Source organism: Caballeronia sp. 11_S32 (assembly GCF_056930355.1).
The window spans coordinates 1-57,671 of record NZ_JBXOWH010000006.1 but is presented as its reverse complement, the minus strand read 5'-3'; the positions used below and the strand labels follow the sequence as shown (position 1 = coordinate 57,671).

Genomic DNA, 57,671 nt, shown 5'->3' with positions numbered 1-57,671 from the left:
CTGTTGGCCCTCAAAATAGATTTGCTTCATCCCTACGGTAGAAGCGGGACGCGGCGGTCCCACCGAGCGATCATGATCAGCGAAGCGGAGCAATGCCCTCGGCCACGCCAGCCGGCATACAGATGTGCTTGATTTCGGTGAAGTCGGCGAGCGCATCGTAACCATGCAGGCGCCCGAGCCCGCTTTGCCGGTATCCGCCGGTTTCCGCCTCCGCAAATAGCTTGTTGTGATCATTGATCCAGACCGTGCCGTTACGCAGCGCCCGTGCCATGCGAAAGGCGCGCGGACCGTCGTGAGTCCAGACGCTGGCTGACAGGCCGAATACGCTGTCGTTGGCCTTCGCGAGGGCCTCCTCGTCGCTTTCGAAGACTTCGAGCGTGACGAACGGCCCGAAGATTTCGTCCTGACAGAAGAACGCCTTCGGATCGCCGTGCTCCACGAGCGTCGGCGAAAGAAACGCATGGCCCGAGCGGCCGCCGCGCAGCAATACGCGATCCCCCATGTCGCATGCCCGTTCGATGGTGCGGTCCACCGCATCGCGCGTCGGGGCATCGATGAGCGCGCCGATATCCGTCGCCGGATCGATACCCGGTCCCACCTTCAGCGCCGCGAGTGCGCCCGCGAGATGCTCGCGCATCTCCTGCGCACGCGACGCATGCACCAGCACGCGCCGCGCGGCCGTGCATTGCTGGCCGGAGATGATCGTCGCGGCGCGCGCAAGGCGCGGCGCGACGGCGGCAATGTCGGCATCGTTGAAAACGAGGCAGCATGACTTGCCGCCCAGTTCCAGCGACAACTTTTTCATACTGTCCGCCGCTGCGGCCATGATCTTCTTGCCCGTCGCGGTCGATCCGGTGAAGCTCACCACGTCCACGCCGTGCGAATCCGCGAGTCGCTGGCTTGCAGCGTGGCCTTGCTCGTTGACGAGGTTCACAGCGCCCTTGGGCAGCGCGGTCTCCTCGAAGCAGCGCAGCATCGCGGCAGTGAGGAGAGATGTCTGCGCGGCGGGCTTCACGACCGCCGTGCAGCCCGCCGCCAGCGCAGGCCCAAGCGAGCGCGCGAGCAGCACCGCCGGCGCGTTCCACGGAACGACGGTTGCCGCCACACCTGCGGCTTCGCGCAGCATCGTCGACAGGGTGCCCGGTTCGGGTTCGAGCACATGCCCGGCGATATGCCGCGCGAGCCCTGCGTAATAGCGCACTTCGGAAATGGCGCCCGCGATCTCGCCGCGCGACTGCGCAATCGCCTTGCCGTTTTCGCGCGTGAGCAGCGTGGCGAGCGATTCGCGCTGCCGTTCGAGCGCGGCGGCCCATGCGAGCAGCACGTCCTGACGCAGACGCGCGTCCTGCGCCCAAGTCGTGCGATCGAACACATGGCGCGCAGCGGCGATAGCGGCGTCCGCTTCCTGCACGCCGCCGTCGGCATACTGGCCGATTGCTTCGCCCGTCGCGGGATCGATGCTGTCGAGCGTCGGCGTGCCGGTCCATTCGCCGCCAATCCAGTGCAAAGCGTTCATGCTGAGAGTTCCTTCAGTGAGGGGCTCGGTTCGGATGACCAAGTACTCGACGCTCGATGCAGTTCGTCGCCGATGATCGCGATGAGCGCCTCCGCTGCCGCGCTCAACGGCCGGCGCGGATGGCTGACACAGACGATATGGCGCACGATGCGCGGCGCGAGAATCGGGCACGCGCGCAACGTTCCGTGGCGCGCGGCGCGCTCCACGACGATGCGCGGAAGAATCGTCGCAAAGCGCGTCTGCTCGACAAGCTTGAGAATGGTGGAAAGCACGTCGATCTCGAAGCGTGGTGCGAGCAGCACGTCTTCGTGCTGCGCGGCGCTATCGAGCACGCCGCGCAGTCCATGGCGCTTGGTCGGCAACACGAGTTCGAGCTCGGGCAACTGTGCCAATTCGATCGCGTGTGGCAAGTCCGGGCCATGCGTGGCACTCGTCGCCAGCACCATCTCCTCGTCGAGCAGCGCACGCGAATCGAGGGATAGGCGTGCGCGTGGCTTGTTGATGATCGCAGCGTCCAGCTGACCGCCCGCCACCCAGTCGATGAACGTCGCGCTATAGCCATCGGCAACGGTCACTTCGACATCCGGATAGCGCGCGTGGAAACGCGAGAGCGAGTCCGCGAGCACGCTCTCCGTCACCGACGCGATCAGCCCAATGTTCACGTGCCCCGTCACGACCTCATCGCGCTGCACGAGCTGTTGGCGCGCGTGCGCGAGGTCCCGCATGATCGGCAGAAAGAGGCGGTACATGAGCCGCCCCGCCGCGGTCGGCGCCATGCCATGCGCGCCGCGCTCGAAGAGTTGCTGATGCAGTTCATCTTCCAGCTTTGCAATTTGCATGCTCAGCGCCGGCTGCACGATGTTCAGCCGCTTGGCCGCACGCGTGACCGAGCCGTCTTCGAAGAGCGCGATGAAGTACTGGATTTGCTTGAGGTCCATTCGATCCCTTTTGGCATCAGCGGCGCTAATACCGTCTTCCTGCGTTATCACGCTGTGCCAGTCACGCGTCTGGCGCGCCCGGTTGAACAGCCGCCGCCCGCGTAGCGTGCGCAAGGAAGTTATTGGACGCAACTGTAAGGACGCTGTCATCGGGGCTAACACGGATATAAGCGTCGATGATTCGGCGAATCAGAAAACAGTATTAGAACTTATGGAGCAACGTCGTTAGGCTTCCTCCATGCGCTCGCTGCGGCATTTTTATCCGACAGGCAGGCAACAGATGGAGACACCAATGAACAAACGCGATGCCGCACTGAACGGCATTTCCTCATCGCAATGGGCTCGCCAGGGCTCGGGCGCGGGTACGCTCTCGCTGCGCGACTGGCTCGCGCATCTCGCGCAGACCGGACGCGTCGCGACAATCGACAAACCCGTGGCGCTCGAACACGAACTGGCGGCAATCGCGAAGCGGCTCGACGGCTCCAAAGCTGCGTTCTTCACGCGTCCAGGCGGACACTCGATCCCGGTTGTAAGCGGCTTCATGGCGAAGCGCTCGTGGATCGCCGAAGCAATGGGTGTCGAAGAAGCCGGGCTGCTCGCGCGATTTTCCGCCGCGGCCGCTGCGCCGCTCGCCTCGAAGGTCGTCGCGCGTGAAGACGCGCCATGCCAGCAGGTACTGCATACGAACGATATCGACCTGCACGCGCTCTTGCCCATTCCCACGCACAGCGAGCACGACAACGGCCCGTACATCACGGCGGGTCTCGTGATCGCGCGCAATCCGCGCACGGGCGTGCAGAACGTCTCCATCAACCGAATTCAGGTGCATGGCCGCGACCGCATGGCGATTCTGCTGCTGCCGCGCCACTTGTATGCGTTCCAGCGCGCAGCCGAGGAAGCGGGCGATGCGCTCGACGTGGCCGTCGCAATCGGCGTCGATCCGCTGACGATGCTCGCGTCGCAAGCCATCACGCCGATCGATCACGACGAACTCGAAATCGCGGGCGCGCTTCACGGTGCGCCGCTGCCGGTCGTGCAATGCGTCACGAGCGGCGTGCATGTGCCGGCATTCGCCGAGATCGTCATCGAAGGCCGCATTTTGCCGAACGTGCGCGAGCCGGAAGGACCGTTCGGCGAATTCCCGAAGTACTACAGCGCGAAGGAAGCGCGCGAGGTCATCGAAGTCACGGCGGTCACGCATCGGCGCGACCCGATTTTTCACACCATCGTGCCGGCCGAGATGGAGCATCTGCTGCTCGGTGCGATTCCGCGCGAAGCGACGCTGCTCGCGCATTTGCAGCGCAGTCATCCTTCGGTTACGGACGTGCATCTTTCGGTTGGCGGCGTGTGCCGCTATCACCTGTGGGTGCAGTTCGACAAGAAGCGCGAAGGCGAAGCGAAGAACGTGATTCTCTGCGCGTTCGGTGCGCACTACGACATCAAGCAGGTCGTCGTGGTCGATCCAGACGTAGACGTGCACGATCCCGCCGAAATCGAATGGGCGATCGCCACGCGCTTCCAGGCCGATCGCGACCTCGTGGTCGTGGCCGGCGCGCAAGGTTCGCCGCTCGATCCCTCGACGACGGTCGGTCTTCCGGAAGACGCGCCCGCGCATCTGCAAGGCGTGAGCGCGAAGATGGGCCTCGACGCCACACGCCCGGTCGTCTATCCGGCGCACGTCTTCACGCGCGTGCGCATTCCGGGCCAGGACACGGTCGATCTCGACGCGCTCATCGCCAGCGACGACAGCGCATTGAACGCCTACCTCACGCGCGATCATGGCTGAACGAAAGAAGCGCATCGTCGTCGGCATCTCGGGCGCAAGCGGCGCGGTGATCGGCGTGCGCCTGCTCGCCGCGCTGCGCCGGCTCGGCACGCACGAGACGCATCTGATCGTGTCGGCGTCGGGTGCGGTCACTGCGGCGCAGGAACTCGGCCTCACGCGCGGCGACCTCGACACGCTCGCCGATATCGTGCACAACGTGCGCGACATCGGCGCGGCCGTGGCGAGTGGTTCGTTTCTGAGCGACGGCATGGTGATTGCGCCCTGTTCGATGAAGACGCTCGCCGGCGTCGCGAACGGCTTCGCGGACAACCTGCTGACCCGCGCCGCCGACGTGATGCTCAAGGAGCGCCGCCGCCTCGTGCTTGTTGCGCGCGAGACGCCGCTCAATCTCGCGCATCTGCGCAACATGACGCTCGCGACCGAAATGGGCGCCATCGTGATGCCGCCGGTCCCGGCGTTCTACGCGCATCCGAAAACCATCGACGACGTCGTCGATCACACGGTCGGACGCATTCTGGATCTGTTCGGCATCGCGCACGGCGAGATCGCGCACCGCTGGAGCGGTCTCGCCGATGAATTCGGCAGCCGGCACGAGCAAGGAGTGACGCCATGAACCAGCGCGAGACAGGATTCGCCGATATCGACGCACGCGTCGCCGGCAACGCCGCCGCCGCGCCTGAGCGCCACGTCGGCCGTCCGATGCCGCGTTTCGAAGATCCCGCGATCCTGACGGGCCGTGGCCGTTACGGCGACGATCTCGCCGTGAAGCCCGGCACGCTGCAGGCCGCGATCCTGCGCTCGCCGCATGCACATGCGGATATCGTTTCCATCGACATCGAAGCCGCGTCGAAGCTGCACGGCGTGCGCGCGATTCTCACGCGCGACGACTTGCGCCCGTGGTCGCGGCCGTTCGTCGTCGGCGTGAAGTCGCCGATGGAGCAGTGGGCGCTCGCGATGGACCGCGTGCGCTATGTCGGCGAGCCGGTGGCGGTCGTGATGGCGGAATCGCGCGCCATCGCCGAAGACGCGCTCGATCTCATCAAGGTCGACTACGCGCTGCGCGATCCGGTCACATCCATCGAGCAGGCGGTGAAGGACGAAGCGCCGGTGCTGCACGAGCGTGCGGGCACGAACGTGATCAGCGACCGGCATTTCAGCTATGGCGATCCGCAAGCGGCGTTCGGGCGCGCGCCGCATCGCGTGAAGCTCGTCGCGCACTATCCGCGTAACACGTGTGCGCCGATCGAATGCGGCGTGGTGATCGCCGAATATCTGTCGGGCGACGAAGGCTACGACGTGACCTCGAATTTCATGGGGCCGTTCTCGCTGCACGCCGTCATGGCGATGGCGCTCAACGTCCCGGCGAACCGTCTGCGCCACAAGGCGCCGCGCGATTCGGGCGGCAGCTTCGGCGTGAAGCAGGCGGTGTTTCCGTATGTCGTGCTGATGTGCCTCGCATCGCGCAAGGCCGGCGCGCCGGTGAAATGGGTCGAAGACCGTCTCGAGCACCTGAGCGCGGCGACCTCCGCGACCGCGCGCCTTTCCACCATCGAGGCCGCAGTGGAAAGCGACGGCCGCATCGTCGCGCTTTCATACGATCAACTGGAGGATGTCGGCGGCTATGTGCGCGCGCCCGAACCCGCGACCTTCTACCGGATGCATGGCTGCCTGACCGGGGCGTATGCGATTCCGAATCTCGCCGTGCGCAACCGCGTGGTGCTGACCAACAAGACGCCGACGGGCCTCGTGCGCGGCTTCGGCGGACCGCAGGTGTATTTCGCGCTGGAGCGGCTGATACAGCGTATCGCCAACGAACTGAAGCTCGATGTGCTCGACGTGTACCGCCGCAACTTCGTTCCCGCCGATGCGTTTCCGTATCGCGCGGCGGCCGGCGCGCTGCTCGATTCGGGCAACTATCACGAGGCGCTGCGTCTTTCGAACGCGCAGGGCGGCTACGAAGAGCTCATCGCCCGGCGCGACGCCGCGCGAAAAGAAGGGCGCCTTTACGGCATCGGCTTTGCGGCGATCGTCGAGCCGTCCGTGTCGAACATGGGCTATATCACGACCGTGATGCCGCCCGACGCGCGCAAGAAGGCCGGTCCGAAGAACGGCGCGATCGCGAGTGCGACCGTGAGCGTGGATCTGCTGGGCGGCGTGATCGTCACGATTGCCTCGACGCCCGCGGGCCAGGGCCACATGACGGTGTGCGCGCAAGTCGTGGCCGACGTGCTCGGGCTCGACCCGAAGGACATCGTCGTGAACGTGGAATTCGACACGCACAAGGACGCGTGGTCCGTCGCGGCGGGCAACTATTCGAGCCGCTTCGCGGGCGCGGTGGCGGGCACGGTACATCTGGCCGCGACACGCGTGCGAGACAAGCTCGCGCGCATTCTCGCGAAGCAGTTCGGCTGCGCAGCCGGCGACGTGCGCTTCGAGCATGCACGCATTTTCCCGAAAGATGCCGAAGATCGCGCGCTGCCGTTCGCTCGCGCCGCGAGCAATGCGCCGCACTGGGCGCCCGCGCTCCTGCCCGAAGGCGAGGAACCGGGTTTGCGCGAGACCGTCTTCTGGTCGCCGCCGCACATGGACGCGCCGGATGAGCAAGACCGCATCAACACGTCGGCGGCATACGGCTTCGCATTCGACATGTGCGCCGTCGAAGTGGACCGTGCGACGGGGCGCGTGCGCATCGACCGTTACGTGACCGCGCACGACGCCGGCAAGATTCTGAATCCCGCGCTCGCCGACGGCCAGATTCGCGGCGCGTTCGCGCAAGGGCTGGGCGCGGCGCTGATGGAAGAGTTCCGCTATGGCGCGGACGGCAGCTTCCAGTCCGGCACGCTCGCCGACTACCTGATGCCGACCACCTGCGAAGTGCCCGATCCGGTGATCGTGCATCTGGAAACGCCGTCGCCGTTCACGCCGCTCGGCGCGAAAGGGCTCGGCGAAGGCAACAACATGAGCACGCCGCCGTGCATCGCGAATGCGGTGGCGGACGCGCTCGGCGTCGACGACATCCGCCTGCCGCTCACGCCGCAGAAAATCATGGCGCTGATCGGCATCGACGATCCGGAACCCTCGCGCCCCGAATACCGCGAAGCGGCCGCCAAGAAGCCCGCGACGCAGGGCGGCGGCAAGGCGCTGACGGCGCAAGGTGCGGTCGATTTGCCAGCGACGCCCGAAGCCGTGTTCGCCGTGCTGCTCGACCCGAAGGCGCTCGCCAAGGTCATTCCGGGCTGTCATGCGCTCGACGAGACCGCGCCGAACCAGTATCGCGCGGACGTGACGGTGGGCGTCGGCATGATCAAGGCGCGCTTCGAGGCGCGCATCGGCTTGTCGGAGATCGACGCGCCGCGGCGGCTGCGTCTCGCGGGCGCGGGCATGTCGCCGGTCGGCAGCGCGCGGGGCAGTGGTCTCGTCGAACTGACGCCGCAGGGCAGCGGCACGCGCCTCACGTACGACTACGAAGCGCAGGTCTCGGGCAAGGTCGCGGCGGTTGGCGGACGCATGCTCGAAGGCGCGGCGAAAGTGGTGCTCAGGCAATTGTTCGAATCGCTCGGCCGGCAGGCGGCGGGCAAGCCGGTCGTGCAGCGCAGGTCGTGGATCGCGCGGCTCTTCGGCCGTTTCGGGAGGCATGCATGAAACCGGCGTCGTTCGATTATCTGCGCGCGATGACGACGCAGGACGCGCTCGCCGCGCTCGCGCAAAACGGCGAGGACGCCCGCGTGCTGGCAGGCGGGCAGTCGCTGATGGCGGTCCTCAACATGCGTCTCGCGCAGCCGCGCGTGCTCGTCGATATCTCGCGCACCGCCGAGCTGGACGCCGTGCGCGTCGACGAAAAGGCGGGGCATCTCGTCGTGAGCGCGGCGGCGACGCAAGGCAGCGTCGAGTGGCGCCGCTCGTTGTTCGACGAAGTGCCCTTGCTCGCGATGGCCTTCCCGAACATCTCGCATTTTCAGATCCGCAATCGCGGGACGGTATGCGGTTCCATCGCGCATGCCGATCCGAGCGCGGAACTGCCGCTCGTGCTGACCGCGCTCGGCGGCGACGTCATGCTGCGCTCTGCGAAGAAGCGCCGCACGCTCGCCGCGCAGGACTTCTTTCAGGGAATGCTGATGACGGCGCGTGAGCCGGACGAACTGGTGGAAGCCGTGCGCTTTCCGCTGAAAAAGGCGGGCGAGCTTCACGCATTCGCCGAATTTTCGGCGCGGCACGGCGATTTTGCGGTGGTCGCGTGTGCGGCGGTCGTGACCGACGACGCGATCCGCATCGCAGTGGGCGGCGTGGCGGACCGCCCGGTTGCCGAGACCTGGCCCCGTCTGACGGGCGACGATTTGCGCGGCGCATTGAACGACCTGAGCTGGAAACTGAACGCGCAGGACGACGCGCACATCAGCGCGAAGTATCGCCGGAATCTGGTCCGGCAATTGGGATGGCGCGTGATCGAGGAGGCGAAGTGAGGAACACGGCGGACAACATCATGCGGCACGGCGAGCAGCAGCGCATCACGCTGACGCTCAACGGCCGCGAACGCAGCGGTTATTGCGAGCCGCGCGAACTGCTGTCGGATTTCATCCGGCACGAACTCGGCGCGACGGGCACGCACGTGGGCTGCGAGCACGGCGTGTGCGGCGCATGCACGGTCCACGTGGATGGCGTCGCGGCGCGCTCCTGCCTGATGCTCGCGGTGCAGGCGGACGGACGGCGCATCGATACCGTCGAAGGCCTCGCGCCGGAGCAGACGCTCGGCGACCTGCAGCAGGCTTTTCAGCGTCACCATGCGCTGCAGTGCGGCTTTTGCACGGCGGGCATTCTGATGTCGTGCGCGGACTATCTGCAACGCGTCCCGAATCCGAGCGAGGAACAGGTGCGCGAGATGCTCTCGGGTCATATCTGCCGCTGTACGGGCTATACGCCGATCGTCGCGGCCGTGCTCGATGTAGCCGCGCGCCGTCAGGCGAAGGCAGGCGCGAAGGAGGCCGAACATGCTTGATCTCGGCCGCACTTTCCTGCAGAGCGTCGAGCGCAGCCCGAACGCGCTCGCGCTCGTCGACGGCGACCTGCAACTGACGTACGCGGCGTGGCATCGCGTGATCCTGAATGTCGCCGATGGCCTGCGCGCGCTCGGCCTGCGACGCGGCGACCGGCTGCTCGTCGTCTTGCAGAATCGCTGGGAAATGGCGACGCTGCATTGGGCGGGGCAATTCGCGGGCATCGTGATCGTGCCGCTCAACTGGCGCGCGAAACCGGAGGAAGTCGAATACTGCGTGACCGACGCGGGCGTGAAGGCGATCGTCTACGAACCCGTTTCCGCCGATGCCGTGGTGCAGAGCGCCTCCGCGCAGAACGTGCCGCGCATCGGCCTCGACCAGGCACCCGGCGGCACGATGACCTTCGACGCGCTGAGCACGGAACGCGCGGAAGAAGGCAGCGGCGAGACGACCCACGCCACCGCCGACGACATCTCGCTCATCCTCTACACGTCCGGCACCACCGGCAAGCCGAAGGGCGTGCCGCGCCGTCACCGGCACGAACGCGCGGGCGCGCTCGCCCACGTCGCGCAGAACCTGTACCGGCGCGGCGAACGCACGGTCGGCGTGATGCCGCTCTATCACACGATGGGCGTGCGCTCGCTGCTTTCGATGGCGCTCGTGGATGGCGTCTTCGTGTGCGTGCGCCGCTGGAACGCGAAGCACACGCTCGAATCCATCGCAGGACATAGGCTGACGTGCCTGTATCTCGTGCCGACGCTCTATCATGACCTGCTCGCCGACAGCGGTTTTGCGAGCACGGATACGTCCTCGGTCAGAAAGCTCGGCTTTGCGGGCGCCCCGATGAACGACGGCCTGCTCAAGCGCCTTTCGGCCGCGTTCGAGCCGGAGCTCTTCGTCAATCACTACGGCTCGTCCGAGCTACACGTTCAGCATCGATCAGGACGCCACGAAGAAGCCGGGCAGCGCGGGCCGCGCGGGCATCAACACGCGGCTGCGCGTGGTGAAGCTCGACGCCGTCTCGCCGGACGAAACCGCCGCCGCCGGCGAGGAAGGCCAGATCATTGCGGACCTGCTTGGCGACGAAGCGTTCGAAGGCTACTGGAACCGCCCCGACGCGAACGCGAAGTCCTTGCGCGACGGCTGGTACTTCACCGGCGACACCGGCTACTTCGACGCCGACGGCGATCTCTACGTGACGGGCCGCGTGGACGACATGATCATCAGCGGCGGCGAGAACATTTCGCCGGTCGATATCGAGTCGGTGCTCTCGCTGCATCCGGCCGTCGATGAAGTCGCGGTCGCGGGCGTGAAAGACGAGCGGTGGGGCCAGCGAGTGACCGCGTTCATCAAGCGGCGGGAATACGTCGATGCCGAAGGCCTCGACGCCTGGTGCCGCCAGTCCGACCTCGTCAACTTCAAGCGCCCGCGCGACTACGTGTTCGTCGATGACATTCCGAAGTCGCCGGTCGGCAAAATCCTGCGCCGCAAGCTCTCGGCGGGCGAATATGCGCCCGACAGCCAGACCGCGGCGCCGCAACGCACAGAAACCCCGGAAACCACGAAGGAGTAACCAGACATGACCGACCTCAACCACCGCGGCCAAACGCTGCTGCAAGACCTCGACGGCTTTTCGGTCGAGATCGACGCCGAACGCCAGCGCGCCGACATCATCCTGCACCGCCCGCCCTTTAACGTCATTTCGATGCACGCCCGCGACCAGTTGCGCGCCGCCTTCGAAGCACTCGACGACGACGAGCGCGTGCGCGTGATCGTCGTGCGCGCGAACGGCGAGCACTTTTCGAGCGGTGGCGACATCAGGGGCTTTCTGGAGGCGTCGCCGGAACACGTGTCGAAGCTCGCGTGGAATATCGCGGCGCCCGCGCGCTGCTCGAAGCCGGTGATCGCGGCCAATCGCGGCTTCTGCTTCGGCGTGGGCTTCGAGCTGTCGCTCGCGTGTGATTTCCGCATCGTCACGGACACGACGTTTTACGCGCTGCCCGAACAGAAGCTCGGCCAGATTCCCGGCTCGGGCGGTTCGGCGCGCTTGCAGGCGATGGTCGGCATCGGCAGGACCAAGGACATCGTGATGCGCTCACGCCGCATTCCCGGCAAGCAGGCGTACGAGTGGGGCATCGCGGTGGACTGCGTGCCGGACGCCGGTCTGGAAGCCGCGACGGACGCGCTCGTCGACGAACTGCGCGCGTTCTCGCCGCTCGCCCAGCGCACCGCGAAGAAGCTCTTGAACGACACGGAAGACGCGCCGCTTTCCATCGCCATCGAACTGGAAGGACATTGCTACAGCCGCCTGCGCTCGTCGGACGACTTCCGCGAAGGCGTCGAAGCGTTCCACGGCAAGCGCAAGCCGCTGTTCCGCGGGTTCTGACAACGCAAAAAGGAAGACGACATGAAACGCTTCGATTACGTGATCGTGGGCGGCGGTTCGGCGGGATGCGTACTGGCGCATCGGCTGTCGGCGTTGCCGTCGCTGCGTGTCGCGCTGGTCGAGGCGGGCGCGGACACGCCGCCGGGTGCGGTGCCCGAGGCCATTCTCGACAGCTATCCGATTCCGGTCTTTTGCGGCGACACGTACATCTGGCCCGACCTGAAGGCGAAGGCCACGAAAAATGCCGCGCCGCGCGTGTATGAGCAGGGACGCGTGATGGGCGGCGGGTCGAGCATCAACGTGCAGTCGGCCAATCGCGGATTGCCGCGCGATTACGACGACTGGGCCGCGACGGGCGCCGACGGTTGGGCGTGGCGCGACGTGCTGCCGTACTTTCGCAAGCTGGAACGCGACCTCGACTTTCCCGGCGGCGAGCTGCACGGTGGCGATGGCCCCGTGCCGATCCGCCGCATCATGCCGAAGGACTGGCCGGCGTTCTGCCATGCGTTCGTGAAGGGCTTGCGCGCGCAGGGCGTGGCCGAGTTGCAGGACCAGAACGGCGAGTTCGGCAACGGTTTCTTTCCCGGCGCGTTCTCGAATGAGGACGACAAGCGCGTGTCCACCGCGATCGCCTATCTCGACGAAGCCACGCGCAAGCGCCCCAATCTCACGGTGTATTCGAAGCTGCGCGTCGAGCAGATTCTCATGGAAGGCGCGGCGGCGCGCGGCGTGATCGCGGTGGCTGAAAACGGCGAACGCGTGCGCTTCGATGCGAGCGAAGTGATCCTGAGCGCGGGCGCGCTGCAATCGCCCGCGCTGCTCCTGCGCGCCGGTATCGGCGATGCGCGCGAACTGGCGGCGCTCAGCATCGCGTGCGCGGTGGACTTGCCGGGCGTCGGACGCAATTTGCAGGATCATCCGTCGCTCACGTTTTGTCATTTTCTTGAGCCGCGCTTTCGCATGCCGCTCACGCGCCGCCGCGCGAGCATGATGGCCGCGCGCCTGAGTTCGGGCGTCGCGGGCTGCGACGAGTCGGACCTGTATCTGTCGAGCGCGACGCGCGCCGCATGGCATGAAATCGGCAACCGGCTCGGGCTGTTCTTTCTGTGGTGCAACCGGCCATATTCGCGCGGCCGCGTGCAGCTCGTTTCCGCCGATGCAGCCGCCGCGCCGCGTGTCGATCTCAATCTGCTAGACGACGAGCGCGATCTTCAGCGGCTCGCAGGGGGCGTGCGAATGCTGGCGCGCGTCGTCGAAGCGTCAGGGCTCGGCCGCGATGGACGCGACTTTTTTCCGGCGGCGTTTTCGCCGCGCGTCAAGGCATTGAGCCGGGTCGGCAAAGGCAACGCGCTCCTGACGTCCGCACTCGGCGTGCTGCTCGACACACCCGCGCCTATGCGCCGCTTTCTGATCGAACGCTTCTTCACGCGCGGCCTGAAGATGGACGCGCTCCTTGCCGACGACCGCGCGCTCGCCGACTTCATCCGCGCGAACGTGTTCGGCGTGTGGCACGCGAGCGGCACCTGCCGCATGGGCGGCGCGAACGACCGCGACGCCGTCACGGACACGGAAGGGCGCGTGCGTGGCACGCAAGGCCTGCGCGTGGTCGATGCCTCGCTGATGCCGAAGCTGCCATCGGCCAATACGAACATACCGACCATCATGATCGCCGAGAAGATCGCCGACGTGATGATCGCTGCGCGACGCGCGGGCGTCGACCGGAGCGTGTCCGGTTCCCCGCCGCTCGCCGCCGCCCACTGACGATTTTTTCAACCTCGACAAGAGCACGCAGAGAACGAAACGTGCCTGCGACACGGGGCGATCGAAAGACCGCCCGGTGACAAACTAGGAGATACACATGTCCGTAGCTGCACAAGACGGGGCCGCCGCGCTTCCGGTGAATCAGCGGCAGATCATGGGCGCGGTGCTGGCCTCTTGCATGGGCTGGGCGCTCGACCTGTTCGACCTGTTCGTGTTGTTGTACGTAGCCCCGGTAGTCGGGCGTCTGTTCTTTCCGTCCGAGCACGCGATGCTTTCGCTTGCGGCAGTGTACGCGTCGTTCGCCGTGACGCTGCTCATGCGCCCGCTCGGCTCGGCGCTCTTCGGCTCCTACGCGGACCGCCACGGCCGCAAGGGCGCGATGATCTTCGCGGTGGTCGGCGTCGGCATTTCCACGGCGGCGTTCGGCGTTCTGCCGACGGTCGCGCAGGCGGGCCTCGTCGCGCCGATCCTCTTTCTGGTGCTGCGCCTCGTGCAGGGCGTGTTCGTCGGCGGCGTGGTGGCGTCGACGCATACGATCGGCACCGAATCCGTCGCGCCGAAGTATCGCGGCGCCGTGTCGGGGCTGATCGGCGGCGGTGGCGCGGGTCTCGGCGCGTTGCTCGCATCGCTCACGTATCTCGCGATGTCGTCGATCTTTCCCGGCGATCTCTTCGATGCCTGGGGCTGGCGCTGCATGTTCTTCACCGGCATCGTGAGTTCGGTGCTCGGTCTCTTCGTGTTCAACAGCCTCGAAGAATCGCCGCTCTGGAAGAAGCTCGCCGCGGAGAAAGCCGCCAAAGCCGCCGCGCAGATCAGGACCGCGCCGGTCGAAGTCGTGCGCTCGCCCATCCGGACGCTCTTTTCGCGTGACTATCGCGGCGTGCTGTTCGTGAATCTGCTGCTCACCGTTGGCGGCGGCAGCGGCTACTACCTGACGTCGGGCTATCTGCCGACCTTCCTCAAGGTCGTGAGCCATGCGCCCAACGGCGCGGCCGCCGCGATCCTGATGATCTGCAGCGTCGCGGTGGTGATCGCATCGGTGGCGGCGGGGCATCTGAGCACGTTCATCGGGCGCAAGAGCGCGTTCGTGTGGATCGGCATCATCCGGTTGATCGCGCTGCCCGGGCTTTTCCTGTTGCTGCCCACCGCGCAGAGCGTCACGATGATCGGCGTGTACGCGGTTCTGCTCTCCGCGCTCGGCAGCGCGGGCTACGCGCCGATCCTGATCTTCCTCAACGAACGCTTTCCGACCGCTATTCGCGCGACCGGCACTGGTCTTTCATGGAACATCGGCTTTGCCATCGGCGGGATGATGCCGACCTTCGTCTCGCTGATCGCCAAGGACGCCAGCCAGTTGCCGTCGACGCTCGCCATCTTCGTCGGCGCAATCAGCGTGATCTTCCTCGTAGGCGCGTTCGTCGTGCCCGAGACGCTCGGCAAGCTCGAGAACAGCGCGGCGCGCAATCCGTTCTGAAGCGCGCAGTCACCAAACCACCGGGCGCGCGAAGAACGCGCCCCGCATCTTCCGGCAGAGAAAACAGGAGACGTTCATCATGAAATATGACGAGGACGTTCGCGCGCGATCCTACAAGTTCCGCGACGAATATGTTGAGGCGACGCCGTGGTGGTATCGCGGAGAGATGCACCTGGGCTTCACGCTCGTGTTCACGACGGCGGTGATCCTTTATTGCGCCGCGCAGCTTCACGCGCCGACGTTCGCGGAATGGCTCGCGGTCGTGCCGCTCTTCCTGTTCGGCAACTGGGCGGAATGGGCCGCGCACCGATACGTGCTGCATCGGCCGACCAAATACTTCAGCATGATCTACAAGCGTCACTGTGCCGTGCATCATCGCTTTTTCACGCATGTGACGCTCGAGTACAAGGGACACAAGCACTGGCGCGCGCTGCTGTTTCCGCCGTTTGCGCCGGTCGCTTTCGTGCTGGCCGCCACGCCGCTCGCCTTGTTGATCGGCTTCGTATTCTCGCGCAATGCAGGGCATATCGCGCTTTTGACCATGGCCGCGTACTACCTGATGTACGAAGGGCTGCACACGCTCTCGCATGTCACGGACAGTCCGTTTCTCGACCGTGTGCCGTTCATCAACACAGTGCGTCGCCTGCATGTGACGCATCACGATCCCGAGCAGATGGCGACGCAGAATTTCAATCTCACGTTTCCGATCTGCGATACGCTCTTCGGCACGCGCAGCGATGCGCCGCGCACGGTGCGCGAGCCGACGACCCCGCGCGGCGGCTGATCGGCATTCGCTTCGTTATGGAGACGCGGCCGGCGCGCCCGTGGTCACGCGCCGGATTTCTTCGGTGATGATCGCGATGAGCGCCTGCGCCGCCGGCCCGATGGGCCGCTTCGGATGCGTGACCTGGATGATGTGACGCACGATAGGAGGCGAGCCGATCGTGCGGGCGCGAAGCAGCCCTTCGTCCACCTTCGACTGCACGACGACCCGCGGCAGGATCGTCGCAATGTGGCTATGCTCTACGAACTGCACGATCGTGCTGAGAAGATCGATCTCGAACTTTGGCTTGGTGACGACATCAGCCGCCATCAGCGCGGCGTCGAGCGCACCGCGCAGGCCGTTGCGCCGCGTCGGCAGCACCAGTTCGATCTCGGCGAGCGCGACAAGGTCGATCGTCTCCGGCAAATCCGGCCCGTGCGCCGCGCTCGTTACGAGAACCATTTCTTCCACCAGCAAGGGCTCCACGTCAAGCGTGAGCCTTCCGCGCGGCTTGTTAATGATGGCCGCATCGAGCCGGCCGGACTCCACAGCGTCGATGAGTTGCGCGCTGAAGCCGTCCGCGACCGATACTTCCACCTGCGGAAAGAGTACGTCGAACCGCACGAGCGATTCCGGCAGCACGCTTTGCGCTTCCGACGACACCATGCCGAGCGACACGCGGCCCGTCACAACGACATCGCGCCGGCTCAGGTGTTCGCGCGCATGCTCGATGTCGCGCATGATCGGCGTGTAGAGCCGGTACATGAGGCGCGCGGCTTCGGTCGGCGCCATGCCGTGCGGCCCGCGTTCGAAAAGCGTCTGCCGCAGTTCCGTTTCCAGCTTCGCGATCTGCATGCTGAGCGCCGGTTGTGCGATATTGAGCCGCCTGGCCGCTCGCGTGACGGTGCCTTCCTCGAACAACGCGATGAAATACTGGATGTGTCTCAGTTCCATGTGACAGCCGTGCGGCGAAACGGACATGGTACCGCCAGCCGGCCATCCACGGTTCTACGCGCCTTCAGGCAATCACTCGGGCAATCAGCCCGGCAGCCGCTGACTTCCCGCATGGGATCGTCATTGGAAGCTGATCAGGCAAACGAGTGCATGGCTGTCGACCTCGTCACAGTAGGCTGCGCGAGAGCCCGGGGCGCGTCCTCTCGGACTCCAGCACAAGGTCATTGATGATGTTAAACGAAAAGCTCATCGCCGGCCTCCGCACCAGCTGCTAATTGCAACGATGCTCTCGGCCTTTCAGCCGCGACGGCGCGGAGCAGCACCTCGTCGAATTCGCTCTCAGCGACGCGCGTAATGCTGTTCGATGCCTTGCGCGAGCTGTGTAACGAGCCGCTGCATCGCCACCTGAGTCCGCCATGCGACATGTGGAGTCACGATCAGATCGGTGCGCGCGCTGGTCAACAGCGGATGATCGGCCGCCGGCGGTTCCTGCTCGAGGACGTCGAGCGCGGCATTGGCTATCAGCTTGCGGTCGAGCGCCTCGATCAGCGCCCCCTCGTCGACGATACCGCCGCGTGCGGCGTTCACAAGTGACGCGCTGCGCTTCATTCGCTCGAATTCGGCGAGACCGAAAAGATGCCGTGTTTCGTCGGTAAGCGGGCAATGCAGGCTGATCACATCTGCTTCGCGCAGCACCTTGTCGAACGCAGCGTAGCCCTCGCGCACCACCGTCGCGTGCCTGCGCTCGGCGAAGATCACACGCATGCCGAACGCGCTTGCCAATTCGGCGAGTCGCTTCCCACCGTGACCGGCGCCGACGATGCCGAGCGTCGAACCGTGCAGATCCTCGATCGGATGCAGTTCAGCGTAGAAAGTGGGCGACCCGCTCCAGCCCCCGTCATAGACGTCGCGCCAGTAAGGAACCAGGTTGCGGCGCAGCGCGAGCATCAGTGCGAACGCGTGCTCCGGCACGGATATCGTCGAATATCCCGGACACGCGACCACTTCAATGCCTCGTTGGCGGCATGTTTTCATATCCAGATGATTGACGCCTGCGGCCGGCACGCCAATCAGTTCCAGTTGCGGCAACTGCTCGAGCACATCGCCCGACAGTGGAACCTTGTTGGTCACGACGATCTGCGCATCGCGGCAACGCTCCACCACATCTGCCTGCGCCGTAGATGGATATTCGACCCAGCGATGAGAAAACGAAAAATCGGGCAGACCGGCCGACAGCGTCGCGCGGTCCAGAAACACGATGGTTCTCAACAGGCTACTCCAGGCTCATTAACGTTCGGACGGGCTCGTGGACACGGTGTCGAGCATGCGCTTCTTGCCCGTCTGCACGTGATTCTCGAAAGCCTGTGCAGCCGCGTCGGCGTGACCCGCACGCAGCGCCTCGAAAAGCTCGCGGTGTTCTTTCGAAGAACGCTGCATTTGCGAGAACGAATACACGCCCTTGTGAATATAGAGTGTTAGTTCGTCTTCGACCGCCTGGTTGATCGTGATCAGCCGCGGATTCTTTGTCGCGGCCATCAATTGACGGTGGAACTCGGTGTTCAGCGTCTGATACTGACGGCTATCGCGCTCGGCCACGGCCGCGTCCATCTGGTCAAGGAGGAGCCCGAGCAGATGCTCCTCGTCGGTAGTCAGGCGTAGCGCGGCGAGACGCCCCGCCGTGCGCGCGAGTCCGGCGCGGATTTCGTAGAGGTCCATTGCCTCTTCCAGCGACAGCCGCCGCACTTCCGCGCCCCGATTCGGCACGATGCGCACGAGCCCCGCCTGTTCGAGCGAGCGCAGCGCCTCGCGAGCCGAATTGCGGCCGACGCCTATCTGGTTTGCGAGGGCCTGCTCGTTCACGCGTTCACCCGGGCGCAAGTCCCCCCGCTGAATCATGGCGCGCACCTGATCGCGAATGTCGTCGAGCTTGGACGCAATCACCTCGGGCGCGCGCGCGTTTGCCTTGCCGTGTGTTTCACTGTTGGACGCATTCTTCATGTCCATTGCCCTTTCTGTGTCATTCGATACCTCTATTTTGCTTGCAGGAACCCCGTCGATACCCACGGAACCAGCACTATTACGATGAGAGCCACAGCCAAGGCGCCGAGATAGGGCCAAACGCGGCGCATCGCGGTTGACGGATCGACCTTGCCGACCGCGCACGCCGCGTAGAAGCCAAGGCCAAGCGGTGGCGCGAACAAGCCCAGTCCCATCGCGAATACCACGACCATTGCATAGTGCACGTCGGAGATACCCATCGCACGCGCGATCGGGAACAGGAGCGGCCCGAACAGTACGATCGCCGGAATTCCTTCCAGAAAGCTGCCAAGCACCACGAACGTAATGGCGGAGATCGCCAGGAAGCCCAGCGCGCCTCCCGGCGCTGCCATCATCAGCGTTGCGAGCTGCGCGGAGAAACCCGACTGCGTAAGCGCCCATCCCATCGCCGTTGCGCAACCGATGATGATCAGAATCGCGCCGGACAGCGAGGCCGACTCCACCAGAATAGGATAGAGCCGGCTCCAGTCGAAGCGGCGGTACAGTAACAGACCGGTCACGCAGGTGTAAGCGATACCGATCGTTGCCACTTCCGTCGCGGTCGCGATTCCTTCCACCACGGCGGCGCGGATTACGAAGGGCAGCGCGAGCGCAGGTAGCGAGATCAGCAATGCGCGGCCGACCTCGGCCCGGGAAGCCCGTTGCACGCCTTGCAGGCTTTCCCCGCGACTCTTGAACCAGACCACTGCCGCGAGTGCTACCGCGCCGACTACGGCCGGCATGAAGCCCCCCGTGAACAGCGCCGCAATCGAGACGCCGGTTACCGAACCAATCGTGATCAGCACGAGACTGGGCGGGATGGTTTCCGACATGGCCGCCGAGGAACTGAGCATGGCGACGAGGTCGCCTTCATTCGCGCCGCGCTTTTTCATCTCAGGAAACAGGCCCGGCGCAAGCGCGGCCATATCCGCCACCTTCGAACCGGAGATGCCGGACACCAGGTACATGGCGCCGATCAGGACGTAGGCGAGGCCGCCGCGTTTATGCCCGATCAGCGAGGCGAGGAAGCGGATCATCGCTTCGGCGAGACCCATCGCTTCCATCAGCGCGCCGAGCAGAATGAAGAGCGGGACGGCGAGCAGGATCAGGCTGGACATCCCCTGATTCATGGTGCTCACGACAATCGACAACGGCGCGCCGGTGACGGTTGCCAAATAAGCAAACGTACACACGCCGAAGGCGACCATGATCGGCACGCCGAGACAGATGATCGTAATCACCCCGACGGCGAAGAAAAGGATCAGGCTGACCGCGGTCAGTGGCGCGAGTGCTTGCCGTGCAAGATAGAGCGCGACAGCGACGCCACCCACGAGCGCAAGAGCCTTCGCACAATCGCGCAGCGACGAGCGTTCGAGCAAACGGGTAATGGCGAGCAAGAGCATCAGCCCGGCGGCCACAGGAATCGCGGCCGCGGAAACCGTGTTCGGCAGATCCAGCGCCGGCGTACTGATGATCCACTCATCCATCGCCCACTCGGTCGCCGGCCGTACCAGCAGCAGGACGAACGTCATCACGATGAAATTTCCAAGCGTTTCCGCAAACGCGCGGGTTTGCGGCGACATTCTGGCGACGAACATCGTCAGGCGCATATGTTCGCCGCGCCGCAACGCCACTACCGCGCCGAGCATCGACAACCAGATGAACAAGATCGACGCGAGTTCGTCACCCCAGATCAACGGATCCCTCAGCACATAGCGGCAGCATACGTTAGTGAGCAACAGCACGACCTCGGCTAGCAGCAGCAACGCGGCGGGAACTTCGGTGATCCACTTGATGGCCGTTTCCAGTGCGCTGCCGACACGCACGACCATGGATGTCGCATGTCGGTCTTTCGGCGCGCCGATGTCGTGGGCGAACCCCTGCTCGGAATGAACTCGGGAAGTCATGACTTGCTCTCCGGAAACGCTTCGATGGTCCGCGCTCATGCGAACTTCTGGGTGTACTTTTCGAGCAACGCCCAGGCTTCATCGCCGTATTTCTTGCGCCACTGATCGTAAAAGCCGGCCTTTTGGAGCGAAGCGCGGAACGGCTGGATATCGGGCTTGTTGAACGCCATGCCGTGCGATTGCAACTTGTCGATCAGCGATGTACTCAGTGCGGCGACGTCCGCGCGTTCAGCCACCGCGGCCGCATTCAGGTGTTTGGCCACGATGGCCTGCAAGTCCGGTGGCAGCTTGTCCCAGGACCGGGCGTTGCCGAGAAACCAGAAGCCGTCCCAGATATGGCCGGTCAACGAGCAGAACTTCTGGACTTCATAGAAGCGCCCGGTTTCGATCAGCGCGAGGGGGTTTTCTTCCGCATCAACGACCTTGGTTTGCAGCGCCGAATACGCCTCGCTGAAGTTGATGCTGGTGGGCGAGGCGTCGAACGCCTTGAACATCGAGGTCCAAAGGGGGCTGACCGGCACACGGATCTTCAGACCTTTCAGATCGGCCGGGCTTTGCACTGGCTTGACAGAACTCGTGAGATGCCGAAAGCCGTTGTCCCACGGCTTTTCCATCGCGACGAGCCCGACTTTCGAGATCGCCTTGCGGATGTGGCTCCCGAGCTCGCCGTCCATCGCTGCCCACACCTGGTTGTAATCCTTGAACGCGAAGCCGATGCCGTTGATCGCCGAGACCGGCACCAGCGTCGAGAGCACAACGCCGCCCTGGGTCAGGAAGTCGATCGCGCCCGATCGAACTTGCGACAGCATGTCGGTATCCGTGCCCATCTGACCGTTCGGGAAGATCTGCAACTCGACACGGCCGCCGGATTCCTTCTTGATGGCGTCCGCAGCCTCTTTCGCGCGAACGTTGAGCGGATGGGACAGCGCGAGATTGTTCGCGTACTTCAGCTTGAACTGCGCGGTCTGCGCTCGAGCGAGCGACGGCAGGACGCCGGTCCCCGTCACTGCCGCCGTGGCGACTCCGAGAGTCTGAAGAAAGGTACGACGGGAATACAAACTCATTTGTCTCGCTCCATGGAAAGGAATGCTAGTGACGCATTCGGCGGCGCCAGTGGCGTTCTTGTTGAATCTTCCGCTTCTCAAAGTGCATGCGGGCGAATGCATTTCGCTGACACACACTCTAAAAGTGTTGACACTTTGATGTCAAGGTGTTGTTATAAGAAAAAGAGTGCATGCAATAAGGCTCCCGGGAAAGCACCTACAAAACCGGGGACATCCGCGTTACCTATCAGGAGGAGGCACATGGAACTGGAAGCGCATTACCGCGAGCACGGCTTGCTGCTCGGAGGCCGCTGGGAAGCCGCCACGGCTGACGACGGCCAGCTTTCGATCAATCCGGCGACGGAAGAGCGGCTGGGCTACATGCCACTGGCCAGTCAGTCGCAGGTGACCGAGGCCGTCGACGCCGCGACCGAGGCCTCGGCCGCAATGCGCAAGCTCACACCATGGGAGCGCTCAGCGCTGCTGCGCCGGGCTGCGACGCTCATTCGCGAACGCACGCCGCAGCTTGCGCGAATCGTGGCGCTGGAAACAGGCAAGCCGATCGCACAGGCCAGCGGGGAAGCCAATGCGTCCGCTGAGTCGATCGACTGGTTCGCCGATGAAGCGCGCCGTGTGTTCGGCATGTCTTACGAAAGTCGCGTCAAGGGCGGACGGTATCTGGTGCACTACGAGCCGCTCGGGGTGGTCGCCGCCTTCACGCCGTGGAATTTCCCGCTGCTGCTGCTGGCCCGCAAGATGGGTCCGGCGCTGGCCGCCGGCAACGCGATCGTGATCAGGCCGTCAAACGAAGCGGCGGGCGCGACGATGGGACTGGTGCGCTGTTTCGTCGATGCCGGGTTCCCCGAAGGCGCAGTCAATCTGGTGATCGGCAAAGCCGACACCATTACGCCGACGATCATGGCCGACCCGCGCGTGGCAAAGATCAGCTTCACCGGCTCGGTGCCTATCGGCCGTCAGATCGTCGAAATGTCTGCGCAGACCCTCAAGAAGGTCACGATGGAGCTCGGCGGCCATGCGCCCGTGATCGTGCATCGCGACGCTGACATCGGCGCTTTTGCGCACCTCGCGTCGCTGGGCAAGTTCCGCAATGCGGGCCAGGTTTGCGCATCCCCGACTCGTTTCTACATCCATGAATCGATCTTCGACAAGACCGTGAAGGCGCTGGTCGAGCGCTCCAAAGCGCTCCGCGTCGGCGACCCGTTGCAGCAGGACACCGATCTGGGTCCACTGACCACGTCGAAGCGCCGCGACGCGATCGAACGTCTCGTCGATGAAGCCGTCGGTGAAGGCGCCAGCGTGCTGTGCGGTGGGCGGCGCCCCGCGCAATTCGGTCGCGGCTGGTTCTACGAGCCGACGCTCGTCGCCAATCCCGCATCGCACGTCGGCCTAATGAACGACGAACCGTTCGGCCCCGTCGGGACGCTCACCCCGTTCACGACGATGGACGAAGTCATCACCGAGGCGAACCGACTGCCGTTCGCACTCGCGGCGTATGTCTTCACGCGCTCGATGCGCAACACGCTGGAAACCACGGAGCGTCTGCAGGCCGGCGTGATCGGCGTGAATACGTTCGTGGCGTCGACGGCCGAGACGCCATTCGGCGGCAGTAAGGACAGTGGATTCGGACGGGAAGGCGGACCGAACGCGATCCGCGACTACATGGACACCAAATTCATCAACCTCGAGCTGGCGAACGACGAGCCGCTCGACGCCACCGCCTGAATGGGATCGATCATGCGAAGCATCAAGAATCACGCGAAAGCGCAACTCGCCGCGGGTGAACTGGCACTCGGCATGGGGCTGCGCCAGGCCCGCACTGTCGACATTGCGCAGATCGCGCAGACGGCGGGTTTCGACTGGCTGTTCATCGATATGGAACACAATTCGATGGACATCGACACGGCCGCGCAGATTTGCGCCGCCGCTCTGGTGGGCGGTGTGACGCCGATCATCCGCGTGCCGGGACACGAGCCGTTCCACGCCACTCGACTGCTCGATACCGGCGCGATGGGCATCGTGGTGCCGCACGTGAGTACGCCCGAGCAGGCCGCGCGGATCGCCGACATGTGCCGCTTCCCGCCAGCCGGCGGACGGTCGATCCCGGGCATGTTGCCGCAGGTCGGCTTTCAGGCTCTTCCGATCGCCGATGTGGTCCGCGCGATCAATGACGAGGTGCTGGTCGTGGCGATGATCGAAACCCACGAAGGGCTCGAGAACGCCGACGCAATAGCCGCGGTGCCGGGCATTGACGTGCTGCTCGTCGGCGCGACCGATCTTGCGGCGGATCTCGGCATCACTGGACAACTGGGCCATATGCGTGTGGCAGCCGCCATCGACGCCGTGTGCGCCGCATGCCACCGGCACGGCAAGGTGCCGGGCGTGGGCGGCGTGTACGACGAGGCACTGATGACCGCCTACGTGCAAAAAGGCGCGCGTTTCATTCTCAGCGGCTCGGACCTCGCGTTTTTGATGACGGGAGCGAAGTCGCGTTCGCAGATGTTGCGTGCCATTCCGCTCGGCGAAGCGGAACAAGAGACGGCGCAACGCACGGCATCCTGATCGGTCAAGGAGGAGACAGAGTGAATCCCGAATACGCAAGCAATCTGATCAACCGGCGCGACCTGAAGCCCTATCTGAATGCCGATCACTTCGAGTTTCGAGATTCGGTGAATCGCGTGCTGACGCGCCATGCATCGCCGGAATATGTGCGCCAGTGCGACGAAGAGAAGCGCTTCCCGCAGGAACTCGTGAAGGTGGCCGCCGAACAGGGCTGGTTCGGCATCACGCTGCCCGAAGCATACGGCGGCGTCGGTGGCTATCTCGACATGGCCGCTTATCTGGAGGTCGTGGCGTATCACACCATCGCGCTCGCCCGCTTCTGGAATGCCAACGTGAACATGGTGGGCGGCGCGCTGGCGCGCTTCGCTACCGACGACATCAAGGCCCTGGTGTTGCCGAAACTGGCCGAAGGGCGTGCCTTTCTTGCCTTTGCACTGAGCGAAAACGGCTCTGGCTCGGATGCCGCCTCGCTGACGACGCGCGGCGTGGCCGACGGTGACGACTTCATTCTCGACGGCACCAAGATGTGGATTTCCGGTGCACTGCAGGCCGACTACATTCTGACCGCGGTGCGCACCAATCCGGAAGCGAAGAAGCACGACGGGATCAGCCTCTTCCTCGTACCGAAGGATTCCAGAGGTTTAACCATCAATCCGATCGATTTGCTCGGCGGCCACGCTATCCGGACCTGCGAAGTGGTGTACGACGGCGTGCGTGTCCCGAAAGACATGATCGTGGGCGGCCTGCACGTGGGTTGGAAGAAGCTCACCACGGTGCTGTCGAAGGAGCGCATCGCGTTGTCGGCGATGTGCGTGGGCGGCGCGCAGGCGGCGATCGATCTTGCGCGCTGGTATGCGAACGACCGCAAACAGTTCGGGCAGTCGATCATCGATTTCCAGGCCGTGTCGCATCTGCTCGCCGATATGCAGACGCGCGTGGATGCCGCCCGGCTGATGGCGTTTCGGGCGGCGAAGCTGCTCGACGAAGGCGAAAACTGCGACGTCGAGTCGTCGCAGGCGAAGTATTTCGCGTCGGACACCTACGTGCAGGTCGCGACCGACGGCATCCAGATCATGGGCGCCAATGGCTATTCCGCCGAATACGCGATGCAGCGTCATTACCGCGAAGCCAAGATGTTCCAGATCTTCGGCGGCACCAATCAAATTCAGCGCAACATCGTGGCACGCGCGCTCAAATCGTAAGCGGAGACAGACGTGACGGCAGTTCGGACGTTGGAGAAATTCGGCTTTGGCGTTGACCACGCGCAAGCCGACGTGGCGGTGGTCGGCGGTGGCGGCGCGGCGTCGCGCGCTGCCGTGTCCGCGGCGCAGGCGGGTGCGAAGGTTCTCATGCTGGCCAAGGCGCCGGTCGGACAGGGTGGCAGCACGGTGCACGGCGCGAGCGAAATCATGAGCATGGGGGCATCCGGCTACGGCAGTCCCGACGATAGCGCAACCGTGCACTACGAAGACACGATGCGTCCGGCAGCCGGCTTCATCGACCGCGACCTGGTGCGCGTTCTCGCGGAGGACGCACCGAAGCGCATTGCTGACCTGATCGAACTCGGCGTGCCGTTCGACCGCTTCGACGATGGCTATAAGCTCATCCGCAGCGACTTCGGCAGCTATGCGCGCGCGCTTGGCGTCAACGGCAAAACCGGCAAGGCCTTCGTGAGCGCGCTCGCGGACGAAGCCAGAAAGCTCGGTGTCGAGACCCGTCAGCCGGCGGCGTTGATCGATCTCCTGCGCGATTCGACAGGACGCGTGAGCGGCGTGGTTGCGATGGACCTCGAATCGCGGCGGCTGCTGGTGGTCTCGGCGGGGGCTGTCGTGCTTGGCACGGGCGGCGCGCACGGCCTGTTCTCGCAGCAGGTGTCGACGGCGGAGATGACCGGCGACGGCCAGGCGATCTGCTTCCGCCACGGCGCGGAACTCGTGAACATGGAGTTCCATCAGTTCGGGCCGGCGATGGTGCACCCTTACGTGCAACTCTTCAGCAAGTCGTGCTTCATCCTGCATCCGAAGATGCTCAATCGCGACGGTCACGAATTTCTCCCGGACTATCTGCCGACGGGCGTGACGCCCGATGCTGCGATGGACGAGAAAGTGTTCCCGTTCACGATCTCGAACGAGTCGCGCTATATCGATATCGCGATCGCGACGGAAATCGCGCAGGGCAGAGGCACGGAGCGCGGCGCGGTGCATTTCTCTTTCGCCGACATCGCCGAGGAACGGTTAGCGGCCACCATTCCGAACACCATGCGCTGGATGCGCGCCAAGGGACTCGATCCGAAGCGTGATCTGCTCGAGGTCGGGATTGCTTTTCAATGCCTGAATGGCGGTGTCCGGATGACCGACACCGACGCGATGTCGACCATCGAGGGGCTCTTCGTGATCGGCGAACTCGCGGGCGGCGTGCGCGGTCCGGATCGTCCCGGCGGCAACTCGCTTGCGGAAGGTCAGGTTTTCGGCCATCGCGCGGGCGTGGGTGCGGCCGCATTCGCACGCGGCAGCGCGGCGCCCGGCACGTCCGATGTGGCGCCGCTTGCACGGCGCCTCGAAACGGCGCTCAAACCGAATGCGTCGTTCGACGCTCGACGTATCGCCTCGGATCTGCGTGCGGCGATGCAGGCGCATTGCCTCGTCGAGAAGACGGAAAGCGGCCTGAACATCGCGTTGGCCGCCGCTCGCGAGGCGCGCGCCGCGTTTGCCGCAGGCGGCGCGGCCACGCCGTCGCAAGTGATCGATGCGTTGACGATCGACAACATGGCGACGACTGCCGACGTCATCGTGCAGGCGTGTATCGAGCGGCGCGAATCCCGCAGCAGTCACTATCGCACCGACTGTCCTGCGCGCGACGACGCGCATTTCGGTCACGCATTGACCATCACACGCGGTGAGGCCGACCCGTTCCGTCTCGCCTTCGACGTGCTCGATTACCCCGGTGCGGCAGTCACGGACGCATCGCATTCGCAGGCGGCAAATCATGGATAAGAAGCAAGTCGGCCCGTTGTCGGGCTATCGCATTCTGGATCTCACCGTCATGACCGCGGGTCCGGTCGGTACGGTGCTGCTTGCCGACCTCGGCGCGGACGTGATCAAGGTCGAGGAACCGAAGGCCGGTGACCTCTCGCGCAATCTCGGCAATCAATTCGTCGAAGGGGAGAGCGTCCAGTTCCTGTCGCAGAACCGTAACAAGCGCAGCATCCGCCTGGACCTCAAGTCGCCGAAAGGACGCGATGCATTTCTGCGCATGGCCGAGCAGGCGGATGTCATCGTCGAAAACTTCCGGCCGGGCACGGTGGATCGGCTCGGCATCGGCTACGAGGACGTGAAAGCGCGCAATCCGATGATCGTCTATGCAAGCGTGTCGGCATTCGGACAAACCGGTCCTTATGCCGCATGGCCCGCGAATGATCCGATCGTGCAGGCCGTGGCGGGTCTCATGGACATGACGGGCGAAGCCGGCGGCAATCCGGTGCGGCTCGGGGCGCCGTTGCCCGACTTCGGCGCGGCTGCGCTGCTCGCGTTCGGGATTTCGGCGGCGTTATTGCATCGCGAACGGCACGGCGAAGGGCAGCGCATCGATACGTCGCTGCTGTCGGCTGCGCTTTTCAGCACCATCCCGCGCGACGGCGAGACGCTGAGAAGCGGCAAAGCGCCGGAGCGCCTCGGCAGCGGCCATCCGACGATGGTGCCGTATCGCAACTATCAGGGCTCCGATGGCCGCTATTTCTTCGCGGCCTGCTTCACCGAAAAATTCTGGCAGAACCTTTGCCGGGCGTTGGGCCGCGAAGACTTGCTGAGCGATGAGCGCTTCATCGGCAACACCGCGCGGACGGCGAATCGGCACGCGCTCGACGTGATCCTCGAACAGCAGTTTCTGCTGCATACCGCAGAGTACTGGGTGGCGCATCTGAGTGCCGCGGACGTGCCATGCGCGATCGTGCAGGACTATCACACCGCGCTGACGAAGGACCCGCAGATCGCGCATAACCATGCGGTCGTCGAGATCGAACACCCGGTTGCGGGCAGGGTGACGAACATCGCGAGTCCGGTGAGTTTTCACGGCAGCCCGGTGGCATACCGCCGTCCGCCGCCGACGCTCGGGCAACACACGGCCGAGGTACTTGCTGAATTCGGGTTCGCGGACGACGAGATCGCCGCACTCGAAGGTCTTGAACCGGCCGCTGCCGGAGCGCACTCATGAAATCGTGCACAGCGGACTACGTGATCGTCGGCGCGGGGACGGCGGGTTGCGTACTTGCGAATCGCCTGACCGAAGATCCGAACATCAAGGTGATCCTCGTCGAAGCGGGCGAGCGCGATCGTCACCCGTTCATACACGTACCGGCCGGCTTCGTACGCTTGCTCGATCATCCAACCGTGACATGGCGCTATCGCACTCAGGCCGACGCCGAGACCAGCGGCCGTGCAATCCTGTTTCCGCGCGGACGCGGACTCGGCGGGTCCAGTGCGATCAACGGCCTGCTTTATGTGCGCCCGTTCGCGGAGGATATCGATAGCTGGGAACAGTCGGGCGCCAAGGGCTGGACCTTCGGCAACTGTCTGCCGTTCTACCGCCGCTCCGAAACGTGGACCGAGGGCACCAGTCCGCAACGCGGCGCGCATGGTCCGATTCAGGTCAGCCGGGTAAAAAATCCGCCGGAGATTTGCGGTGCGGTCGTGCAAGCCGCCAAAAAGGCCGGTCTCGAGTTTGTAGATGATCCAAACAGCGACACCCGCGGTCCGTCGATCTGGTACTACCAGCAAACGCGCGACGGACGTCGCCGGTCCAGCGCAGCGCGCGGTTATTTGCGACCCGCAATGGCGCGGCCGAATCTCACGGTGGTGACCGGCGCCCAGGTGTCCGGCCTCGAAATGAACGGCACGCACGTGAGCGGCATCAATGCGACGACGACCGCGGGCGTTTCAGTGCAGTTTCGCGCGACCCGCGAGGTCATTCTGAGCGCGGGCGTAATCGGCACGCCCAGGGTACTTGAAATGAGCGGCATCGGCGATAAGGACGTGCTGGAGAATGCGGGCGTTCGAACACGCGTCGCGTTGCCGGGCGTCGGCAACAATTTGCAAGATCACTATGTAGTCCGGCTGGGCTATCGAATACGGGGTGCAGGCACCGCGAACGAGCGCTCGCACGGACTTGCGCTCGCGCGCGAGATGATGCGCTACGTCGTGTCGGGCACCGGCGTACTCACATATAGCGCGGCGATCGTAGGCGGCTATGCCCAGACACCGCTCGCGACCCGGCCCGACGTGCAGTTCGTGATCGCGCCAGGCAGCTTCGTCGAGGGACGGATTGGCGTGCTGGAGTCGGAGCCAGGTGTCTCCTGCGGCGTCTGGCAGATGCGTCCGGAAAGCCGCGGGCACGTGCACATCACCAGCAGCGACATCTTGGCTGAGCCGACGATCGCACCGTCCTACCTCAGCAGCGAACTGGACCGCAACACGATGGTGGAAGGACTCAAGATCGGCCGCCGGATATTCGCGCAGCCCGAGGTCGCCCGCTATATCGTCGACGAAACCGTACCGGGCCGTCAGGCGGACACCGATGAGGCGTTACTCCAATACGTGCGTGACAATGGCTCGACTGTGTATCACGCGGTTGGAACCTGCCGGATGGGAGAGGACGAAATGAGCGTCGTTGATTCTCAGATGCGGGTGCGGGGAACCACCGGCCTGCGCATCGTCGACGGGTCGGTGATGCCGTCGATAACCTCGACCAACACCAATGCGACGGTGCTGATGCTGGCCGAGCGGGCAGCTGAGATGATCCGCTCGCCAATGACGGCGCGAGCGGCCCCCACATGTTCCAAGGAGACGGTATGAAAGTGCTGGTCGGTGTGAAGCGTGTGGTCGACTACAACGTGAAGGTCCGGGTCAAGTCGGACAGCACGAGCGTCGACATCGCGAACGTAAAGATGTCGATGAATCCGTTCGACGAAATCGCGGTTGAGGAAGCGGTGCGGTTGAAGGAAGCTGGCGTGGCTAGCGAGGTGGTGGCGGTTTCTTGCGGTGTCACTCAGGCGCAGGAGACACTGCGTACGGCGCTGGCGATCGGCGCGGATCGTGCTGTGTTGATCGAGTCATCGGAAGACCTGCAGCCTCTGGCCGTTGCCAAACTGCTGAAGGCGCTGGTCGACAAGGAACAGCCTTCGTTGGTATTGCTGGGCAAGCAGGCCATCGACGACGACTCGAACCAGACCGGGCAGATGCTTGCCGCTTTGGCCAACCTTCCGCAAGCGACGTTCGCTTCGAAGGTCGTTGTGGCTGACGGGAAGGCGACCGTGACCCGCGAGGTGGACGGCGGAGCTGAAACGCTGTCGCTGACGCTTCCCGCCGTAGTCACAGCCGATCTACGCCTCAGCGAGCCGCGCTACGTGACGTTGCCGAACATCATGAAGTCGAAGAAAAAACCGCTGGAAACGATCAGGCCCGAAGACCTCGGCGTGGATGTCACTCCGCGTTTCAAGACGCTGAAAGTCGCCGAGCCGCCCAAGCGCTCCGCCGGCGTGACAGTGCCGGACGTGAAGACGCTGGTCGAGAAGCTGAAGAACGAAGCGAAGGTGCTTTAAAGAGAACGCGGAGACAGGGCAAATGACGAATCTTGTTAGCCTGGTAATAGCAGAACACGACAACGCGTCGATCAAGGCAGCGACGCTGACTACCATTGCCGCCGCGACGAAGCTCGGCGGTGACATTCACGTGCTTGTTGCGGGTCACAACGCGCAAGGCGCGGCCGACGCGGCAGCGAACATCGCGGGCGTCAGCAAAGTATTTCTGGCCGATGCGGCGCACCTCGAAGTCGGTCTCGCGGAAAACATCGAAGCGACCGTGCTAAATATCGCAAAGGATTATTCGCACATCCTGGCTCCGGCTACCGCCTACGGCAAGAACATCGTGCCGCGTATTGCCGCGAAGCTCGATGTCGCTCAGATCAGCGACATCACCGCAGTCGATTCACCGGATACGTTCGAGCGTCCGATCTACGCGGGCAACGCAATTGCAACGGTGCAATCTCAGGACTCGATCAAAGTCATCACGGTACGCACGACCGGCTTCGATGCAGTCGCAGCCGAAGGCGGCAGTGCAGCGGTCGCGAAGATCGAAGCAGCGCCAGATGCCGGCACCTCGCAGTTTGTAAGCCGTGAAGTGACGAAGCTGGACCGTCCGGAACTGACGTCGGCAAATATCATTGTCTCGGGTGGCCGTGGTCTGGGCAACCGCGAAAATTACGCGAGAGTGCTCGAACCGCTGGCCGACAAGCTGAACGCCGCCTCTGGCGCCTCGCGTGCCGCAGTCGACGCGGGCTTCGTGCCCAACGACTATCAGATCGGGCAAACCGGCAAGATCGTCGCGCCCCAACTGTACGTCGCCGTCGGTATCTCGGGTGCGATCAGCACCTCGCCGGCATGAAGGACTCAGAAGTGATCGTCGCGATCAACAAGGACCCGGAAGCGCCCATTTTCAGCGTCGCAGATTACAGCCTCGTCGATGACCTGTTTACCGTAATGCCCGAACTCGTCGGAAGCATATGAGGCCCTTGATGACTGGCTGCTCGCGTTCACTGGCGGAGGAACCATTGGCTCTTTCACAAGAGATCCGGCGAAGCGCAGCGAATGCGGCGAACGCCGAAGATGCGGACATCTGGCGATGGTTTGCTAACCTTGTCGAGGAACGCCGAATTCGCTGGTGTCTTGCCAATGGCAGCTGGTTGGTGAGCGTCGATCATCGTCACGTCGCCACGGACGAAAACTTCGACGAGGCAATCCGTGGTGCCAAACTCCGTACTCAGAGAAGAGATGACGAGACGGTTCGAGGTAATCTTCCACGACGACGCGTCGCGTGAACTCGCAACGCTTTGCTGCCGTGCCCTGTCGCCGATTGAAACCATGTACCGCCGACTTTGCCGCAACCGATCGCGCGTTTTTTCGCATTTCAAACATCGGGATACGCTTGGTGTTCATACCGGCTTCGTCAACGCGGTTGCCTGACTGTCGGCTTTGGCCGGTGTCTTTGAGTGACGGCACGGATTGTCCGTTCTCGCTCTGATACCTGCCCTTGGATCCTCGACGGCCCCGCCGGCAGCAATGGGTCGATAGCGACGATCACGGAACGGCGAAACAGCCGACATCGATCGCGTGGACGCAACTAATCGTTGACGCCGCTATTTGCCTTTAAATTTGAGAACGGCCGAACGCCTCAAGCAGTCTCACTGACGTTCGACTTTACATGTGCGAAGGCGTGGGCTTCAGGTCTTGGAGAAGTCTGCTGTAGTTAGCTCAAGCTGGACCGTTGGATGTGCTAGCAGCTTGCGATGTGCAGCTGCTTCGATTTCGATACGGGAGAATCCGTCGCTGAAAGCTTTCAACGTTCGCGCGTCGTCGGCATTCGGCGCGAGCCAGAAGTACGCTTCGAGGGCTACAGATCGTCTCAACGCAGCAGACGAGCGGGTCGCGTATTTGACATAAATCTATTTATCGTATTTTCGTTAAGCAGCTAACTAGGTACGGAGGCTGGGACTGCTCAGTTCGTCACTCGGTGTGCGCCGTGCTCAAACTGTGCGTATAATGTGCATGAACCATCGCGGGAGCCCACGAGATGAACGCTGACACCTTAACCGATGTTTTGGAGTCCGCCCGAGAAGCGGGCACCTCCCGGCTTTCGGCGACCAATCTCGCCAACGTGCTAGGCCTGCAGCAGCAGGATTTGGCCACGATCGCTGGCGTGCACCGAAACACGCTCCGCACGCATCCCGAGTCTCCAAGACTGCAGGCCGCCTTGCGTGACCTCATGCGCGTGGTCTCGGCGGCAGTCGCAGTTCAGCCGGACCTCGAACGAGCGCTGTTCCTCATCAAGAACCACCCGATTCCGGCCTTTCGGCATAAGACGATTCTCCAGTTGGTCCAGGAGGGCCGGACCGAGGATGCGGTCGACTACCTGGAGTCTATCAGTGCAGGTTTCATTGGATGATCCTCACTGATCTGCCGAAAGGAACCACGCTGTATCGCGCTCACACACCGCGCTGGGCCGACCGCCCCATGAGCGGCGCGGGCGCCGCGCTGAAGGGTGGGCGTTTCAATCGCGAGGGGATCGAGGCGCTATACCTGTCTCTAGAGGAGCTGACGGCCCTGCGCGAATACCAGCAGACCTCCCCTTTCCTTCCACCCTGCACCATTTGCTCTTACGCTGCCGAACTCCGGGACTTGGTGGACCTGCGGAAACTCAACCAAGGGAATTGGGATGAGCTTTGGCATGACTGGCGCGAGGACTGGCGGTATTGGAAATTCGAGCAACACGTCGAACCGCCGACTTGGGTGTTGAGCGACTTGGTCCGAGATCTCGGTTACACCGGGATTGTTTTTCCAAGTCAGGTGCATGCTGGCGGCACCAACGTGATGGTTTTCAGCGACCGGCTTGGCGACCGCAATGCGATCGAGGTGAACGACCCTAGCGAGCAACTTCCGAAGGATCAGTCAAGCTGGCAGCGTTAGACTCTGAAGTTCATGCTTCTCCAGTCTCCCGATCCCGGCTTGCGAGTCCGCAGAACGCTCTAATCTCATTTGCGGCGGAGCCGTTCATCAGGCTAGCCGAGTGCCTTTCCCCGATCAAGCAAATTACTTATCGCCAAGCGGCTCCGAAAGCTCGTAACGGTTGTTGGATGCCCCGTATTGCACTCTTGTGCAAAACGGGCTAGGGATGGAGGCGCCACTAGAAGGCGGTTGCGCCGAGGACACCTTATTTAGATGTCCTAGCGGTTTTTCGATCATGTTACTTATGTCAAGTAATGCCACTCGAGCGGGCAGACTCGTCTGACGCGACGACGACTCATCCTTCGGTTTCGTCTTACAGACAAGCCGTACATTTCGAGAATGATCCTGCCTCGCGTTTCGGCGTACAGCAAATCATACAGCGATCAACCTGGCCTCGTATTCGATTGGAATGGAGAAATCGATAGAGGTGTGCAGGCGTTGTCGATTGTAGTAGGCCTCGATCCCGTCGACGATATCAGACGAACCCTGAGCGCGCGATTCATCCGCCGATCCGGCATGCTCGTAGAGCGCGCTCGCGTCCGGCGACCACGCCAATAAGTTGCATCGGCGGCGGCCTCGCCAAGATCGTCGCCCGCTTTAGAGCGGCGCTAGCCACGTGCTCTGCAAGCGCATGCGAGAGACATGTGACCATCGCCGCGCAAGGTCGATTGCTCCTGATCAAGGAAAAGCCTTTACCTGCAGCCACAACATTCAAACATGGATTCAAAAATAAAATGATGTCCGTCACTTGGTTCATCCGCGTCACACCCAAATGGCGCACCACACCTGTCATGCATATTTCCTTGTTTAACCTTATATCCCGAGTTTCAGTTAGCCGGAGCGGCAAGGCCGTCATCGCCGCATTCCATGACTGGGCAAACACAAGCGGCGGCACATGGCTGTATGTGTTCAAGACGCTTCTTGCCGCGCTGCTGGCGCTCGGCGTGGCGATGAAGCTCGAGCTTCCCATGCCAAGAACGGCGATGACGACCGTCTTCGTGCTCATGCAACCGCAAAGCGGCATGGTCCTCGCGAAAAGCCTCTATCGGATTTGCGGAACAATTGTGGGCCTGCTGGTCATGCTGGTACTGATCAGTCTGTTTGGGCAAGCCCCCGAACTCTTCCTCGGCGCAACTGCCCTCTGGATTGCCGTGTGCACGGCCGGCGCGGCGCGAAACCGCAACTTCCGCACGTACGGATTCGTCCTTGCCGGTTACACGGCAGCGCTCATCGGCATCCCGTCATGGCAACACCCAAACGCAGCATTTATTTCCGCAATGACGCGTGTAGCGGAAGTCGCGATCGGTATCCTGGCTTCGGGCGCAGTTAGCGCGCTCGTCTTTCCCCGCCACGTTAGCGAGCAGCTCGACCGCGCGAACTCCGAGCGGTTCATGCAGTTTGCTAGCGATATCGTGTCGATTTTGACCGGCAAGAGCGACAAAGCATTCGTCGAAGCATTGAATGTCCGCATCGTCGACGAGACTGTCCACTTTGAAGCTACGCGCAGCGCGGCCGTCTTCGAAAGTCCGAACACGCGGCTACGAAACGGCCGCCTGAGCCGGCTGAACGTTGAGCTCATGGCAACCTCGACCCGTCTGCACGCGTTGATTCAACTGATGACGCGTCTACGCGCAGCACAATTGGCTAGACCCCTCATCGAGATCGAAGCATTCCTGAACGCGCTTGCCGCGCTCATCAACGCACCGCGACAGGAAGGGCGAATGGGCGACGAATCGCAAGGGTTCGCCGGAGCGCTCGCGCGCGAGCTCGAGAGCTTCCGGACAGCTTTTCCGGACCACGCGCGCGCGGCACGGGTTCGACTTGGCCACGGGCCCGGCCTGTTGGAGTTCGACACAGCGGCGGAATTGCTTGAACGGTTCTTGGAGAGCTACGTTGCCTATGTCGACACGTATCTCTCTCTGTCAGCGTCCAAGCATGAGCGGGAACAATGGACGGAACCCTACGAACCCAGAACCAACCCGCTGATCGCTGTCATCGCTGGGGTCCGTGCGATGTTGCTGACGCTCGCACTCAGTTGGTTCTGGGTCGCGACCGCATGGCCCTCAGGCGCTTTGCTCGTCCTCAACGGCGGGGCGATCTGCGCATTGGTCGCATCCTCTGCGCGCCCTTCCCGGACTGCGTTCCACATGGCAATCGGCACGGCATGCGCTTGCGCACTTGGGTTTCTCATCATGTTTTTCGTTTATCCGCTGATCGACGGGTTCCCACTCCTATGCGTTGTGCTCGCCACACCGCTTGCATTGGGATGCTGGTTGACGACGCGTCCATCTTTGGCAGGCTATGGAACCGGATACTGCATTTACTTCTGTTTTCTGACCGGCCCCGACAACATCGTGGCATACGATCCGGCATCATTCATGAACGACTCGATTGCGCTCGTGCTGTCGATGCTGGTTGCATCCGCTGCATTCGAATTATTCGTGCCACCGACGACAAGCTGGTTACGAAACCATCTGCTTGCCGACCTGCGCAGGCAGGTTGTCTTTGCGTGCACTAGTCGATGTTCTGCTCTGCGCACCCGTTTCGAGAGCCGAACGCGCGATCTTATGTACCATTTTCGAGCGATATCGCGTCACAGTCCGTCGTCGAACAGCCAACCGATCGAATGGTTCCTGGCGGTTCTCGAGATCGGGTCCGCCGTGATCGATCTACGGGGCGCTATGAAGATGGGGATCACGCAGGCTGCTCCGGACCACGTGCCGGCGTGGCTGAGCCATGCCGACGAAACGTGCCGCGCGATTCGGAACCTGTTTCACCGACCCGAGCCTGCCACCTGTGCCGCGGCGACGTATGCGGTCGAAGCGGCGATCGGCGCAACGCAGCGGGAGATACAGGCAGCCTGCGCCAGTCCATCCCGGGCGTCCCATCTTCAGATGGCACTCAGCGCTCTGCATTTCATGCACAGCACGCTCGCCGCACCGGGCTTCCCCGTCCCCGCGCTGAGCAGGGAAATCCGCCCCGATGAGGGACAAGGGATTCGTTGAGATCCAAGCTGTCGATACTGTTCAACGTAAGAACGGGATCCGGAATCGCTAACCCATCGATGGAAGTCCAGCCCCTTTCGGGACGCATCATCCCATTCGACGGACTCCCACTACGACAGCAACCGATAGCGCAACGGCCGCTCGATTTCCCGTACAGCATCGCGCCATGACTACCGGCGGCCAGCTCTGTGGTCACATCGCTTGAGCAAAAGCCCGTTCGAAATCGGCACCCGTGCCTTCGCGAATGTGGATCTCAGCGATACCGAGAGCCTTCGTTGCAACGCCAACTAATGCCACGTCCGGACGACTCGCGATGAAATATGCATTCATTCACCGGCGTTCGCCGCCTTCATTTTCAGCACGATCTTGCCGATGTGCGTGCCCGAATCCATCAGAACGTGCGCGCCGCGCGCGTCCTCCAAATCGAAGCTCCGATACAGCACCGGCTTGACCTTGCCACTCCTGATCTGCGGCCACACATGCTGCTCGAGTTCACCTATGATCTGCGCCTTCTCTTCATGTGTGCGGGAACGCAGCGTCGAACCGATATGCGTAAGCCGCTTCGTTAGCATAGGAAACAGATCAACTTCCTTCGCTGGCCCCTTGATAACGCCTACCTGTACGATACGTCCATTGATGGCAGCCGCCGCATAATTGCGCGCAACATAATCTCCCGCGATGATATCGACGATGACGTCGGCACCCTTACCGTCCGTAAAGCGCATTGTCGCTTCGACAAAATCATCAACGCGATAGTCGATGGCAAGGTCCGAGCCCAGTGCGAGGCTTGCAGTGCGTTGCGCATCAGAGCCGATCGTCGTGATGATCTTCCCTGCGCCGAGCGCCTTTGCGAACATCGTGGCCGTCGTGCCGATACCTGATGCACCTCCGTGAATCAGAACTGTCTCACCCGCGGTGAACTTGCCGCGCTGAACGAGGTTGAGCCATACAGTCATAAAGGTTTCTGGCATTGCGGCGGCTTCGACGACGGTCAGTCCAGTGGGAATGAACAAAGTATTTGACTCGTGCGCGACTGCGTATTCGGCGTAACCGCCCCCCGGAATCAGCGCGCAAACTCGGTCGCCAAGCGCGTACCGCGAAACCCCCGGGCCCAGGCCGACAATCTCGCCCGCAATCTCCAACCCGGGGATGTCAGATGCACCGGGAGGAGGATCGTAGAGCCCCTTGCGCTGAAACACATCTGGACCGTTCACGCCCGCTGCATGAATGCGAATCAGCACCTCGCCTTCGGCAGGTACGGGGACGGGTCGCGTCGTGGGTGTCAGTACTTCTGGGCCGCCGGGTTGCACAATTTCAATGGCCGTCATCTTCGACGGCAAGTCTTTGACATTCAACATTCAAGTGATCCTCATAACAACGAGATGAGCAAGTGAGTCGGAAACCCGCATTGCTCGACGGGCTCCGACCTGAAGCCAAGTATAGTGAGCACGCCTGCCACCGTCGCACAGCGATTTTCGGATACAGTGATGCAAATTTGCATCACATTGGAACGGCTATGAACTGGGACGACGCACGTATTTTTTTGGCCGTTCAGCGCGAAAGGACGCTGCGTGCAGCCGCGCGCACTCTAAACCTCGACCAGGCAACGGTCGGCAGGCGCCTGACTGCGCTGGAGCATACACTTGGCTCAACCCTCTTTTTGCGCACATCAAAGGGCTATTCACTTACGCCGGTCGGGGAAATCGCGCTGAGATCCGCTGAGACGATGGAACAATCAGCACACGAACTCGTACGTCAAACACAGGGAGTCGACAGAAGGCTTGCAGGTGACGTGAAGGTAACCACAACCGATGCGCTTGCACTCGAGTTTGTCGTCCCGTCCATCGGGCGCCTTCATGCGAAGCATCCCGGTGTTACGGTACAACTGGACACATCGACATCAGTACTCAATCTGACGAAGCGGGAAGCCGACATTGCGGTGAGAACCGTCAAGCCGCATAATCCCGACCTCGTTGCTCGACGCTTGGCCAGTTGGGAATTCGGCCTGTTCGCGTCGGAAACCTATCTAAAGCGCCACGGCGAGCCCGTGGCCGGACAGGCTTTCGCTGGGCACGATCTGGTGGTCTATCAACCTTACATGACACGGAAGCGGGTGCCGACGCTTGCTGGCGAGCCGATATTCGCCGGCCGCGTCGTATCGGGCGTGAACTCAAATCTGACGCTGCGCGCGGCGCTGAAGGCTGGCATCGGCCTCGGAGAGATACCGGTGCACATGGGCATTTGCGATGGCCTGATACGGATCTGGCCGGACCGGTCGGGGCGCACGCCATATGAAGTGTGGCTTGTCACCCATCGGGACCTACGGCATACCGCGCGCATAAGGGCAACGATCGACGAAATCGTGTTCGCCTTTGACGAACACCGCTAATGATCTCGCAACGCGCCTCGCATCTTCCGGTGTTGCGCTTACTTTCAGTTAAATGTTCCCGCCGCGACCGCCTGATTCCATGCGACGGCAATCTTGTCCGTCTGAAGAAGCCAGGCGTGGATTCCGGCGCGAATCGGATGCTTCGCACCGTCTCGGTGTACGCCTGCAGTATGGGCAGTATCGCTGTGTGCCTTCGTGGATCGTCCGATCGGATAGTCGTTACCGGCGATAACGAGTGTCAGTTGATGCACCTGCGGCAGCCACGGCAGGCCCGCTCCCGAGTTACTCGATCACCATCGTCAGCGCTCGCGCGATTAGCGCGGGTTTGGCTTCATTTTCAATCTCGAACGTGTTCTCAGTGGCAATCAGCGTTCTGCCGACACCTTTGCCGTCGACCGACAACAGCGAGATGCGATTTCGGACCCGCGCCCCTGACCGCACAGGCGTCAGGAAGCGAACCTTGTCAAGTCCATAGTTAAGCGCGCTCTTGGCACCGACAGACTTGATGAAGACTTCGAACGATGTCGGCGCAATCAGCGATAACAACAGATATCCGTGCGCGATGGTCGTGCCCAACGGGCTCTCGCGCATCGCGCGGTCTTGATCGATGTGAATCCACTGATCGTCGCCAGTACAGGGCGGATTCAACCGGTCGTCGCAACACTCGATTATTGAACAGACCTCAGGTATTCGTCCAGGGCTTCGGCTGGTGTCTTCCAACCAAGCGTTTTCCGGGGTCTGGAATTCAGTGTATTGGCGACGGCCTGGATCTCTCGAGCGCTCCACCGGGACAGGTCTGTGCCCTTTGGAAAGTATTGCCGCAGAAGGCCGTTCGTGTTCTCGTTCGTGCCGCGCTGCCATGGACTGTGCGGGTCGGCGAAGAATACCTTTACCCCGGACTCGACCGTAAAGCGGGCGTGATCGGATAGTTCTTTGCCACGGTAGCCGTAGCGATGGCCGTGCGCATGCGCAAGGTACTTGCCGCACGTTCGAATCCGGTGCACCGGCCGGAACCTCGTGCAGGTGCGGCTTCCAGAAGTGCCTGCGCGCTTTGTCGAGCAGGTTGATCGACGCCTTCTTGGGGGTGATTTTGATTTTCGTGCAAAATTCCGGTTAGCCTTGTCTCGATGCGACAAGGGTTTGCCGCCCGGCCCTTATTAAAATTCCTTCAAAATCAAGGACGTGCTGTCTACCCTCTGGAAACGGCAGTCGCAGTCGCCTGCGAACGGTGCGGGGCGACTCGAAAAGGTCGTGCGGGTTCGCATAGACACGAGGAAGCTGCGAAACCGGGAACCTCCAATGCGCGAACTGGATCGATCGTCTGAAAGCCCGTTGGACCAATTTCGCTTCAAGCTTGTCGACTTGTCGGGAGGTCCGTAAGGTCACTTCTCAGACTAGGAAGTATCCGCTTTGCATAACGTGCGACCGGAAAGTTAAAGGTCCCGCGCAAGTTGATGCCATCAAGATGAGTCGGGGCGATCCGTCTCAACTGTTCAGTCTCCAGCGGCTGCCCTCTAGCCGCCTCCATGTTCTCGAGGGCGCTTTGCATGTGCGTGGTGTTCCAAGCCATCAGGATGTTCGACAGCAGTGTCAACGCCGACGATACTGCTTCGAGCGATTCCTGGCGTCGCGCCAACTCGATAGGAATTCTGCCGATATGAATCGCGCGCTGAACGTTGTGCACGGCTTCTCCCCGGTTTAACACATGTTGCAGCTCTGATCTGAAGGCCGTGTTGGTGAAGTAGTCGATCAAAAAGATGCTTCTGAAAAGTCGCCCGATTTGAACACCACCGTCGTACACGGCTTGACCTCTGGCTGCTGAGCCGAAGCGGGTGAGGGCGTCGACTGCTGTGCACTTTCCGGAACGGATGGATGCGACGATCCTGACGAACTCATCCCAGACGTCTACGATACGATCGAGTTTGACATCGCGGTCCGTGATCGCGGAGAGTTGTGCGGGCACCTCATAGTTGCGCGGTACGTGAATGCGACGGTCACGGAGATGTGAAAGGCGAGGGCATAGATCGAACCCCAACGCCCGTGCGACCCCCATCGCAAAATCCGTGTACCCGTGCGTATCGACTGCGATTAGAGCGATGTCCTTGGTGGCACTCTGTCGAACGACACCTTCGATCGCGGCACCCGCTTGACGCTCATTCAAGACGATAGGTTGGTCATAAAAGACGCCCCAACGATCGAGCACGTGCGTGTAGATGCCAATGGATGCTGTGCGCCGTCGCGGGTCGGCCCGGGCCTGCCAGACTGCCCTTGTCGTCTCCAGCGACATCATGTCCGATGACGCGAGGTCTGCACGCCCCCAGTGAGCCGCAATAGGATGCTCCTGCATGAACTCGAGTACAGCATCGGCGGCCCGCCGTAGCATTCTTTCGTCCTCAAGTCGCTTCATCATCTGGCGAATGGCGGCAGGAGAGACTTCCGGGACCATTCTCGAAATCTCCGCTGCCGATAGGGATGTTCCGTGCGCCAGTACGGCCGAGTAGGTCATCAGCAACTCAGTGCGTGATCGTGGTTCCCGTCCCAGTAGGGTCCAGCTGAAGCGTGTCGCGCTGTCGACCTCGAGGATTATTTCGGGTAGTTGACCCGGTGGATGAGCTTCGAAGATCGCCCGTCGCAGTCGATCTGCCTCGAGATCTGCTGGCTGCGCCGTCAGCGGATCGAGATGTATCGCCGTATCGGCGCGGACCTCACCGTGCGTAACGGCTTCGTCCAGCAATTTGAGACGTTGATCGAGGTGCGCCAAGACCGGGGCAAGAAACTCGTTCGCGTCTTGAGGCAGTCCAAGGTGGCCATATAGATGATTGCGCTTCAGCTTCCAGTCTTCGGTCGGGATCAGCATGTCGGTCTGACTGCGGAACGAGAAGCTATGCCGGACAAAGATCGTGCCATTTCGCAACGCGACGCGTAACGCAAAGAGCGTCGCCCACCCGAACGCCACCATTGCCTTAAGACGGTCATATCCGTCAATCGCCTCGCGCCAGGCACGACCAAGTCGGATGCTCACGCCGTCGGGCAGGAGATAAGCGTGACGCCGGTAGAGGCCTCGCAGCAGGGCGATCGCATCTAGCACCGGATGGGTGCCTTCGGCCTCGAATGGCAATTGGACTACGCGCATCAGCAGATTGCGGGCGTGGGGGCGTTTTCGGAGCAAGCACTGGCGGATCTGGCTACGCCGGTTGGGCGCCTGCGGATGTAGAACCTGATCTGCCAGCACGCAAAGCTCCTTGCCAAGATCTTCGCGCGACAATGACTCATCGTTCGCGAGTGCTTTGACGGCGAGTGCAAACTGGTAAAGCTGATCGGCCGCGGCGACGCGCGCGGCGTCGACTTCACGCGATGCGTCGTGAACTACCTTCAGCACCCAACGGCGAAGCATCGTGAGCACCTGGTCGGTCGCCGTACAAAGGGCATAACGCATGAAGCACGTTGCTGCCAGCCTTCGCCCTTGCGGTTCGATCCTTTTGCTAATCGAGGATGGCCGGCTGGCGCAGCGACGCGCATAGTGGCGGACGATGGCGTCGTTGCATTCAGCCGGCCAACTTTCGGCAACGCCATGCATCGTGAGAAGATTGATTTTGTCGAGGACTTCGCTCATCTGGTGAGTCGAGTTGCGAAGCGGGACCGCCCAAAGCCAACGCTGCAAGCTTGTATGTTCTTTATGCGGCTGCCCAAGAAGTCGCGCCCAGCTCGCCAACCTGTCCGCCCCGAACGCTCGTTCAAGCATCTCGCGTAAAGAGTCCTCGATGTCGTGCACTGCCTGGACGACGAACTGTCTCAACGTCCGATCGGGTGGTATCACGATCCGATGTTCGTAAAACCACCGCTTCAAGTCGTTCATCAATTGGCCGCGCTCAGGTCGGCCTGTGAGCTGTTCCTTGAGCCAACGAATGACATATCGACGCTGATGCTCGGCGAGGACTCGAAAATTTATGACTGTCCGAGCGAAGCTCTGATGGTCGGACAATGTTTTGAAGTTGCCGTCATAGAGTGATCGGAGCGTACCGACCTCGGGCGGCAGCACACCGAGTTGTTGGCCAAGATGTCGCCAGAGAACGGTTGGTATGTGCTTGTACGAGTCGAGCGGTCGCCCAGTCATACGTAGAAAGCCGACGTGCAGGGCGATGGCTAGCCGATACAGATGAGTGCGCCGCGAATCGATGCGAGCCAGTTCGCTTCTGGAAAACGTGAAAAACGTGTTCAGTTCGAATTCGCTCAGCTCGCGCGGAACGTGTCGAACGCCGAGGTATGCCAGTCGCCAGTGCTCCATCGGAAGCTCCGCACTTTATGCTGAGAGCAGCCAAGGGTAGCGACGCAATATCAGCCGCGCCACAGTAGAAACCGGGATAGTGGTACTGCGGAACCAGCGACTAAGGAAGGTGCCAGAACGCGGTGTCGGGAGCTGCTGAAATCGGCGCTCGGCCGCGGATGGCAGTCGTATTGTCTGACCTTGCCGGGTGGGCGATCAACGGCGCGCGCCGCGGGAACTCCACAGTGAATCAACCTCAGTCCCCGCCTACGAAACTGTGCGCGAGGGTTCTGCTACACTGATTACGGTACCTGTCCTATCCCTCCGACCGTTTTTTCCGATGTCAACGCGTCACGCGAACCGGAAATCCATCCGCTCGTCCGCTCGGAAAGCCCGCGGCCTGCTCAGCAAAGCGATGCATCCTGCCGATGCCGGCGGATGCGGCGCGCGAACTCTCGTTGGCTCAACATCTGACGTGGGTGGCCTGCAAGGGAAAAGCCGGGAGCGCTTATCTGATCAATGAGCTCGTGCGGCTCGTGTACTTGACGTACTACGTTCAGGACGCGGGCTACGGTGACACGGATGTCGTCGTGTATGCGCGCGCCGAAGCGGCGCTCGAGCGCTGCTTGCAGCGGGCCGAACGCGAACAGGTCTGGCGGCTCGAACCCGACGATGCGCCACTGTTCGAGGCCATCCTGCGCCAGGCAGACAGCCAGCTTGAACGTGCGCCGCGCTACGCGCACGTGGACGCGCGCGAACGCCTGGAGCGGTTCGCGACTAGCGGCCGGCAGTCGCCGCTAGCAAGCGTGGCGCGCCTGCAGTAACAAGCGCGTTCTAAGAAGCAGATCATCACGCATAGGACTGGCATCTTAGCGAAGATGCTTTCGATGATTGTGCGGCACCAGCCCGACATACGATGATTGACGCTGCGTTCGTCGCGCTCGGTTTCCCGTTACTCGCTGATGGCATGAATTTAGGATTACTAACGAAAATGCGTTAAATTGCGTTATGTAAAATCACGTCGACAGTTGGGCCGGAATCGAACCTCGCGGTCGATCATCCTTCATTTCAACTCGGTCAGAGTGTCGATCGGCGCGGTGCGCGAGCACCTCCATGAGCGGCCAGGATGGCGCCAACGCGAAAGCGTGAACGGAATTGACAGCGCAACCGCTACCGTCGAGCAGATCGTCTTTCTAACGGCCGCTGTAGTGGTCCGCGAAGTTGCGCGTTCAGCGAACTAACCGTCGCCGCCCTCCCGATCGAAACGGAGGCCACGAGCGACTAGGTATTGAGGTCGATCGTAGGCCAATGGTTCGGCGACCGGGGCCGTGCCTTTCCCACATCCGGCAGCGGTCTCTGGTGCGTCTAAGCTATCCGTTGTCCGTCGCATTAGCTCAGCGCTTCCATTTGAATCAAAATGCTGCTTGACCTGTCGGCCTTCATGCGATTACGACCAGCATCGCTCGCTTACAACCTTAAACTCAAGTACGCCCGGCTCAACAACGGTCGACCATGTATCCAGAGTCGGGTTGCCAGCCATGATGCGGGGCGGTCGCGCACGGCCAACCGCGCGATAGTCCGCTCGGCATCCTTGTTATCCCGTTTCGATTGCGTATTAGTACCCCGATGACATGAATAAAGTAAATTGAAGCCCTCATTCAGCGCGATCTCCCGATAATCGCCATCGTAAAAGCCTTCTGGCCAGCAAAGATGACGTGACTCAGTTCCCAGCCGCGCCAAGAGTTCATTTCGTCCCGCTCGCAAATCTTCTGTCAGACAAGCCCGCTTCGCCGTGCGCGAAGTCGTTAGATGATCCCAACGCCTGTGCGTGTGCGTATGGCTATGAAATTCGAAGGTTCCTGCACGTCTCATCGCTTCGATTTCGGACCAGCGCATGATGGCGTCATCGGCCTTTCCATTCTGGATGGCGATCTGCGAGTCCTCGTGAGAGAGTACGCGGGGCGAACCGGCCGATCCGTCGACTGAAGTCGGACGAACGGGTCCATCGCCGGGCCAACTCGTGACCAGGAAGCAAAGTGCCTTGAATCCCCAACGCTGCAGGATCGGATGCGCGAAAACCCAGTTGTCCAGATAGCCATCGTCAAACGTGATGACCACCGACCTGGCAGGAACCCGCTCGCCGCAAAGGAATGCCGCCAGCCCGTCGCCATCGAGCGTCTGGTAGCCCGCACGACGAAGGTAGGCGATCTGTTGGGTGAAGTGCTCGACGGTGACAGTCAGCATTCCCGGTGAATTGCTGACGTGGTGATACATCAGCACAGGTACCGCTCGCGCATGGTGCGGCTTCATGCTTGATAACCTCTCTGCTGGAGCGAGCGTCGATAGAAGCACATTGTGTCGTACACCATGTTCGTCACGCTAAATCCTTTCGACAAAATGAATCGACCTGCATGACTCAGTTCGTGTCGAAGCGATGCGTTGTCGATGAGCCGTACGAGCGCTTCTGCCAAAGCGACGGGATCGCGCGGAGGAACCAGCAGACCGTTCACTTCGTCGCTGATCAGCTCGGGCACCCCTCCCACGTCCGTTCCGATGACCGGAAGGCCCAGCGACATCGCCTCGATGAAGGCTTGGCCGAGCGCCTCCTGATGCGTCGGAAGCACGAAGAAATCGCATCCGGCCATGATGTTTGGAACGTCGCTGCGGAATCCCAACAGGTGAATCCGATGCTCGAGGCCGCGGTTCAAGACCATGCGCTTTATTTCTGCGAACATCGGGCCGTCTCCGGCCAGCACGACATGGAATTTCTCACGCGACTCCAGTAGCGGGACGACGGCCGCAATGAGGTCTTCGTGACCCTTCCCTTCCCGCATGATGGCGACCATGCAAGCGACGATATCATCGTCCCGGAGCCCCAGCTCCGTGCGCAGTGTCGACTTCCCGCCCACAGCGAGTTTCTCAATACCGTCATAGATGGTTTCGACCCGGTCCGCGCCGACTCCGGCGCCGATCAAATACTTCCGAACGTGGTGACTCACCGCGATCACGCGGTGAGGGAGCCAGTTGTAGGTCGCAAGCGAAGTGATGGGCAACGCAAGGTGACGCGTCCGTACAACCAGCGGCGTACCGGCCAGGCGGGCGGCAAAGCCTGCGACCAGGCTGTCGTGGCCACTGTGCGTGTTGAGCACGTCGCAAGCTCGACGCCGCAACATGCATGCAATATCGATTGCGGAGGCGACATCGCCACCCGTCCTCATCTCCGAATGATGCACGGCGAATCCGGCGGCAGCACCGTGCATTCCGATCGACGCGTCACGCGGGCAAATCAGTTCAACACGGTGGCCGGTGTCGCGCATGCCGATCATTTCCCTGAGAGTGCGCATTTCCTGCCCTCCCCACCCCTTCGACGATTCGCTGTGGATGATGCTTAAACTGCGGTTCATGCGACCGATCCCTCGAAGAATTTGCTCGAAAGGGCAATGTTGAAGATGGATCGATAAGCAACGTTGGAGAACTGATGGAGAAACTGTGAAGCCGGACGAGCACTTTGAAGATGACTGCGTCTTCATCGTTTCTCCATCAAATCGCGAAGGAAACCCCATCGTTCGAACGCAGACTTCTTGCCGTTCAAGCGGGCGACTGCCTGCGTCTGATGGAGTTCTTATGAAACTTGAAAGATGGTCTCTGGGTGGCAGTTTGTGCGTGCTGCTGCTGGAGGCAATGCTCGCGGGCTGCGGGCAAGCCGAACAGCTGGGCGTCTCCCCCGCGATTCCCGTGGCGTCGGCGACCGTGGTGCACGCTTCGCTCAGACTCACGGAAGATTTGCCGGGTCGGGTCGCGGCAATGCGCGTCGCTGAGATACGGCCGCAGGTCAGCGGTATCGTGATGCGCCGGCTGTTCGAGCAAGGCACCGAGGTGCGTGCCGGCCAGCCGCTGTTTCAGATCAACCCTGCGCCGTTCAAGGCTGACAGGGACACGGCCGCGGCGGCGCTGCAACGCGCCGAGGCCGCGCTTGCGCGCGCGAAGGTGCAAACGGCACGCCTGCAGCCGCTCGTCGAAGCCGACGCCATCAGCCGCCAGGTCTACGACGACGCCGTCTCGCAGCGCGACCAGGCCGTCGCAGACGTGGCTCAGGCAAGCGCCACGCTCGCGCGTCGGCAGCTCGATCTGAAGTTCGCGACGGTCGAGGCGCCAATCTCGGGCCGCATCGATCAGGCGCTGATGACCGAGGGAGCGCTGGTCGCCAGTAGCGACAGCCAACCCATGGCGCGCATCCAGCAGATCGATCAGGTCTATGTGGATGTGCGCCAGCCGGCGGCATCGCTCGAATCGCTGCGCAACATGCTGTCGACGCAACAACAAGACGGCGGCGGTGGCCTTCCGGTGGAAGTTCTGCGCGACGACGACACACCGTACGACGTGAAAGGCAGCGTGCTCTTTTCGGGCGTCAACGTCGATTCCGGGACCGGCGATGTGCTGTTGCGCGTGCTGGTCGACAACCCGAAGCGGCAGCTTCTTCCGGGAATGTATGTACGGGCCCGGATTCCGCGCGCGAACTACGCGCGCACGCTGCTTGTTCCGCAGCAGGCGGTCGTACGCGTCGCGGGCAAGCCGCAGGTCTGGGTGATCGACGCGACGAGCCACGCGCGGCCAAGGCCCGTCGAGCTCGGCGAGCTGAGCGGACGTCATTACCGCATTCAATCGGGTCTCACGTCCGGGCAGAAGATCGTGGTCGAAGGCATGGAGCGCCTGAACGACGGCGCGCTGGTCGCCGCCAACGACGGGAAATCGCCCGGTGCGCCGCTGGCTGCACCCACGCACTGAGTCACGGGAGCGTCGAGCCATGTCCGAATTCTTCATCCGGCGACCCGTCTTCGCGTGGGTGATCGCCCTCTTCATCATCCTGCTGGGCCTGATCGCGATACCGCAACTGCCGATCGAACGTTACCCTTCGGTCGCGCCGCCCGCCGTCACCATTACCGCGACGTATCCCGGCGCCACGCCGCAAACCATGAGCGACTCCGTGCTGAGCCTGATCGAGCGCGAGCTGTCGGGCGTCAAAAATCTGCTCTACTTCGAGTCGTCGGCCGATACGTCGGGCACCGCGCAGATCACGGTGACGTTCAAGCCCGGCACGAATCCCGCGCTCGCCCAGGTCGACGTTCAGAACCAGCTCAAGACCGTCGAGCCGCGCCTGCCCCCGGTCGTGCGCCAGTCCGGCGTGACCGTGGAGTCGGCTTCCTCGGGCTTCCTGATGCTCATCGGTCTCAAGTCCGACAGCGGTCTCTACGACGCGAGCATGCTCAGCGACTACATGGCGCGCAACGTCGTCGAGGAGCTGCGACGCGTCGATGGCGTCGGCCGCGTACAGTTGTTCGGTTCCGAACGGGCGATGCGCATCTGGGTCGATCCGAACAAGCTGATCGGCTATGGCTTGTCGATGAACGACCTGACGACTGCGATCAGCCAGCAGAACGTGCAGATCGCGCCGGGCAGCGTCGGTGCGTCGCCGGCTCTGACCGGTCAGCGGGTGACCGTGCCGCTTACCGCACAAGGGCAACTGACGACCCCGGAACAGTTTGCCGCGATCGTGCTGCGCGCCAACGCCGATGGCTCCCGGGTCGTGCTGCGCGACGTCGCGCGAGTCGAGCTCGGGTCGCAGTCGTACAGCTTCGTCAGCAGCGAGAACGGCAAGCCCGCCGCCTTCGCTGGCGTGCAGCTCGCGCCCGGCGCCAATGCGGTCAAGACCGCGGCGGCCGTGCGCGAGCGTCTGAAGGAAGCGGGCAAGGCGATGCCGGCCGGTATCAGCTATTCGATCCCGTTCGATACTTCTCCGTTCGTTCAGATTTCGATCGAGAAGGTTCTCCATACGCTCGTCGAAGCGATGGTGCTCGTGTTCCTCGTGATGTACCTGTTCCTGCAGAACGTGCGCTACACGCTGATCCCCGCCATCGTCGCGCCCGTGGCGATGCTCGGCACATTCACGATCATGTTGGCGACAGGCTTCTCCATCAACGTGCTGACGATGTTCGGCATGGTGCTCGCGATCGGCATCATCGTCGACGATGCGATCGTCGTGGTGGAGAACGTCGAGCGCTTGATGACCGAGGAAGGTCTCTCGCCGAAGCTCGCAACGTCGAAGGCCATGAAGGAGATCTCCGGCGCGATCGTCGGCATCACACTGGTGCTGACCGCAGTGTTCATCCCGATGGCGCTGGCAAGCGGCTCGGTTGGCGTGATCTACCAGCAGTTCACGCTGTCGATGGCAGTCTCCATTCTGTTCTCGGCGCTCCTCGCGCTGACGCTGACGCCCGCTCTGTGCGCGACGATGCTCAAGCCGATCGCGCCTGGTAACCACGAGAAACGTGGCTTCTTCGGCTGGTTCAACCGTCGTTTCGAGCGGATGACGCGCTCGTACGAGTCGCGCGTCGGCCGGCTCGTCGGCCGAACCGGGCGCGTGATGCTGCTGTTCGTGGCCATTTCCGGCGCACTCGTCATCGGCTTTCGCATGCTGCCGTCGTCGTTTCTGCCCGACGAGGATCAGGGCTACTTCATGACAAGCTTCCTGCTGCCCGCCGACGCGACCGCCGAGCGCACGCAGGATGTGGTCGGGACGCTGCAGCGCCATCTCGCGTCGCGCCCGGCGATCCAGTCGAGCATTTCGATCGTCGGCTATGGCTTCTCAGGCTCCGGACCGAATGCCGCGCTGAACTTTGCGGTCCTCAAGGACTGGGACAGGCGCGGCGACGCGACGACGCCCAATGAGAACACGCGTGCACAGCAAGCCATGGCTTCGGTGACCGAGGGATCCGTGATGAGCCTGCTGCCGCCCGCGATCGACGAGCTCGGCACCAGCTCAGGCTTCACGTTGCGTCTGCAGGATCGCGCCAATCACGGCGACGAAGCGCTGAAGGCGGCCCAAGCCAAGCTGCTGGAACTCGCGGCGAAGAGTGACATCGTAACGGGCGTCTACCCCGATAGCCTGCCGGCGGGTGCCAGCATCCACCTGGAGATTGACCGGCCCAAGGCCGAGGCGCTGGGTGTGTCCTTCACCAGCATCAGCGAAACGCTGTCGGCAGCGATCGGCTCGACCTACGTCAACGACTTCCCGAATGCCGGGCGCATGCAGCAGGTCATCATCCAGGCCGACGCGTCCGCGCGCATGCAGATCAACGACGTGCTGAAGCTGTACGTGCGCAACGCCGGGGGCGGCATGGTGCCACTGTCCGAAGTGATCCGGCCCGTCTGGTCCGAGTCGCCACTGCAACTGACGCGCTTCGAGGGCTATCCGGCCGCGCGCATATCGGGCAGCGCCGCACCCGGTCATTCGAGCGGCGCTGCGATGGCCGAGATGGAACGTCTCGCCGCGCAGTTGCCGTCGGGCTTCACGGTCGAGTGGACCGGCCAGTCGCTACAGGAGCGTCAGTCGGCATCGCAGGCGCCGATGCTGATGGCGCTGTCGATGGTGGTCGTGTTCCTCGTGCTGGCCGCGCTCTACGAGAGCTGGTCGATTCCGCTGTCGGTGATGCTGGTGATACCGCTCGGACTGATCGGCGCGCTCAGCGCGGTGCTGCTGCGCGGACTGCCGAACGACGTGTTCTTCAAGGTCGGGATGATCACCGTGATCGGCCTGTCTGCGAAGAACGCGATCCTCATCATCGAGTTCGCGAAGCAGTTGCGCGAACAGGGCAAGGGGCTGGCGGAAGCCGCCGTGGAAGCGGCCCGGCTGCGCCTGCGTCCAATCCTGATGACATCGCTAGCGTTCGGCCTCGGCGTGGTGCCGCTGATGATCGCGACCGGCGTGAGCGCGGAAACACAGCACGCGATCGGTACTGGCGTGTTCGGCGGCATGGTCACTGCGACGATCCTCGCCGTCTTCTTCGTGCCCGTTTTCTTCGTTTTCGTGATGGGCTTCCAGGAACGCATCGCGGCATGGCGGGCAACCCACCGTAAAAGCGCGGCCGTGCGTCAAGAACAAGAGAGTTGATGTCATGCGAGCCCTCATTCTTCCCGTTGTGCTGGCCGTGTCGGCCTGCTCTTTGACCCCGGCGTTCGTCAGGCCGGCCGCGCCCGTCCCCATGACATACACGAAAGGCGCTGCAACCAATGTGCGCACGAACGCAGCCGATCTGGGCTGGCGCACGATGTTCGGTGATCGGCGTTTGCAGCGTCTCATTGAACTCGCGCTCGAAAGCAATCGCGATCTGCGGCTCGCCGCGCTGAACGTCGAAAGTGCCGCGGCCCAGTATGGCATCCAGCGCGCCGCACAATTGCCTTCGGTCGACGCCACCGGCGGCTTCACGCGCCAGCGCATCGCCGCCAACGCAGAGACCGATCCGCCCATCGCCGCGATGACGCAGAAGCAATACGGCGTCAACGTCGGGATCAGCGCGTTCGAGATCGATCTGTTCGGCCGCGTTCGCTCCCTGTCGGATGCCGCGTTCGCCCGCTACCTCGAAAGCGATGACGGACGCCGTGCCGCGCAGATCGCGCTCGTCGGCGCGGTGGCCGACGCGTACTTCGCCGAACGCCTCGCACAGGAGCAGCGCGAGTTGGCCGAACACACTCTTGCGGACTGGCGGGAGTCACTCGACCTCGCGCGCCGGCTCAGGAACGCCCATCAGGCGAGCAGCGTCGACGTGGCCGGCGCCGAAGGTCAAGTCGCCAGCGCCGAAGCAGATCTGGAGGCGCGCGCACGCATGGTCGAGCAGGCCGGCAATGCACTGCGGCTCCTGATCGGCGCCGACTTCCCGAAGGATCTGCCGGAGCCGACCCCTCTGGCGCAGCAACCGGTCATGACTCGACTGCCTGCAGGCCTGCCGTCCGACCTGCTGTTCCGACGGCCCGACATCTTGCAAGCGGAACAGAACCTGATCGCCGCCAATGCCGATATCGGTGCGGCGCGCGCCGCATTCTTTCCACGGCTCTCACTGACAAGTTCTTTGGGTTTCATCAGTCCAGCCATGAGCGGCCTTTTCGATGGCGACCATCGGGCATGGACCTTCGCGCCGCAGGTCACGGTCCCGCTGTTTCAGGGCGGTCGGCTGCGCGCCGAGCTACGACTCGCCGAAGTGCGCAAGATGAGCGCGGTTGCCGGATACGAACGTGCTGTGCAGATCGCGTTCCGCGAAGTTGCCGACGGCCTGGCGGGCCGCGACACCTTCAATCGGCAGATCGAGGCTCAGACCCGGGTGGTGGCGAGCGCCGAGCGTCGCACTGATCTGTCGACACTCCGCTATCGCGCCGGCGTCGACGGACGGCTCGAACTGCTGGATTCCCAGAGGCAGCTCTATGCATCGAGGCAGGTGCTGCTGGACTTGCGCCGCGCGGAGTTTGGCAATGCGGTCGCCCTTTACAAGGCGCTCGGCGGCGGCCTGACGGAGACAGACCTGAGCCCTGCCGACAACGCGCCTGAGCTGAGCCTTGCTGCGCCCCACCCATTGGCACGATCATGAAACAACCCGAAAAACGTCGCACCGTCGCTCTTCTGATTCATGGCCTCGGCGGCACGGAGCACGATCTTGGTATCTTGCGCAAGTCTTTGAACCAGATTGGGATCGATACGCACGCGCTTTCGTTGCCGGGACACGGGTCGAGCCCGGAGGACCTGATCATGGCTCGGGCGGAGCAATGGATAAACGTAGCGACGCGGGAATATGACATGCTCGCCCGTACCTATGAAACGGTGCATCTCATCGGTATGTGCATGGGAGCGCTGCTCGCATTGATCGTCGCGGAGCGTCGACCGCGCGACGGCAAGCTCGTCCTGCTCGCAGCACCGGTCTTTCTCGACGGGTGGTCGATGCCGTTTTATCGGCGACTCCGGTATTTCCTCTACCTCATTCCTTGTCTGGCCCGAAGAATGAGAGTCACCGAGCAAGATCCTTATGGAATCAAGAACGCGTTGACACGATCCTTGATCAAGGCCCGGTTCCAACGGGGCGACGCGTTTCACTATCGCTGGGTTCCGCTGGCGTGTATTCGCCAGGTCGATCGACTGCGCTACAAGGTGTGGAGGGTCGCGAGACACATCAGACATCCGACGCTCGTGATCAATTCTCGCGAAGACGAAGTGACCTCGGTCAAGTCCGCTTCATTTCTGGTCGACGCCATACCCACGTCAAGATGCCTGATCGTAGAGAACAGCTATCACATGTTATGCATCGACAACGATCGGAAGCAGATAGCGGAAACGATGACGGCGTTCCTTGGGAACTGACAGGAAAGGGATGTTCGCTGTGTTGAGATATCATCGAGATTTCATGGAGCTGATTGCGTATTCGGCGGTGCTGCCCCACGATGTCGCTTCTGCCGGAAGCCTGTAACGACATGAACGCGCTGATTCTCATCGCCGAAGACGAACCCGAAATCGCGGAAATTCTCGACGCTTATCTTGTACGCGAGGGGTATCGCACTTATCGGGTCGGCAATGGACAGACCGCGCTCGATGTTCATTCGACACTGAAGCCGGATCTCGTGCTTCTCGACATCCGCATGCCCGGCAAGGACGGCTGGGAAGTGCTCGCTGAACTGCGTCGGCGCGGCGATACCCCGGTTGTCGTCGTAACGGCGCTCGATCAGGATATCGACAGGCTACAGGGCTTGCGCATCGGAGCGGATGACTACGTCTCGAAGCCGTTCAATCCGGTCGAAGTCGTGGCGCGGGTCGGCGCGGTGCTGCGGCGCACGGCTGCGTCACGGACTGAAACAGTCATTCGCGTGGGCCGGCTCGAGATCGACACGGAAAGTTACGTCGCCAGCATCCGGGAAGCGGGCACGAGTGCAGCTCCAGCCGGAAACGCGGTCCAACTTGCCCTCACGCTCACCGAATTCCGGGTGCTTACCCATATGGCGAGATCGCCGCAGCGGGTATTCACTCGCAGCGAACTGATCGATGCCTGCATGCCCGGCAGTGGCGCGCTTGAACGCACGGTCGACAGCCACGTCAGCAACTTGCGCAAAAAGCTCGAAAAGGCTGGCGCGGCGGAAATCATCACGGTAGTACGGGGCGTCGGTTACCGACTCGCGAGCACGTGATGGAGAAGACGCAGCGCAATGAAGCTCAACATCGCGGACGCCTCAGTCGTCAGATCGTGCTTTCGATGGGCCTGGTATCGATTATCACGATGCTCATCGCCTTTGTCGGATCGGTCGTGATCTACGGCTGGCTGTATGCGCTCTCGCCTCCTGAGCTTCCCAAGACGCCCGTCGAGTGGCTCATTCCCGATTCGATCGATTTCCTGATTTTCGCCACGTTGCTGTTGATCGGCCTCGTAGTGGCGGTCGTCATGGCGTCTCGCCTGGCCCGCCGTATTCTCGCGCCACTGAACTCGCTTGCTGAAGGCGCGCGCCGCATCGCAGCAGGCGACCTCGAAGCACGCGCGCTTCCCGGTGACCGTTCGCTCGGCGACACCGCGCTCCTTGTCGATGATTTCAATGCGATGGCCATCAGGCTGCAGCAAATGGCGGCTGACATGACAGCCTGGAACGCGGCGATCGCGCACGAGTTGCGCACACCACTGACGATTTTGCGCGGCCGCCTTCAAGGAATGCGCGATGGCGTGTTCGAGCCCGATGATGCGCAGATTCGCGGACTGCTGTATCAGGTAGAAGGCCTTGCGCGGATCGTCGACGACCTCCACATCATCACGCTTCAGGACATTGGCCGGCTCGAAATGCATTTTGAACCGACACGCATCGACATTGAGATACGTCGAGCGGTCGATTCCATCAGCGACGCACTGTATGAGGCAGGTTTTACGATAGAACTCGACGTCAGTGACGCAATGGTCTTATGCGATGGTGCGCGCATCCGGCAAGCTCTTCTTGCGCTGCTCGACAACGCACGGCGCTATGCGATTCCAGGTCGATTGCGAGTGGCGCTTGGGCTCGCGCCGGCCGCCTTGGTGCTGAGTGTCGAGGATGGCGGCCCCGGCCTTGCGCCCGAATTTGCGAAGCTGGTATTCGAGCCTTTCACGCGCGCCGACGCGTCACGCTCCAGACAGTTCGGCGGATCGGGACTGGGTCTGTCGGTGGTACGCGCAATTGCCCTCGCCCATCGGGGCCGCGCGACCTTCCGCCCGTCGGCCGCCGGAGGCTCGATTTTCGAGCTCACGCTACCTCGCATTTGACGCGCTATCTACTTTTTCCCGGATATAAATGCATCGTCATTGCAACGGCGATCGTGTGACCGCCGACCGCTTCAACTTCATTTAGAGTGAATCCGGCTCGTCTTTGCGCCAATCGGTTTTGCGCAGGGCACGTAATGATGGGCTGCATCCGCGCGTCTACCGTGTAGATACAGCCTCTGGGCAATCAGGCCTTTTTGCTATAGGCATTACACCAACCCTTGCCTGCGACCTGCTTACCGCCGAACATCGGACACGGAGCGGACACGTCATTCGGCCTGCCCTGATAAAACGTACAGTTACGGCAAGCCTGATCCACTGTGTACTTCGCATACTTAACCTTGTCGACCGTGGCCGCATCGGCCTTGTAACCGAGCGCGAGCGATGTTGGATCGGTTTCCGACGCATTGGCTGGACCAGCAAAGGCAATGCGAGACAGCGCTAGTCCCGAAGCAACGCCCGCGGTGGTGATCATAAAAGTGCGACGGGACTTCCTCATGCAAGCTCTCCATTTTGTGAAATTGGTGTGTGACCAAGGCCCGCAAAAACCTATAGTCGGTAAGCCAACGTTGATTGGCAATGGGTAGGACCCAGGCGCTGCGTTCAGACTTTCAGCGCGCCGAAAATTTCGCTCAACATGGTCTTCGCGTCGCCGAACAGCATGCGATTGTTGTCCTTGTAGAAGAGCGGGTTGTCTACGCCGGCGTAGCCCGAGGCCATGCTGCGTTTCATCACGATCGAGGTTTTGGCCTTCCAGACTTCCAGCACCGGCATGCCGGCGATCGGGCTCGCCGGGTCCTCCTGCGCCGCCGGGTTCACGATGTCGTTCGCGCCGATAACCATCGAAACGTCCGCCTCGGTGAAGTCGGCGTTGATCTCGTCCATCTCCATCACAATGTTGTACGGCACCTTCGCTTCGGCCAATAGCACGTTCATGTGGCCCGGCATGCGGCCCGCCACCGGGTGGATCGCGAACCGCACGTCAACGCCTTTTTCGCGCAGCAGCCTGGTGAGTTCGAACACCGTGTGCTGGGCCTGCGCCACGGCCATGCCATAGCCGGGCACGATAATCACGCTCTTTGCGTCGCGCAGCAGCTCGGCAGTTTCGGCGGAGCTCACCGCCACCACTTCACCGGCCGGCTGCGCGCCGCCGCCCGCCGGCGCCGGCACGCCGCTGCCGGTACCGAAGCCGCCGGCAATCACGCTGATGAAGTTGCGGTTCATCGCGCGGCACATGATGTACGAGAGGATTGCGCCCGACGAGCCGACCAGCGCGCCGATCACGATCAGCAGGTCGTTGCTGAGCATGAAGCCGGTGGCCGCCGCCGCCCAGCCCGAGTAGCTGTTGAGCATCGACACCACCACGGGCATATCGGCGCCACCTATGGCCATCACCATGTGAACACCGAACAGCAGCGAAATCGCCGTCATCGCGACGAGCGGCGTCATGCCGTCCTGAATCGTCTCTGCATGCAGGAACGCACGGCCGAACACGATCACCACCAGCAGTGCGGCGAGGTTCAGCCAGTGCCGTACCGGCAGCAGCAGCGGTTTGCCGCCGATCTTGCCCGACAGCTTGCCGAATGCAATGACCGAGCCCGCGAAAGTCACCGCACCGATCAAGATGCCCACGTAAATTTCGACTTCGTGGATCGCCTTCTCAGCGCCGGTGAATTGCACGGAGGTGTCGATATAGCTGGCGAAGCCCACCAGGCAGGCCGCCAGGCCCACCAGGCTGTGCATCAGCGCGACCAGTTCGGGCATCTGCGTCATCTGCACCTTCTTCGCCGCGAACAGGCCGACCGCGCCACCGACGACCAGCGCAGCGACAACGTACGGAATGCCTTCGGCCGACACGCGCGGACCGAGCACGGTGGCCAGCACCGCGATGAGCATGCCGATCATGCCGAGCAAGTTGCCGCGGCGCGCGGTTTCGGGATTGGCCAGTCCGCCAAGGCTCAGGATGAAGAGAATCGCCGCGCCAATATAGGAGACGGTAGTCAGGTTGGAAGTCATTGTTGTCGTCCCCTTATTTGCGGAACATCGCCAGCATGCGCCGCGTCACCGCGAAGCCGCCGAACATGTTGACGGCCGTGAGTGCCAACGCACCCACGGCCAGGCCCAGGATCAGCCCCGACGGTCGGTCGCCTGCGCCTGCGGCCAGTTCGCCCAGCGGCGGTGCGACCTGCACCAGCGCCCCGATGGCGATGATCGACGAGATCGCATTGGTCACGCTCA

General features: G+C 62.6%; 44 protein-coding genes and 4 pseudogenes. 29 read left to right on the top strand and 19 right to left on the bottom strand.

What is annotated here, in order from left to right; translation table 11 throughout:
• Window positions 1–76: 76 nt before the first annotated feature.
• Both AC1Z32_RS38955 and AC1Z32_RS38950 read right to left on the bottom strand, forming a co-directional pair.
• Complete coding sequence (locus AC1Z32_RS38955) at window positions 77–1,516, bottom strand: aldehyde dehydrogenase family protein (protein WP_483484199.1); 1,440 nt, start codon at window positions 1,514–1,516, stop codon at window positions 77–79.
• The gene (locus tag AC1Z32_RS38950; RefSeq protein ID WP_483484198.1) at window positions 1,513–2,454 is read right to left on the bottom strand and encodes a LysR family transcriptional regulator; all 942 of its coding nucleotides are present in this window, start codon (window positions 2,452–2,454) and stop codon (window positions 1,513–1,515) included. Before AC1Z32_RS38950 ends, AC1Z32_RS38955 begins: the two co-directional genes overlap by 4 nt.
• A 292-nt stretch (window positions 2,455–2,746) precedes the next feature.
• Here AC1Z32_RS38950 and AC1Z32_RS38945 point away from each other — a divergent pair, with 292 nt between their 5' ends.
• From AC1Z32_RS38945 to AC1Z32_RS38900, 10 genes and pseudogenes are all read left to right on the top strand, one after another.
• A complete protein-coding gene (locus AC1Z32_RS38945) occupies window positions 2,747–4,240 on the top strand; it encodes a UbiD family decarboxylase (RefSeq protein ID WP_483484197.1) in 1,494 nt (497 codons plus the stop codon).
• Window positions 4,233–4,853, top strand: coding sequence for a UbiX family flavin prenyltransferase (locus AC1Z32_RS38940; protein ID WP_483484196.1), 621 nt, complete (start codon window positions 4,233–4,235; stop codon window positions 4,851–4,853). The genes AC1Z32_RS38945 and AC1Z32_RS38940 overlap by 8 nt, the downstream gene beginning before the upstream one ends.
• Window positions 4,850–7,882 carry a xanthine dehydrogenase family protein molybdopterin-binding subunit gene (locus AC1Z32_RS38935; protein WP_483484195.1) on the top strand — a complete coding sequence of 1,011 codons (3,033 nt, stop codon included), beginning with the start codon at window positions 4,850–4,852 and terminating at the stop codon, window positions 7,880–7,882. Before AC1Z32_RS38940 ends, AC1Z32_RS38935 begins: the two co-directional genes overlap by 4 nt.
• Complete coding sequence (locus AC1Z32_RS38930; RefSeq protein WP_483484194.1) at window positions 7,879–8,700, top strand: FAD binding domain-containing protein; 822 nt, start codon at window positions 7,879–7,881, stop codon at window positions 8,698–8,700. Before AC1Z32_RS38935 ends, AC1Z32_RS38930 begins: the two co-directional genes overlap by 4 nt.
• Window positions 8,697–9,233 (top strand): (2Fe-2S)-binding protein, encoded by a 537-nt coding sequence (locus AC1Z32_RS38925; RefSeq protein ID WP_226112297.1) that lies wholly within the window; start codon window positions 8,697–8,699, stop codon window positions 9,231–9,233. The genes AC1Z32_RS38930 and AC1Z32_RS38925 overlap by 4 nt, the downstream gene beginning before the upstream one ends.
• Window positions 9,226–10,804 (top strand): annotated as a pseudogene (locus AC1Z32_RS38920) (AMP-binding protein). Before AC1Z32_RS38925 ends, AC1Z32_RS38920 begins: the two are co-directional and overlap by 8 nt.
• A 6-nt stretch (window positions 10,805–10,810) precedes the next feature.
• Window positions 10,811–11,617: an enoyl-CoA hydratase/isomerase family protein gene (locus tag AC1Z32_RS38915; protein ID WP_483484193.1), complete on the top strand. Its 807-nt coding sequence runs from the start codon at window positions 10,811–10,813 to the stop codon at window positions 11,615–11,617.
• 21 nt (window positions 11,618–11,638) lie between these two features.
• The gene (locus AC1Z32_RS38910; protein WP_483484192.1) at window positions 11,639–13,378 is read left to right on the top strand and encodes a GMC family oxidoreductase; all 1,740 of its coding nucleotides are present in this window, start codon (window positions 11,639–11,641) and stop codon (window positions 13,376–13,378) included.
• Between the two features lie 97 nt (window positions 13,379–13,475).
• Window positions 13,476–14,852: an MFS transporter gene (locus AC1Z32_RS38905; protein ID WP_483484191.1), complete on the top strand. Its 1,377-nt coding sequence runs from the start codon at window positions 13,476–13,478 to the stop codon at window positions 14,850–14,852.
• A gap of 79 nt (window positions 14,853–14,931) precedes the next feature.
• Window positions 14,932–15,636 carry a sterol desaturase family protein gene (locus tag AC1Z32_RS38900; RefSeq protein WP_483484190.1) on the top strand — a complete coding sequence of 235 codons (705 nt, stop codon included), beginning with the start codon at window positions 14,932–14,934 and terminating at the stop codon, window positions 15,634–15,636.
• 15 nt (window positions 15,637–15,651) lie between these two features.
• Here the strand turns inward: AC1Z32_RS38900 and AC1Z32_RS38895 are convergent, their stop codons facing one another.
• The 5 genes from AC1Z32_RS38895 to AC1Z32_RS38875 all read right to left on the bottom strand — a co-directional run bounded on the left by AC1Z32_RS38895 (window position 15,652) and on the right by AC1Z32_RS38875 (window position 21,577).
• Entirely contained in the window at window positions 15,652–16,569 is a 918-nt protein-coding gene (locus AC1Z32_RS38895) for a LysR family transcriptional regulator (protein WP_483484189.1), read from the bottom strand.
• A 339-nt stretch (window positions 16,570–16,908) separates the two neighbouring features.
• Entirely contained in the window at window positions 16,909–17,838 is a 930-nt protein-coding gene (locus AC1Z32_RS38890; RefSeq protein WP_483484188.1) for a D-2-hydroxyacid dehydrogenase, read from the bottom strand.
• An 18-nt stretch (window positions 17,839–17,856) separates the two neighbouring features.
• Window positions 17,857–18,573, bottom strand: a complete 717-nt coding sequence (locus AC1Z32_RS38885) for a GntR family transcriptional regulator (RefSeq protein ID WP_483484187.1) — start codon at window positions 18,571–18,573, stop codon at window positions 17,857–17,859.
• Window positions 18,574–18,599: 26 nt separating this feature from the next.
• Complete coding sequence (locus AC1Z32_RS38880; protein WP_483484186.1) at window positions 18,600–20,513, bottom strand: TRAP transporter large permease; 1,914 nt, start codon at window positions 20,511–20,513, stop codon at window positions 18,600–18,602.
• A gap of 35 nt (window positions 20,514–20,548) precedes the next feature.
• The gene (locus tag AC1Z32_RS38875) at window positions 20,549–21,577 is read right to left on the bottom strand and encodes a TRAP transporter substrate-binding protein (protein ID WP_483484185.1); all 1,029 of its coding nucleotides are present in this window, start codon (window positions 21,575–21,577) and stop codon (window positions 20,549–20,551) included.
• A 240-nt stretch (window positions 21,578–21,817) separates the two neighbouring features.
• On the opposite strand from AC1Z32_RS38875, the gene AC1Z32_RS38870 reads away from it, so the two are divergent.
• The 8 genes and pseudogenes from AC1Z32_RS38870 (at window position 21,818) to AC1Z32_RS38835 (ending at window position 31,691) form a co-directional block, all read left to right on the top strand.
• Window positions 21,818–23,299, top strand: a complete 1,482-nt coding sequence (locus AC1Z32_RS38870) for an NAD-dependent succinate-semialdehyde dehydrogenase (RefSeq protein WP_483484184.1) — start codon at window positions 21,818–21,820, stop codon at window positions 23,297–23,299.
• 12 nt (window positions 23,300–23,311) lie between these two features.
• Window positions 23,312–24,136: an HpcH/HpaI aldolase family protein gene (locus tag AC1Z32_RS38865; protein WP_483484183.1), complete on the top strand. Its 825-nt coding sequence runs from the start codon at window positions 23,312–23,314 to the stop codon at window positions 24,134–24,136.
• A gap of 20 nt (window positions 24,137–24,156) precedes the next feature.
• On the top strand, window positions 24,157–25,338 hold the full coding sequence (locus AC1Z32_RS38860; RefSeq protein ID WP_483484182.1) for an acyl-CoA dehydrogenase family protein: 1,182 nt from the start codon (window positions 24,157–24,159) through the stop codon (window positions 25,336–25,338).
• Window positions 25,339–25,350: 12 nt separating this feature from the next.
• The gene (locus AC1Z32_RS38855) at window positions 25,351–27,129 is read left to right on the top strand and encodes an FAD-binding protein (protein WP_483484181.1); all 1,779 of its coding nucleotides are present in this window, start codon (window positions 25,351–25,353) and stop codon (window positions 27,127–27,129) included.
• The gene (locus AC1Z32_RS38850; protein WP_483484180.1) at window positions 27,122–28,345 is read left to right on the top strand and encodes a CaiB/BaiF CoA transferase family protein; all 1,224 of its coding nucleotides are present in this window, start codon (window positions 27,122–27,124) and stop codon (window positions 28,343–28,345) included. Before AC1Z32_RS38855 ends, AC1Z32_RS38850 begins: the two co-directional genes overlap by 8 nt.
• The gene (locus tag AC1Z32_RS38845; protein WP_483484179.1) at window positions 28,342–29,982 is read left to right on the top strand and encodes a GMC family oxidoreductase; all 1,641 of its coding nucleotides are present in this window, start codon (window positions 28,342–28,344) and stop codon (window positions 29,980–29,982) included. Before AC1Z32_RS38850 ends, AC1Z32_RS38845 begins: the two co-directional genes overlap by 4 nt.
• The gene (locus AC1Z32_RS38840) at window positions 29,979–30,728 is read left to right on the top strand and encodes an electron transfer flavoprotein subunit beta/FixA family protein (protein ID WP_483484178.1); all 750 of its coding nucleotides are present in this window, start codon (window positions 29,979–29,981) and stop codon (window positions 30,726–30,728) included. Before AC1Z32_RS38845 ends, AC1Z32_RS38840 begins: the two co-directional genes overlap by 4 nt.
• Window positions 30,729–30,750: 22 nt before the next feature.
• A pseudogene (locus AC1Z32_RS38835) lies at window positions 30,751–31,691 on the top strand (electron transfer flavoprotein subunit alpha/FixB family protein).
• Window positions 31,692–31,744: 53 nt separating this feature from the next.
• Here AC1Z32_RS38835 and AC1Z32_RS38830 read toward each other — a convergent pair.
• Window positions 31,745–32,047 (bottom strand): hypothetical protein, encoded by a 303-nt coding sequence (locus tag AC1Z32_RS38830; protein WP_483484177.1) that lies wholly within the window; start codon window positions 32,045–32,047, stop codon window positions 31,745–31,747.
• Between the two features lie 707 nt (window positions 32,048–32,754).
• On the opposite strand from AC1Z32_RS38830, the gene AC1Z32_RS38825 reads away from it, so the two are divergent.
• Together AC1Z32_RS38825 and AC1Z32_RS38820 are read left to right on the top strand one after the other, a co-directional pair.
• Complete coding sequence (locus tag AC1Z32_RS38825) at window positions 32,755–33,126, top strand: antitoxin Xre-like helix-turn-helix domain-containing protein (RefSeq protein ID WP_483484176.1); 372 nt, start codon at window positions 32,755–32,757, stop codon at window positions 33,124–33,126.
• The gene (locus AC1Z32_RS38820; RefSeq protein WP_483484175.1) at window positions 33,123–33,647 is read left to right on the top strand and encodes an RES family NAD+ phosphorylase; all 525 of its coding nucleotides are present in this window, start codon (window positions 33,123–33,125) and stop codon (window positions 33,645–33,647) included. Before AC1Z32_RS38825 ends, AC1Z32_RS38820 begins: the two co-directional genes overlap by 4 nt.
• A 411-nt stretch (window positions 33,648–34,058) precedes the next feature.
• Here AC1Z32_RS38820 and AC1Z32_RS38815 read toward each other — a convergent pair.
• A pseudogene (locus AC1Z32_RS38815) lies at window positions 34,059–34,190 on the bottom strand (IS3-like element ISBvi3 family transposase); the annotation flags it as partial.
• A gap of 287 nt (window positions 34,191–34,477) precedes the next feature.
• Between AC1Z32_RS38815 and AC1Z32_RS38810 the strand changes: the two are divergent.
• Complete coding sequence (locus AC1Z32_RS38810; RefSeq protein ID WP_483484505.1) at window positions 34,478–36,691, top strand: FUSC family protein; 2,214 nt, start codon at window positions 34,478–34,480, stop codon at window positions 36,689–36,691.
• A gap of 192 nt (window positions 36,692–36,883) precedes the next feature.
• Here AC1Z32_RS38810 and AC1Z32_RS38805 read toward each other — a convergent pair whose 3' ends face one another.
• Window positions 36,884–37,021: a hypothetical protein gene (locus tag AC1Z32_RS38805; protein ID WP_483484174.1), complete on the bottom strand. Its 138-nt coding sequence runs from the start codon at window positions 37,019–37,021 to the stop codon at window positions 36,884–36,886.
• Window positions 37,018–38,049 (bottom strand): NAD(P)H-quinone oxidoreductase, encoded by a 1,032-nt coding sequence (locus tag AC1Z32_RS38800; protein WP_483484173.1) that lies wholly within the window; start codon window positions 38,047–38,049, stop codon window positions 37,018–37,020. The genes AC1Z32_RS38805 and AC1Z32_RS38800 overlap by 4 nt, the downstream gene beginning before the upstream one ends.
• Window positions 38,050–38,207: 158 nt before the next feature.
• Between AC1Z32_RS38800 and AC1Z32_RS38795 the strand changes: the two genes are divergently transcribed.
• Window positions 38,208–39,080, top strand: a complete 873-nt coding sequence (locus AC1Z32_RS38795; protein ID WP_483484172.1) for a LysR family transcriptional regulator — start codon at window positions 38,208–38,210, stop codon at window positions 39,078–39,080.
• Between the two features lie 282 nt (window positions 39,081–39,362).
• Here AC1Z32_RS38795 and AC1Z32_RS38790 read toward each other — a convergent pair whose 3' ends face one another.
• From AC1Z32_RS38790 to AC1Z32_RS38780, 3 genes and pseudogenes are all read right to left on the bottom strand, one after another.
• Entirely contained in the window at window positions 39,363–39,800 is a 438-nt protein-coding gene (locus AC1Z32_RS38790) for a MaoC family dehydratase (RefSeq protein ID WP_483484171.1), read from the bottom strand.
• Window positions 39,749–40,021: pseudogene (locus tag AC1Z32_RS38785) on the bottom strand (IS30 family transposase); the annotation flags it as partial. The pseudogene AC1Z32_RS38785 and the gene AC1Z32_RS38790, both read right to left, overlap by 52 nt.
• Before the next feature lie 407 nt (window positions 40,022–40,428).
• Window positions 40,429–43,365 carry a Tn3 family transposase gene (locus tag AC1Z32_RS38780; protein ID WP_483484170.1) on the bottom strand — a complete coding sequence of 979 codons (2,937 nt, stop codon included), beginning with the start codon at window positions 43,363–43,365 and terminating at the stop codon, window positions 40,429–40,431.
• 407 nt (window positions 43,366–43,772) lie between these two features.
• On the opposite strand from AC1Z32_RS38780, the gene AC1Z32_RS38775 reads away from it, so the two are divergent.
• Complete coding sequence (locus AC1Z32_RS38775) at window positions 43,773–44,168, top strand: hypothetical protein (protein ID WP_483484169.1); 396 nt, start codon at window positions 43,773–43,775, stop codon at window positions 44,166–44,168.
• A 643-nt stretch (window positions 44,169–44,811) separates the two neighbouring features.
• On the opposite strand, the gene AC1Z32_RS38770 is transcribed toward AC1Z32_RS38775, so the two are convergent.
• Together AC1Z32_RS38770 and AC1Z32_RS38765 are read right to left on the bottom strand one after the other, a co-directional pair.
• On the bottom strand, window positions 44,812–45,654 hold the full coding sequence (locus AC1Z32_RS38770) for a polysaccharide deacetylase family protein (protein ID WP_483484168.1): 843 nt from the start codon (window positions 45,652–45,654) through the stop codon (window positions 44,812–44,814).
• Window positions 45,651–46,748: a glycosyltransferase family 4 protein gene (locus AC1Z32_RS38765; RefSeq protein ID WP_483484167.1), complete on the bottom strand. Its 1,098-nt coding sequence runs from the start codon at window positions 46,746–46,748 to the stop codon at window positions 45,651–45,653. Before AC1Z32_RS38765 ends, AC1Z32_RS38770 begins: the two co-directional genes overlap by 4 nt.
• Window positions 46,749–46,968: 220 nt before the next feature.
• Between AC1Z32_RS38765 and AC1Z32_RS38760 the strand changes: the two genes are divergently transcribed.
• The 6 genes from AC1Z32_RS38760 (at window position 46,969) to AC1Z32_RS38735 (ending at window position 55,436) form a co-directional block, all read left to right on the top strand.
• On the top strand, window positions 46,969–48,129 hold the full coding sequence (locus tag AC1Z32_RS38760; RefSeq protein WP_483484504.1) for an efflux RND transporter periplasmic adaptor subunit: 1,161 nt from the start codon (window positions 46,969–46,971) through the stop codon (window positions 48,127–48,129).
• A 19-nt stretch (window positions 48,130–48,148) separates the two neighbouring features.
• Complete coding sequence (locus tag AC1Z32_RS38755; RefSeq protein ID WP_483484166.1) at window positions 48,149–51,292, top strand: multidrug efflux RND transporter permease subunit; 3,144 nt, start codon at window positions 48,149–48,151, stop codon at window positions 51,290–51,292.
• Window positions 51,293–51,296: 4 nt separating this feature from the next.
• Complete coding sequence (locus AC1Z32_RS38750; RefSeq protein ID WP_483484165.1) at window positions 51,297–52,760, top strand: efflux transporter outer membrane subunit; 1,464 nt, start codon at window positions 51,297–51,299, stop codon at window positions 52,758–52,760.
• A complete protein-coding gene (locus tag AC1Z32_RS38745; protein WP_483484164.1) occupies window positions 52,757–53,524 on the top strand; it encodes an alpha/beta hydrolase in 768 nt (255 codons plus the stop codon). The genes AC1Z32_RS38750 and AC1Z32_RS38745 overlap by 4 nt, the downstream gene beginning before the upstream one ends.
• Window positions 53,525–53,634: 110 nt before the next feature.
• Window positions 53,635–54,342 (top strand): response regulator, encoded by a 708-nt coding sequence (locus AC1Z32_RS38740; RefSeq protein ID WP_483484163.1) that lies wholly within the window; start codon window positions 53,635–53,637, stop codon window positions 54,340–54,342.
• Window positions 54,342–55,436 carry an ATP-binding protein gene (locus tag AC1Z32_RS38735; RefSeq protein ID WP_483484162.1) on the top strand — a complete coding sequence of 365 codons (1,095 nt, stop codon included), beginning with the start codon at window positions 54,342–54,344 and terminating at the stop codon, window positions 55,434–55,436. Before AC1Z32_RS38740 ends, AC1Z32_RS38735 begins: the two co-directional genes overlap by 1 nt.
• A 184-nt stretch (window positions 55,437–55,620) precedes the next feature.
• Here AC1Z32_RS38735 and AC1Z32_RS38730 read toward each other — a convergent pair whose 3' ends face one another.
• From AC1Z32_RS38730 to AC1Z32_RS38720, 3 genes are all read right to left on the bottom strand, one after another.
• Window positions 55,621–55,932 carry a high-potential iron-sulfur protein gene (locus tag AC1Z32_RS38730; protein ID WP_483484161.1) on the bottom strand — a complete coding sequence of 104 codons (312 nt, stop codon included), beginning with the start codon at window positions 55,930–55,932 and terminating at the stop codon, window positions 55,621–55,623.
• A gap of 104 nt (window positions 55,933–56,036) precedes the next feature.
• Window positions 56,037–57,449: a Re/Si-specific NAD(P)(+) transhydrogenase subunit beta gene (pntB, locus tag AC1Z32_RS38725; protein WP_483484160.1), complete on the bottom strand. Its 1,413-nt coding sequence runs from the start codon at window positions 57,447–57,449 to the stop codon at window positions 56,037–56,039.
• 13 nt (window positions 57,450–57,462) lie between these two features.
• On the bottom strand, window positions 57,463–57,671 hold a 209-nt coding region (locus AC1Z32_RS38720), incomplete at its 5' end, for a proton-translocating transhydrogenase family protein (RefSeq protein WP_483484159.1).

Bases quoted from the DNA above. Each gene is read 5' to 3' on its own strand.
- AC1Z32_RS38870 (WP_483484184.1), top strand. From the start codon at position 21,818: ATGGAACTGGAAGCGCATTACCGCGAGCACGGCTTGCTGCTCGGAGGC.
- AC1Z32_RS38895 (WP_483484189.1), bottom strand. From the start codon at position 16,569: ATGGAACTGAGACACATCCAGTATTTCATCGCGTTGTTCGAGGAAGGC.
- AC1Z32_RS38750 (WP_483484165.1), top strand. From the start codon at position 51,297: ATGCGAGCCCTCATTCTTCCCGTTGTGCTGGCCGTGTCGGCCTGCTCT.
- AC1Z32_RS38820 (WP_483484175.1), top strand. From the start codon at position 33,123: ATGATCCTCACTGATCTGCCGAAAGGAACCACGCTGTATCGCGCTCAC.
- AC1Z32_RS38780 (WP_483484170.1), bottom strand. From the start codon at position 43,365: ATGGAGCACTGGCGACTGGCATACCTCGGCGTTCGACACGTTCCGCGC.
- pntB (WP_483484160.1), bottom strand. From the start codon at position 57,449: ATGACTTCCAACCTGACTACCGTCTCCTATATTGGCGCGGCGATTCTC.
- AC1Z32_RS38745 (WP_483484164.1), top strand. From the start codon at position 52,757: ATGAAACAACCCGAAAAACGTCGCACCGTCGCTCTTCTGATTCATGGC.
- AC1Z32_RS38935 (WP_483484195.1), top strand. From the start codon at position 4,850: ATGAACCAGCGCGAGACAGGATTCGCCGATATCGACGCACGCGTCGCC.
- AC1Z32_RS38875 (WP_483484185.1), bottom strand. From the start codon at position 21,577: ATGAGTTTGTATTCCCGTCGTACCTTTCTTCAGACTCTCGGAGTCGCC.
- AC1Z32_RS38800 (WP_483484173.1), bottom strand. From the start codon at position 38,049: ATGTTGAATGTCAAAGACTTGCCGTCGAAGATGACGGCCATTGAAATT.
- AC1Z32_RS38900 (WP_483484190.1), top strand. From the start codon at position 14,932: ATGAAATATGACGAGGACGTTCGCGCGCGATCCTACAAGTTCCGCGAC.
- AC1Z32_RS38950 (WP_483484198.1), bottom strand. From the start codon at position 2,454: ATGGACCTCAAGCAAATCCAGTACTTCATCGCGCTCTTCGAAGACGGC.
- AC1Z32_RS38915 (WP_483484193.1), top strand. From the start codon at position 10,811: ATGACCGACCTCAACCACCGCGGCCAAACGCTGCTGCAAGACCTCGAC.
- AC1Z32_RS38770 (WP_483484168.1), bottom strand. From the start codon at position 45,654: ATGAAGCCGCACCATGCGCGAGCGGTACCTGTGCTGATGTATCACCAC.
- AC1Z32_RS38795 (WP_483484172.1), top strand. From the start codon at position 38,208: ATGAACTGGGACGACGCACGTATTTTTTTGGCCGTTCAGCGCGAAAGG.
- AC1Z32_RS38850 (WP_483484180.1), top strand. From the start codon at position 27,122: ATGGATAAGAAGCAAGTCGGCCCGTTGTCGGGCTATCGCATTCTGGAT.
- AC1Z32_RS38825 (WP_483484176.1), top strand. From the start codon at position 32,755: ATGAACGCTGACACCTTAACCGATGTTTTGGAGTCCGCCCGAGAAGCG.
- AC1Z32_RS38805 (WP_483484174.1), bottom strand. From the start codon at position 37,021: ATGAATGCATATTTCATCGCGAGTCGTCCGGACGTGGCATTAGTTGGC.
- AC1Z32_RS38740 (WP_483484163.1), top strand. From the start codon at position 53,635: ATGAACGCGCTGATTCTCATCGCCGAAGACGAACCCGAAATCGCGGAA.
- AC1Z32_RS38885 (WP_483484187.1), bottom strand. From the start codon at position 18,573: ATGGACATGAAGAATGCGTCCAACAGTGAAACACACGGCAAGGCAAAC.
- AC1Z32_RS38840 (WP_483484178.1), top strand. From the start codon at position 29,979: ATGAAAGTGCTGGTCGGTGTGAAGCGTGTGGTCGACTACAACGTGAAG.
- AC1Z32_RS38905 (WP_483484191.1), top strand. From the start codon at position 13,476: ATGTCCGTAGCTGCACAAGACGGGGCCGCCGCGCTTCCGGTGAATCAG.
- AC1Z32_RS38735 (WP_483484162.1), top strand. From the start codon at position 54,342: ATGGAGAAGACGCAGCGCAATGAAGCTCAACATCGCGGACGCCTCAGT.
- AC1Z32_RS38880 (WP_483484186.1), bottom strand. From the start codon at position 20,513: ATGACTTCCCGAGTTCATTCCGAGCAGGGGTTCGCCCACGACATCGGC.
- AC1Z32_RS38810 (WP_483484505.1), top strand. From the start codon at position 34,478: ATGCATATTTCCTTGTTTAACCTTATATCCCGAGTTTCAGTTAGCCGG.
- AC1Z32_RS38755 (WP_483484166.1), top strand. From the start codon at position 48,149: ATGTCCGAATTCTTCATCCGGCGACCCGTCTTCGCGTGGGTGATCGCC.
- AC1Z32_RS38910 (WP_483484192.1), top strand. From the start codon at position 11,639: ATGAAACGCTTCGATTACGTGATCGTGGGCGGCGGTTCGGCGGGATGC.
- AC1Z32_RS38730 (WP_483484161.1), bottom strand. From the start codon at position 55,932: ATGAGGAAGTCCCGTCGCACTTTTATGATCACCACCGCGGGCGTTGCT.
- AC1Z32_RS38930 (WP_483484194.1), top strand. From the start codon at position 7,879: ATGAAACCGGCGTCGTTCGATTATCTGCGCGCGATGACGACGCAGGAC.
- AC1Z32_RS38940 (WP_483484196.1), top strand. From the start codon at position 4,233: ATGGCTGAACGAAAGAAGCGCATCGTCGTCGGCATCTCGGGCGCAAGC.
- AC1Z32_RS38765 (WP_483484167.1), bottom strand. From the start codon at position 46,748: ATGAACCGCAGTTTAAGCATCATCCACAGCGAATCGTCGAAGGGGTGG.
- AC1Z32_RS38955 (WP_483484199.1), bottom strand. From the start codon at position 1,516: ATGAACGCTTTGCACTGGATTGGCGGCGAATGGACCGGCACGCCGACG.
- AC1Z32_RS38945 (WP_483484197.1), top strand. From the start codon at position 2,747: ATGAACAAACGCGATGCCGCACTGAACGGCATTTCCTCATCGCAATGG.
- AC1Z32_RS38830 (WP_483484177.1), bottom strand. From the start codon at position 32,047: ATGGTTTCAATCGGCGACAGGGCACGGCAGCAAAGCGTTGCGAGTTCA.
- AC1Z32_RS38865 (WP_483484183.1), top strand. From the start codon at position 23,312: ATGCGAAGCATCAAGAATCACGCGAAAGCGCAACTCGCCGCGGGTGAA.
- AC1Z32_RS38775 (WP_483484169.1), top strand. From the start codon at position 43,773: ATGCCGGCGGATGCGGCGCGCGAACTCTCGTTGGCTCAACATCTGACG.
- AC1Z32_RS38845 (WP_483484179.1), top strand. From the start codon at position 28,342: ATGAAATCGTGCACAGCGGACTACGTGATCGTCGGCGCGGGGACGGCG.
- AC1Z32_RS38760 (WP_483484504.1), top strand. From the start codon at position 46,969: ATGAAACTTGAAAGATGGTCTCTGGGTGGCAGTTTGTGCGTGCTGCTG.